This window comes from Rhizobium sp. WSM4643 (genome assembly GCF_025152745.1).
GTDB lineage: Bacteria > Pseudomonadota > Alphaproteobacteria > Rhizobiales > Rhizobiaceae > Rhizobium > Rhizobium leguminosarum_I.
Window position 1 is genome coordinate 733,344 of record NZ_CP104040.1, and the last position, 54,479, is coordinate 787,822.

Here is a 54,479-nt window from a genome sequence, read left to right on the forward strand (position 1 = left end):
CGTAGAGAAAAGTCTTAGTCAAAGAATGCATTCAAAATTCCCCCCTGAATAGTCGTCTGCTATACCTGTAGAGCAGACGGGAGAAAAGTCATGCTGGTCTTGGAGTTGCCCCCTGATATCGAAGCGCGGCTGATTGAGCTTTCGAGGCGTACCGGCCGCAGCAGGAGCTTCTATGCGGGGCAAGCCATCATCGGGCATCTCGACGACCTCGAAGATATCTATCTTGCCGAAAAACGCCTGGAAGAGTTTCGTCGCGAAGAGAGCGATACCGTGCCGCTGGCCGAGCTGTTGGCGCGTCATGGCTTGGATAACTGAGTTTCATCGAGCAGCCGGTACGAGGTAGGCAACCCTTGCGATCTCTGCCGGTGAAATCGGGCAAAAGCTCCAATCTCGCAATTTTTGATCTATGGTCTTCCCGCGGTCACAATTCTTTGAAGGAAGTTGGCGAACCGTGCCTTGTGAGCGGCCGCCAGCCGTTATATCGCACAGTCATGCCGTCAATCTCATATTTATGGGGAATCCATGCAGATGTCCGAAATGCAACTGACGAAACGCCGCCTTCTCAGCGGTATCGCCATCGCCGCAGCTGCCGTAGCGCTTGTCGCCTGCAACGACAGCAAGGACGCTGCCGATGCTTCGTCCTCCGGCAAGACCATGGCTGACGGCACCAATGTCGACACCGTGCAGACGGCCGCCACATCGGCGACCGACATGCCGCAGTCCGATGGCGATGTCGACATGGCGGAAGTGCTGAAGCCCGGCGCGCTGCCGGAAATGGCGCTGGGGAAGGCCGACGCCCCGGTCAAGATCGTCGAATATATGTCGATGACCTGCCCGCATTGCGCCCATTTCCACAACACCACCTTCGATGCGATCAAGCAGAAATACGTCGATGCCGGCAAGGTGCAGTTCATCATCCGCGAGTTCCCCTTCGACCCGCGCGCTGCCGCAGCCTTCATGCTGGCCCGCTGCAGCGCCTCCAATCCGGAGCAGTTGAGCACGCCGGAACAGTATTTCCCGATGGTTTCGATGCTCTTCAAGCAGCAGCAGGTCTGGGCCGCCGCCGATGATGGCCGCGGCGCACTGCTGCAGATGTCGAAGCTTGCCGGATTTACTGAGGATAGCTTCACGAAATGCTTGACGAACCAGAAGCTTCTGGATGAAGTGAACGCCACGCGGGAAAGAGGTTCCAAGGATTTCGGCGTCAACGCCACACCGACTTTCATTATCAATGGCAAGCGCTACTCTGGAGACATGCCGGTTGACACCATGTCGAAGCTCATCGACAGCCTGCTCTGAACCGGATCGTTTCGATAGAACGGGCGACGGCGAAAGCCGTGCGCCCGTTTTTCGTTTTCAGCGCAGTTTGCTGGCGTGGCCCCCTCATCCGCCTGCCGGCACCTTCTCCCCGCTGGGGCGAAGGGGATTTGCCGCAGCGTCTCGATTCCCTCTTCTCCCCAGCGGGGAGAAGGTGCCGGTAGGGCGGATGAGGGGGCTTCCCGCCGTGGATATTTCCGCATGAAGTTCAACAAGCTGCGCCTGGTCGGCTTCAAATCCTTCGTCGAGCCGACGGAATTCATCATCGAGCGGGGACTGACCGGCGTTGTCGGGCCGAACGGCTGCGGCAAGTCGAACCTCGTCGAGGCGCTTCGCTGGGTGATGGGCGAGAATTCCTACAAGAACATGCGCGCCTCCGGCATGGACGACGTGATCTTTTCGGGTTCCGGCAACCGCCCGGCGCGCAACACCGCGGAAGTGGCGCTCTATCTCGACAATGGCGAACGCACCGCGCCTGCCGCCTTCAACGATAGCGACGAGATCCAGGTCACCCGCCGCATCGAGCGTGAACAGGGCTCGCTCTATCGCATCAACGGCAAGGAAAGCCGCGCCAAGGACGTGCAGCTGCTGTTTGCCGACGCCTCGACAGGAGCGCGGTCACCGTCGATGGTCGGGCAGGGGCGCATCGGCGAGCTGATCCAGGCAAAGCCGCAGGCCCGCCGCCAGCTGCTCGAAGAGGCGGCCGGCATTTCAGGCCTGCATTCCCGCCGCCACGAGGCCGAATTACGTCTGCGCGCCGCCGAAGGCAATCTCGAGCGTCTCGACGACGTCACCTCGCAGCTCGAAAGTCAGATCGAGAGCCTGAAGCGCCAGGCTCGTCAGGCAAACCGCTTCAAGACGCTCTCTGCCGATATCCGCGCCCGCGAGGCGATGCTGCTGCATATCCGTTGGGTGCAGGCCAAGGAAGCCGAAGCCGAGGCCGACAGCGCGCTGAACCAGGCGACCTCCGTCGTCGCCGAAAAGGCGCAGATGCAGATGGAGGCGGCGAAGAACCAGGCTGTCGCCAGCCTGAAGCTGCCGGAACTGCGCGAGGGCGAGGCGCGTGCCGCTGCCGCCCTGCAGCGCCTGCAGATCGCCAGAAGCCAGCTGGAGGAGGATGCCGGCCGCATCCTGCGCCGCCGCGACGAGCTGACCCGCCGTCTCGCCCAGCTTGCCGAGGATATAAGCCGCGAGCAGCGGCTGGTGGCCGACAATGCCGTCATCCTGGCGAGGCTCGATGCCGAAGAGGCTGAGATTTCGGAAATCCTCGCCAATTCCGGCCGTTATGCCGAGGAAACCCGCGAGACCTTCGAGGGCGCGGCGGCAAAACTTTCCGATAGCGAGCGCATCTTCACCCAGCTGACGGCCGAGCGCGCCGAGGCGGCTGCCGGCCGCAACCAGCTGGAACGCGCCATCCGCGATCTCACCGACCGCCGGATGCGCCTCGAACGGCAGATGGACGAGGCAAACCACGAACTCTCAGCCATCGGCGAGAAGATATCAGGCCTGCCCGATCCCGACGAAAAACGCGCCATCGTCGAGGCCGGCGAGATCGCCGTTGCCGACGCGGAAGCCGCGGTCCAGTTGGTCGAACAGGCGCTGGCCGCAGCCCGCCAGACCGAGGCGCTGTCGCGCGCGCCGGTCGATCAGGCCCGCTCCAGCCTGAATGCGCTCGAAACCGAGGCCCGCACGATTTCCCGCATGCTCGCCGCCGGTGCGGCGGCCGGCAAATTTCCGCCGGTTGCCGATGAGCTGAAGGTCGATCGCGGTTTTGAGACCGCGCTCGGTGCTGCCCTCGGCGACGATCTGGAATCGCCGCTCGCTGCCGAGGCGCCGGCCCATTGGTCGGACAATGGTGATGGTGCTGCCGATCCCGCCCTTCCATCCGGTGTTGCGCCGCTGCTTGCCCATATAAGTGCGCCGGCGGCACTCACCCGCCGCCTGCGCCAGATCGGCCTGGTGGCGGAAGGCGATGCCGGTTCGCTGATGGCGGCGCTGAAGCCCGGCCAGCGGCTGGTGACCAAAGAGGGGGCGGTCTATCGCTGGGACGGCCATGTCACCGGCGCCGATGCCCCGAGTGCAGCGGCCCTGCGCCTTGCCCAGAAGAACCGCCTGGCCGAACTCGAAAGCGAAGCCGCCCTTGCCCGCGACGTGCTTGCCGAAGCCGAAGAGCGGCAGGCAGCCGCCGCCGAGGCGATCCGCGCGGAGGAGCGCCGGCTTGCCGAGGCGCGTGACATGAGCCGTCTGTCGGCACGTCATTTGGCCGACGCGCGCGACGCGCTTGTTGCCGCCGAGCGTGCCTCCGGCGATCTCATTCGCCGCCGCGATGTCGTCAGCGAGGCCGCCAGCCAGTTGCGCGCGCAGCTGGAGGAGATCGCCGTCCAGGAAGAAAATGCCCGCATCGAGCTGGAGGACGCGCCCGATCTGACTGCGATCGACGAGCGGCTGCGGTTCCAGCAGGCGGAAGTGGCGACCGATCGCGGCGCGCTGGCCGAAAGCCGCGCCCGCCATGAAAGCCTGGCGAGGGAAAACGAAGCTCGCCAACGCCGCATCATGGCGATCGGCCAGGAGCGCGAGACCTGGCGCCAGCGGGCGGCAAGTGCTGAAGACCATGTCGCGACGCTGCGCGAGCGCGAGGAAGAGGCGCGGGACGAGGCAGCCGAGCTCGAATTGGCGCCGGATGAATTCGACGACAAACGCCGCGCTTTGCTCAGCGAATTGCAGAAGGCCGAGGAGGCGCGCCGAAAGGCCAGCGATCTTCTGGCCGAGGCCGAACGCATCCAGCGCGAGGCCGACCAAAAGGCGACGACCGCACTCTCGGAACTTGCCGAATGCCGTGAACGCCGCGGCCGCGCCGAGGAGCGCCTGGTTTCCGCCCGCGAGAAGCGGCAGGAAAGCGAAGGCCGCATCCGCGAGGTCCTGAACGTCGCCCCGCATGAGGCGCTGCAGCTGACCGGGCGCCCGACCATGCAGGCGCTTCCCGATCCGCGCGAAGTCGAGCGCGAGCTGGAACGCCTGAGGATCGAGCGCGAGCGGCTGGGTGCCGTCAACCTGCGCGCCGACGAGGAGCAGAAGGAGCTGAGCGAGAAGCTCGAAGCGCTGATCAAGGAGCGCGACGACGTCATCGACGCGATCCGCAAGCTGCGCGGCGCCATCCAGAGCCTCAATCGCGAGGGCCGCGAGCGGCTGATCGCCGCCTTCGATATCGTCAACGCCCAGTTCCAGCGGCTGTTCACCCATCTTTTCGGCGGCGGCACTGCCGAGTTGCAGCTGATCGAATCCGACGATCCGCTGGAAGCCGGCCTCGAAATCCTCGCCCGCCCGCCCGGCAAGAAGCCGCAGACCATGACGCTGCTCTCCGGCGGCGAGCAGGCGCTGACGGCAATGGCGCTGATCTTCGCCGTCTTCCTCACCAATCCGGCCCCGATCTGCGTGCTCGACGAAGTGGATGCGCCGCTCGACGACCACAATGTCGAGCGCTACTGCAACCTGATGGACGAAATGGCGGCCTCCACCGAAACCCGCTTCGTCATCATCACCCACAATCCGATCACCATGGCCCGCATGAACCGCCTCTTCGGCGTCACCATGGCCGAACAGGGCGTCTCCCAGCTGGTCTCCGTCGACCTGCAAATGGCCGAGCGCTTGCGCGAGATTGCCTGAGGTTTTCGACGACGCGTTTCTGCGTCGGGGAAGGGCTGATTGTCATTGGACGTCCCGGCCCGTGAGGTTGCCGACACCAGCCCCTCATCCGCCTGCCGGCACCTTCTCCCCGTAAACGGGGCGAAGGGGACGTGCCGCACCCTCTCCGTTCCCTCCGACCATTCGCAGGGCACGTCCCCTCTCCCCGTTTTTACGGGGAGAGGGTTAGGGTGAGGGGCAGCCGCTTGCGCCAACCGGACAGCAGTGGGCCTGATCCGAGCATCCGTGGAGCCGCCCGCGCAGACGCAATTTCAGCAAAGCTATGGCGCGGTTTTGCGCCCGGAAATTGCGCAAAATCCACTGACAAGCAATAAACACCAAAAAAGGTCGGCTTCCTCGCCCCTCGTAGTCCATTTGGGTGATGCTCTTTTCGCTGACTTGCATTAGAAGTTGTTTCAACGCAACCTAATTACCCTGCTCGAAAACGGGCGATCAACGGTTGTGCATTGTCGAATTTGCGTGCGGTTTTCCGGGCGAGGGCAAGAACCGGAAACCGAGAGCAAATCTTGGGAAGGTAGCGATCTGTTTTCCCAGGAATTGCGTAAGACGAGGTCAGGCGGTTCTGCTTTACGAAAAGCTGAGCCGCTCCTGGGTTGAGGGACCCCCCGTCCGGTTTTCCTGGCCGGACGGAAACAAGGCTTTGCGGGACATTGTTGCAGTCCCGCAAAGCTTTTTTTGTGCCTTGTTTTCTGTTTGGGCAACTTTCAACCGTTTCAACGCCGGCCGCAGCCACGATTTATTGTGCAGCGCAACATTCTGCCGCATTTGTCGATTTTCATTTCAACACCAACGGATTAAGCTAGCCCCGATTTGGTGTTGGGGGGAAGATGACCAAGTGGGTCTATAGGTTCGGCGACGGGCAGGCTGAGGGCCGGGCGCGCGATCACGAGATTCTGGGTGGCAAGGGCGCCAATCTGGCGGAAATGTGCGCCCTCGGACTTCCGGTGCCGCCGGGGCTGACGATCGTCAGCGATGCCTGCAACACCTATTACAAGAACGGCCGCCACATCGAGGATGCGGTGAAGGCCGAGGTGCGCGCCGGCATATCGGCGATCGAGGCAATCACCGGCCGCCACTTCGGTTCCGTCAGCCAGCCGCTGCTGCTCTCGGTGCGCTCCGGCGCCCGCGTCTCCATGCCGGGCATGATGGACACGGTGCTCAATCTCGGCCTCAACGACGAGACGGTGCAGGCGCTCGGCCACGATGCCGGCGACGCGCGTTTTGCCTGGGACAGCTACCGCCGCTTCATCCAGATGTATGCCGATGTCGTCATGGGCCTCGGCAACGACGCCTTCGAGGAGATCCTGGAAGACGAGAAGGCCAAGCTCGGCCATGAGTTCGATACCGAACTCAGCGCCTCGGAATGGCAGCACATCGTCTCGCTCTACAAGAAGCTGATCGAGGAGGAACTGGAGCAGGAATTCCCGCAGGATCCCGAAGTCCAGCTCTGGGGCGCGGTCGGCGCCGTCTTTTCCAGCTGGATGAGCGCGCGCGCCGTCACCTACCGCCAGCTCCACAATATTCCGGAAGGCTGGGGCACGGCGATCAATATCCAGGCGATGGTCTTCGGCAATCTCGGCAATTCGTCGGCGACCGGCGTCGCCTTCACCCGCAACCCTTCGACCGGCGAGAGGGCGCTTTACGGCGAATTCCTGGTCAATGCCCAGGGAGAGGATGTCGTTGCCGGCATCCGCACGCCGCAAAGCATCACCGAGGAGGGGCGGATTTCCTCCGGCTCCGAAAAACCCTCGATGGAAAAGCTGATGCCGGAGGCATTCCGCGAGCTCTGCCGCATCTGCACCGAGCTCGAGATCCATTACCGCGACATGCAGGATATCGAATTCACCATCGAGCGCGGCAGGCTGTGGATGCTGCAGACCCGCTCGGCCAAACGCTCGACCCGGGCGGCCATGAAGATCGCCGTCGACATGGTCGACGAAGGGGTGATCACCGAGGACGAGGCGGTGCTGCGCATCGAACCCTCCAGCCTCGACCAGCTGCTGCATCCGACGATCGATCCGCGCGTCACCCGCCAGGTCATCGGCACCGGGCTGCCGGCTTCGCCGGGGGCTGCCACCGGCGCCATCGTCTTCACCGCCGAAGAGGCTGTCGAGGCGGAAGCCGAAGGCCGCAAGGTCATCCTGCTGAGAGTCGAGACCAGCCCCGAGGATATTCACGGCATGCATGCCGCCGAAGGCATTCTGACGACCCGCGGCGGCATGACCAGCCATGCGGCGGTCGTTGCCCGCGGCATGGGAATTCCCTGCGTCGTCGGCGCCGGCACTATGCGCATCGACCAGCGCAACGAGCGGCTGCTCGGCGTCGGCGTGACGCTGAAAAAGGGCGATATCATCACCATCGACGGCTCGGCCGGCCAGGTGCTGAAGGGCGAGGTGCCGATGATCCAGCCGGCGCTGTCGGGCGATTTCGGCCGCATCATGGGCTGGGCCGACCGCGCCCGGCGCATGACGGTGCGCACCAATGCCGATACGCCGGCCGATGCGCTGGCCGCCCGCTCCTTCGGCGCCGAGGGCATCGGCCTGTGCCGCACCGAGCACATGTTCTTCGAGGGTGAGCGCATCCATGTCATGCGCGAGATGATCCTTGCCGTCGACGAGAAGGGCAGGCGGCTGGCGCTCGACAAGCTCTTGCCGATGCAGCGGCTGGATTTCACCGGCCTCTTCACCGTCATGCACGGCCTGCCGGTGACGATCCGCCTGCTTGATCCGCCGCTGCACGAATTCCTGCCGAAGACCGATGACGAGGTGGCCGAAGTCGCCTTCGCCATGGGCATGGAAGCATCAGCCCTTCGCCAGCGCGTCGATGCTCTGCACGAGTTCAATCCGATGCTAGGCCATCGCGGTTGCCGGCTGGCGATCTCCTATCCCGAAATCGTCGAGATGCAGGCCCGCGCCATCTTCGAGGCAGCGGTCGCCGCAGCTAAGGAGACCGGTGCTGCCGTCGTGCCGGAGATCATGGTGCCGCTCGTTGGCCTGCGCACCGAGCTCGATTACGTCAAGGCGCGCATCGACGAAGTCGCCGGCGAGGTGATGAGCGAGGCCGGCATGAAGATCGATTATCTCGTCGGCACGATGATCGAGCTGCCGCGTGCGGCCCTTCGCGCCCATGTGATTGCCGAGGCCGCCGAATTCTTCTCCTTCGGCACCAACGACCTGACGCAGACCACCTTCGGCATCTCGCGCGACGACGCCTCGGCCTTCATCCCCACCTATCAGCGCAAGGGCATCATCGAGCACGACCCCTTCATCTCGCTCGATTTCGACGGTGTCGGCGAATTGATCAGCATCGCCGCCGAACGCGGCCGGCGCACCCGCAACGACATGAAGCTCGGCATCTGCGGCGAACATGGCGGCGACCCGGCCTCGATCCGCTTCTGCGAAACGATCGGCCTCGACTATGTCTCCTGCTCGCCCTTCCGCGTGCCGATCGCCAGGTTGGCGGCGGCGCAGGCGGTGATTGCAGGCAGTCTGGAAGAGGTCAGGCGGGGTGCGAAAGACCTGCGGGCAATCGTGTAGGACATTCGTTGGAGGCCTGGGGTAGGGCGCCCGTGGCAGTCAGTGATACCGCCGCCAGTGATCGCGGTAGATATAAGGCCCGTTCAGATCCCAGGCCATGTCGTTCATCAGCTCGGCACTTTGCGCCCGCGATTCGGCGCGCCGGTCGAGATCGATGCGCTGCAGGCAGGTGGCAAAGCCATCCGTGCCACGCCGGAAGCCGTAGCCCAGGCAGCGCTGCTCATCCGCCGCCCGCCGCTCCTCCGGCGTCATCGTCTGGCAGGCGGACAGCCCGGCGACGATGGTGGCGAGGGCGGTGATGAGAATAGGGATGCGCATTGGATTGGTCCTTGGAATGCTTTTCCCTGAGGAAAGGCCATTCGGGCGAGGGCGTCAAGCCAGTGCCTCGGTTCGGATGTTGCCGAGACTGGGTGATTAGGTGAGCCGTGTACCGTGCGGCCCCCTTCATCTGCCTGCCGGCATCTTCTCCCCGCTTGGGAGAAGAGGGCATCGAGACGTTGCGGCACATTCCCTTCTCCCCAGCGGGGGGAAGGTGGCCCGAAGGGTCGGCCGCACGGCACGCCATTCATTGTTGCCTTCGCTTGCGCTCAGCGCATTCGCGACTTTGCGGCTCACCCTTCACGCCGCCCCAGCCGGATCCCCGATTGGCAGCAGCGCCGGATCAACCGGCGGATCCAGAGGATTCTTCGTATCGTCCGGATCCTGCGCCGGCGTCTGTGGCGGTTTTTGCTGGATGCGATCGGGAGTGCCTGATGTCGGCGTCGGGCCGCGCGGCGTATCGGCATTGGGTGTCGGGATCGGGTCTTTGTTGGGCATGAGTGCCTCCTTTTCGAAAAAGGAACGGCAGCCTCGGCACTTGGTTCCACTTTTGCCGGCCAACCTTTCTATGCATCAGGGCCATTCCTATGTATGAGGAAAACATAGCCTCTCCCTGAGGGGCCGGCAAACCTTGGAACGAGCATGGCCCTTCGCGATCGATTTTCGAAAAAACTGAACTGTCCGCAATGCGGCAATGAGGGCTTTGCCGAAGCCTCGGAAGTCGATGATCCCAAGCGCAAGCACCCGGATTTCAAGGTCGATCAGTTGCCGCGCGGCTTCGGCGTGCAGCGGCCGTCCAACCATCAGGAAAATTTCGTGATCAAGTGCGAATGCGGCCGCAAGTTCCCCTTCCGCAGCGTCGCCGAAGCTGCGGCCGAGCGCCGGTAGAGCAATTCCAGGAAAAGTGTGAAGCGGTTTTCCGTCCGGAATTGCGTAAAAAAATGAAACTCAGATCCGCTGCAGCACTTCGATGAAGGCATCGGCGAAACGCACCAGCGGCGCGGTCTCTTCATCGGGCGCCTGCATGCGGATCTCGGTGCCGTTGCCGTCGAGCAGCGCTAGGACGACGCGCATCTCCTGGCCATCGCCTGGAATGCGCAGCACGGCGATGCGGCGGCAATCGTCGATGAGGCCGCCGGCCGGCAGGTCGAACAGCAATTCGCCACCGGAGCGTGCCGCGGCCTGGCGCACCGCCGCGCAGAAGTCGGTATCGCCGCCGGCATAGCTTTCGAGCGAAAGTTCGAGTTCGAGCAGCTCCAGCGGCAGCATCGTTTCGGACTGGTGGTCGATCCCGCCAAGCGCGGACGCCTGCGGCCTTGCTGCCATCTCGGGTGAAATCATCCCGTCTCTCCTCTGCATCTGGAGATGAAACCGCGGCAGAATGGCCTTTTTTTGACATATCAGCAAGGGCTTATAAAGAAGGCCTCGTTTCGCCATGGCCATCGCCCAGGATTCCAACGCAATGCTTCAGACAATCGTTTCAATTTAGCCGAATCTTGCCCGAGATCCGGATGACTTCAGGCCGGGCCGGCCTAAAATCTGAATCCCGATCTAAATCAAAGAATAGAGCATGATGTCGTCCGAAAACCGCTTCACACTTTTCGACATCATGCTCTAAACAGGGTTGAGGCGATTTGCGTGGTCGAACGCGCGGGCGCTGACGAGCAACCGGTAAGTTTGATGGCCATCCGCTATGACCGCCCCGTTTCCAGCGCCGCCCGCTTTTCGCGGCTGCTCGGGGCGTTTTCCCTGGTGCTGGCGCTGGCTGTCATGATCGCCCATCGCTTCGGCGGCCTCGCCACACCCTATCTGGTGCTGCTGTTGATTGCCGCCGCCGGCGGCGCGCTTCTCGCTGTCATGCTCGCCGCACTCGGGCTGCGCAGCCTCTGGATGACGGGGGCCGAAGGCGGGCTGGCGGCGCTGGCGGCGCTGATCTATGCCGCCTTTCCGCTCGGCCTCGGCGCCTATGCCGCCGAGCGCTACATGACGCTGCCTGATATCTATGACGTTTCCACCGATCCGGTCTCCGCACCCGACTGGCTGTCGCAGCCCTATTTCAACCAGATCTGGCTGCAGCGCAGGGTTGAGGTGACGCCGGAGGATCGCGAAAAGCAGCTCGCCGCCTATCCCGAACTGACCGGCCGGCGCTATGAGGGCGCGCTCGACCGCGTGCTTGAAGCGGTGCGCAAGGTCGCCAAGATGAGCGGCATGACCATCACCAGGAGCAGTGGCGACACCGAGCCCGGCCGCGATCCCGAGGACAGACCGGTCAAGCCGCCGGAGGCGAGCGACGATGCCGTGGCCGATGCGCCCGATATCATCCCCGTGCCGACGCCGCGCCCTTATGACGACGATGTCGCCAAACTGATCCGCGGCGTCAACGGCGTGACGCTGCAGGGCACCACGCGCACGCTGATCCTCGGCCTGCGCTTCGATTTCATCATTCGGCTGCGCGAAGAGGCCGAAACCACCTTCGTCGACATCCGCGTCGCCTCCCGCTACGGCCAACACGACCTCGGCTTCAGCGCCGAAATCGCCGGCGATTATCTGAAGGCGCTGGATGCTGAGCTGCTGGGAATTGCGGGTGGGTGAGCCGCGGTGGCGCAAAGCGCCAGCAATCGATCCGGCGAATCGATTGCAGTTGCGAACGCCCTGAGCCCAAGCGAAGGGCCGGGATAGGGTGCGGCAAACTCAACGCCTTGGACCGCAGCGTCTCGATTCCCTCTTCTCCCCAGCGGGGGTCCGAAGGACGGGTCGAGACCCGCGGCTCGACCCCGGTCAGTGCCCGTAGGGCGGATGAGGGGGCCGCCGAAGCCGGTCTTTCCAACAACACCATGTGAGTTCCACAACGCTCGCGTCGTCTCAGCCGCCGAATAGATTATTACGAGAGGGGTGTGCCGTGTAGCCCCCTCATCCGCCTGCCGGCACCTTCTCCCCGAGGGGAGAAGAGATTTGCGGCGACCTCTCGATTCCCTCTTCTCCCCAGCGGGGAGAAGGTGCCCGTAGGGCGGATGGGGGGGCCGGCGAAGCCGGTCTTTCCTTACAACGTTCATGCGGGATTCTACCACGCTCGCGTCGGCATGGCGGGATAGTTAAAATGAGAAGGCGTGCCGTGTGGCCCCCTCATCCGACCCTTCGGGCCACCTTCTCCCCGCTGGGGAGAAGAGGACATGCCGCGCCCTCACTCCACCACCAACAACCCGTATGCTGCACCATCGCCGCGTGAGCCCCCCTCTGCCCTGCCGGGCATCTCCCCCACAGGTGGGGAGATCACTAGTGGCTTGAACTTCCTGCCCATCTACCGTTTCGCCGTGCTGGACGTTTATTGTTTGGGGAAGCCCGTGCGCCCAGCCAATCTCCCCACCTGTGGGGGAGATGCCCGGCAGGGCAGAGGGGGGCTGGCACGGCACGCCTGCAGAGGTTAGGGAGGGTCACTTTGTGCCCCCACAAGGCGACTTCACCGCAGCCACACTCACTCCTCCACCACCAACCACCCCGTATACCGCACCACCAACCCCGTCAGCCGCCCGCCGATCTCCACGTGGAAGTGGAAGCGCCCATCGCGCTCCTCCTCATAGGTATCGCCACCCGGCGCCAGAAACATCGGCAGCGGAATGCCGCAGAACCGCCAGCCGCGCACCACGAGCCGCAGCTTTTCCCCATCCGGCACCGGCGCCATCAGCACCCGGAACGGCCCGAAGACCTCGGCGAGCAGATGCCGGTCGCGGCCCTTTGCCTGGACCTGCCAGCTGCGGAAGACCGTGCCGCCGAAATCCCGCGTCCAGATCTCCTTGTCGCCATCGGTCACGAAACGCACCGTCACCGGCACATCCTCACCCGCCGGGGGAAAGCCGATCACCCCAGCGACGATCCTCGCCAGCAGCCCGTCGCCGCGCTCGATCCGCGCCCGGCCGGAGGCGACGCGGGCGCCGCCGGCATGCAGGGCGGCGAGGGCGGGCGGCAGCCGCTCCCAGGCGCTGCCGAGGATCCTCTGGTAGAGCGGCTGGCGTGCCTCCTCGTTTTCCATCGTGATGCCGGATGTGATCGAAAACCGCTGGAAGGCCGCTTCGAAATCCGCAAGCTGCAATTCGCCGGCCGCCGGCCGCGCCCCATTCTCCGGCCGCATGCCGGTCAGCAGCCGGCGCACCAGCGCCTCCACGCCGATCACGGGGATGAACGGCCCGTCATCACCTTCGGCAATCAGATGCCAACCGGACGTCAGCCGCTTTCCGGCGTGATCGACGCCGCCGACGCGGACGAACATGCCGCCGCGATGGTCGCCGATCGCGAAAGCGTGGCTGGCGCGCTGCAGCAGCCGCGCGAACGGCAGCAGCGACGGCAGCAGCCGGAGGCGGACGAGCCTTGCCGAGAAGCTGAGCAAGCGTTGCAGCGGCTGCGGCTCGGTTCCGACGCCGGTGAAGGTGGATTTCAGATCGGCAAAACGGGCCGGCAGCAGCTTGAGATCCGGCGCATCCACCAGCAGGAATTTCCGGCTGCGCAGCGGCTTGACCCCCGGCGGCGCCACCGTCACCCGCATCGCATCGATCAGCCCGCGCCCGCCGGCCAGCTGCCCATCGCGCAGCACCGTGATCTTCTTGCCGGCATAGCTTGATATCGCCCTGACGACATTGAGCCCGATCTTGACATGCGCCGACGGGGCAATGCCCGCCCCGACACTGTCGATCCGGGAGAAATGCGGCGCCATCGCCTCGAGCGCCGCAAAGGAAAGCGCAGGCAGGCTGCTCAGCCCTGAGAGGGCGAAGGTGCCCTTGGCCTTGGCTGCCGCATCGAGCGCACCGATGCCGGCGACGAAGCCGGTGCTGTCGGCGATATCGGCATAATCGATGCCGAGATCGATGCAGGCTTCGATCACCTTATAGGCATGCTTGCCGAAGCTCTGGAACGGCCCCGAGGCATCGACGACGAGATCAGGCCGCATCCGCGTCAGCTGTTCTGTGAGATCGCCGTCACGATCGAAGGCTACCGCCTGTACCATCGCACCGAGATTGTTGCTTCCCAGGCCCTCGGCGCCATCTTTCGGCGTCCGGAGATCGGCAACGAAATCGTCGGCCTTTTCAAGCGAGCGCCCGGCAACCAGCAGCCTCAGCCGCGGTTCGTCGCCCAGCAGCCGGGCCAGCCGCCCGCCGAACGTGCCGTAGCCGCCGATGATGAGCAGGCAAAATCTCTCGCCGCTCATGCGATGAACCGGCTGCGCTGCTGCGGCGTCGGCACCATGCAACTTTGCCGGCCGGCAATCTTCAGCCGGTTGCGGGCAATGAATTCATAGAGCGCATCGGCCGGCCGCCGCGGCAGCAGCCGGAAGATCTTGACCAGCGAGAAGGGAAAGCCGAGCCCCGCCACCATGCGGATCGAGCCGTCGGACTTGAAGAAGGCGCGGCCGTTTTCGATGAGGATATTGGTCTCGTAGTCGCGCGCATGCAGCCCGTAATGCCGGTAGAGTGCGGCGCCGAGCGGCGTCTGCGCCGCGAGGAAACGGTATCGCTGTTGCTTGTCATGTTTCAACGCGAACTTCACCCAGCCGGAGCAGAACACGCATTCGCCATCGAAGATGATCAACGGCCGGTCATCGGCAAAATCAGGCACATCAGGATCTTCGCGATAGCTGTATTCGGCGCGCCCCATGCTCATTTCTCCCCTCATCTCCCTTACGCCGGCCGGTAGCTGGCGGCAAGCGAAGGCGGCCCATCCGCTGCAATCATACCGCGCTCAATCAGATCCTCGATATGGGCGAGAACGGAAAGCGCGGCTGCCCCATGCAGCTTCGGATCGGTATCGCGATAGATCGCCTTCACCATCTCGGCGATGCCACGATCGCCCGCCCGGATGCGCGCCAGCACCGCCTGCTCGCGCTTCAGCCGATGCGCCTTCAGCGCCCGCAGGAAACTTGCGGGCTGCGTCACCGGCCCGCCATGGCCGGGCAGCAACAGGCGGTCCTCACGCTTGATCAGCCGGTCGAGCGAGGCCATGTAATCCGCCATCGAACCATCCGGCGGCGCGACGATCGAGGTCGACCAGGCCATGACGTGATCGCCGGAGAAGAGGAGGTCGCGGCCCTCAAGCGCGAAGGCGGCATGATTGGCCGTGTGCCCCGGCGTCAGCACCGCGCTCAGCGACCAGCCATCGCCCGCAATCGTCTCGCCATCGCCGATCGCAATGTCGGGCACGAAGGATAGATCCGAGCTTTCGGAAAAGGGATTGATCTCGCCGTCCCTGAGCGGCCGCGCCGGCCGGTGCGGCCCTTGCCCCACCGTCATCGCCCCCGTTGCCGCCTGCAGCCGACTGGAAAGCGGCGAGTGGTCGCGATGCGTGTGGCTGACGACGATATGCGTCACCGCGCGGCCGGCAAGGGCGGCCATCAGCGCCTGAAAATGCGCTTCATCCTCCGGGCCGGGATCGATGACGGCGACCGAGGAAGAGCCGACGATATAGCTGTTGGTGCCGAAAAAGGTGAAAGGCCCAGGATTCTCAGCCGTGATCCGCTCGACACCTGAAACAACCGGCACGGCCTGCCCATAGGCCGGCTCGAAAGCGAGGTCGAAAGCGGGACTGTCCATGAAGGAATGATCTCGGGCCGATGACGTCGCCAATTTCTAGCACGACGGCGGCCGCTCGGCGCATATAAATCTGCGCCGGGTTAAACTTAGTCATTGTGACAGGCGAAGAGCTTTGCTAATCAGGCGTCGATTTGAGCAGGCGGTTTCCGCTCAAGCTCTGGTGGGGCGTCGCCAAGCGGTAAGGCAACGGTTTTTGGTACCGTCATCCCTGGTTCGAATCCAGGCGCCCCAGCCACGATTTTATTAAGTTTGAACTGGCGTTTTCGCCTCCTCATACCGTCACAGTCTGACGAATCGCATTCCCATTTTCTCAGCATGATCGCGAATGCGGATTCCGCTGCCGTTGCTGAGATTGGCAATCTGGGATCACTCCTCGCCAAAAAAGTCCTCGTCCAGCCGCTTGAACTCGACGGTGCGATAGCCCCGCACTCCAACGCCGTGCTCGATCATGAGATCGGCCAGTTCTTGGCCATCGATGAGGATGACGCGCTGGGGATGCTTGACGTAGTCACGAGCCGGCTGACTGAAGATGGAGGTGGTGACGAAGACGCCCTTGGTGGCGCCGCGGCCGACGAGACTTCCGACGAAGCCCTTGACGTCTGGGCGTCCGACAGGGTTGCCGGGTGCATAGCGCTTGGCCTGGACATAGATGCGGTCGAGGCCGAGGCGATCCTCGTGGCAATGCCATCGACGCCGCCGTCACTGGAGCGGCCGAGCCGTGCGGCGGCGTCCTTGTGGCTGCCGCCATAACCCATGGCAACCAGCAAATCGACTATCAGTTGTTCGAAGAAGGCCGGACTGTTGGCGAGGATGCGCTGAAGTAGTTCGTCGTCTAGCAGCCTGCAGTACCGCGTGGGCTCAATCCACAAGCCTTTGGAGCCAAGGGTACCCATTGTCCCGGCGCTTTTTCACATGATTGTACATTTCTCCACTAAAATCTGACCCAGGAGAAATCAATCTCTTGATGGCCGCCAGGGCAGAAGTGAACTTCTTCTTTCGTTTTGGCGTACCATCCATTTCGTCATACCTATCTTTTGCGTCAGATATCTTCTGATCAAGATTTCTGATCTGGGTAAGGCGTAATTTCTTCAAGTCATCTTGGTGAAGATGATAGAACTTGATGGATATCCCAACGCGCTCTTGTTCATGAGCATCGCCTGTTGCAGCAACAGGATGCCCTGATTCTAGTGAGCAGCCGAGCAACTTCCAATCGTCTGGCTCACAGGGATCAAGAAGCATGGGTTCTTCATTATCGATGTCATCAGTTTCAAGGTAGGCGCGAACAGTTTCATCGCGCAACGGAAAATGATCCGCCTTCCCACCCTCGGTTCCGCCAATCACATCGCTGCGGCTACTGTTACAGAAGGTGCATATGTACCTGAAATTTTTATAATCAAACGCTAGCCATCTGTAGCCGGATGGACTTTTCAAAGCCTCTGCTACCCGGTTCTTCGGGCGAAAGTGATCAACCGCATTGTCAGATCGCACGGCTGGCGCCTCACAAATCCAACACCTCTTGTCAGTTAACTTCCCCAAGTTTCCTTTAAGATCAGTCCAGACTTTAGACAGATCATCAGGTTTCAAGTTGTCGTCTTCCATCTTTTTCTTGGCGGCGGCCGCTTTATTCATCCAGCCTTCGGGAAGCTCAATTCTCTCCTGATCAATCCACCGCATCAATCACTCTCTTCGTCATCGTCATTGAGCAGCTGTGCAACCGCTTCGTTCGCAATCTGCTCACGCTCCTCTCGGCCCAGTCGAGTGACACCATTCAAAATATCTTCCGTCTCGCGCGCTTCGAAAATCTTGTGAAGCAATTCACTTCTTAACCTTAGATATCGCTTATACTCATCATCCGGATGATCAAACCTGAAACCTAGCCTTCCAAGATCTCGGTTGACCTTGGTCAGTTCTTGCTCCTCATCTTCCGTAAGCTTATCCCTACTGCCAAGCTCACGTTGCTTCTCAAGCAGGGCCTGCGTATCCCGATCCAACGTAGATGCTATGCCGAACATGTCGCTCGTTATGATCGATGCGTAGCCCATCCCTTTCGGGCTCTCCTCTGGGAAGACTGACTCGATCCGACGCTGATTTTCGCTTTCCTGCACGACCAGTATCTGGACCTGTTCGCGCTGCAGTTCCGCAATCGCCATTGGGTTATGCGTCGTCAGCACCACATGGCTGCTGAAGGAACCTGGCTCTCCTTCAGTTTCGGAAATAAAATCTTCGATGTATCTGAGATAGTCGACGCTCCAACGCGGATTCAAATGCGTGTCCGGCTCATCCAACAGGAACAGGCTTTCTTCACCAGCCGTGAAGCGCATAAGTCCCAGAACGGTTAGAAGCTGGCGCTCCCCTTCGCTCAACTCGGCGAACGTGATGGGCGCCTCGTTTTTCTTCACTCGCACATTTATTCGGATCTCATCGATAAGTTGAGAAACATGCGTGCTCTCAAGATCGCGGAAGAACTCAGCGGGCGTTTGTTCGCCGACCAACTTCCGCAGTGCATCCAAGTCTTTGATCAGATGGTACTTGAACTCCAATTGCTTGGGCTTGCCCCACTGAGAAACGATTTCAGCGCGCTTGATATCGATTGGGCACAGCGAGATCTTCATAAGTCGATCAAGGAAACCCTGTACCACACCCTTCGCGTTCCAGAAGCGGCTATCTCCCTCTCTCGAGTTCCAGGGCGGCTGCCGCAGGACAAACAGGACGGAGTCCAACCCCGTCTCGGGGTCCAGATTGAGCTGCTCCGCTAAGAAGCTCCGAACCACCGGGCTTTCAACTATTAGAAAGGCCAGCAGGACGAATTGGCTGTGTTCAGGCAACGCAAAAAACAGCCGCTTGAGACCAGGATTCTCTCCCGATCTGAGCTGTTTATCCAATCTGCTCAAATAAGGAGCATAGACATTCTTCAGTCGGCTGCTTTCACCCGAATAGTAGCTGAAGACGAAACGCGGTAGATTCCTGTCGTCCTTCAAGAGTTCCGAGACGCGGAGGAGCCGCCTGCTGACGATTTCATCTACCGCGGACGAAGCGGTCAGTTGCTCTACTTCTATCTTCAAAGCTTCCGAACGGTCCGGATCATTTTCGAGATAGATCTTGCGAGCGTTGGGGCCATTGCCGATTTCATAGGAGAGCTCAAAGGCAAAATCGATCTGGGGCCGCGACGGTTTTTTAGGACTGATGAGTTCCCGAAAAATGATGGAAAGCGCCTCCAGAACGTTCGATTTTCCCGTACCGTTCCAACCGATAACGACCGTGACCCACTGCTTTTCGTCGAAGTCGATGCAGACATCCTTCAGGTTTTTGTAAGCGTGCGTCGGGCTGCTTTTGGCGCTCCCAATCTTGAATTTATCAAGCCTCATCTAGATCTACTTTCGCAACCTCACCCTGTCGCCCTGCTTTGCCCCAGATGCAGGGTCTACCACCTCTTCGATTTCAACTTTCTCTTGCCTCTCCAAATCCAACAGCTGTCTGTAGAGCTTTTCAACATCTTCGGTGGAAGATCCGTTCCGTACACCACAACGCGCGAAGAGCTCTTGGGCACTGAGCCAGTCTTTCGCTTGGACAAGCGTTTCCAGGATCGAGCGTGCCATTTTGGGAACCTTTCCTTTTCTTGCGGGAGCCGTCCTCTTGGATTCAGCCGGCTGGCTTATTCGGATTTGCTTGATTTTCTCCAACAATGAGCTGGCGGGCTCGTCGTTTTCGTCCTGGGGGACCAGTTCGCCGCCAAAGGCCTTGGCGAGGATCGCCTCGTCCAGCCGACCCACCAGTTCCAGCGCCCGCTTCGCTTGCCCCGCCAGCCGGTCGATTTTGGCGAAGGCGGATTCGATGCGGCGGACGATTTCGTGTTGTTCTTCGACGGTTGATGGGATGGAAAGCTGGATCGTCGCTAGATCCTTCTGCGAAATCTTCCATATTCCAGCAGTTGTCTTAGCGACGAGTTCGATCTGAGATCGGACTTGCGGCGCATTCCACAGACTTGTCAGCCACAAAGGCAAGGCATTCGCGTAATCTACTCGGATACGGAATGCCGTATCCGGGAAGATAGTGGGGCGAACCACTGTCGGAACAAGTGATGCGATTCCTACCAGCGATCTCGTTCCATTCCCACGACTGACAAGAATATCTCCAGTCTCCAACAAGAAACGGCGCGCCTTGTCATCGTCCACCGGAATGTAACGGACATCGTCGAGACGAACTTCGCGCTCTCTTAAGGCGCTTAGTCTCAAGGCGGGAAACCCCGGTGGGGTGTCGGACCCCCTAACTGAAAGGCCATTTCTGACAGGTACGGAGAGTAGCTCTTCCAGTTTGCCGATCCGTGGCTCAGTGGCTTTCACCCGTGCCCGCCACTCCCGCGTCAGCTCCCCGCTGAACGCCTTGCTGAGTACGGCCTGCTTGTAGCGAGAGACGAGGGTTTCAATGCGGGCGAGTTCGATGCGGGCGCGGGTGGATTTCGCGTTCAGCGCATCCAGCTTGGCCACGATGCGCTTTTGCTCGGCCAAGGGTGGGAGCGGCAGAGGAATTTCCCCGAGGGTCTTGGACGACAGATGTTTAACAGTTACGGAAGACGTGTGTTTGTTGATGAGACCTAGGTAGCCAGGGAGCACATGGTACAGGAACCTCTCGTCGTAAAAGCCCCGCTTTATCGATAGTTTACAGACACGCTGATTCAGTAGCGCCTTTGGGCCCTTCCAAAAATTGCGATTGAAGTCGCCATCCATTCCGACAAGCAAATCGCCGGGAAAGATCCAATAGCCGTCAACAATCTCCCCCTCATAGAATGTCGAGGTTTCACCATCCAGAACGTTGCGAATTCTGATAACGGGTTGCCCCCGGTCGGCTGAAAAGCCGGACGACGGCCACGGATAACCATTGAGAATGTCGACAACTTCGGCCAACGGTACTCGTTGCCATGATTTGGCCGTCTGGAGAATAGGATCGAGAGATTGATCTACGAGATCCGCAATTGCCTCTCCGAAGCTCATTCGGCCGCCTCCGGCGGTTCGCCGCCGAGTTCCTCCATCAGCGCCTCGATTTCCAGCGTCGCGGCCTGCAGATGGTCGAGGATCGCGGCGGCGATGTCGTCGGGTTCGGTCAGGCCTTCTTCCGCCTCTTCCTCCGCCTCGCGCAGCCAAGCGATGTCGAGATTGTCGCCGCGTTTGGCGATGTCCTCGCGTTTGAACTTGCGCCAGCGACCGGCCTCGCCTTCGTCCGGGCCGCGCTCCGCACCATGCGGGCTCGAGCCGAAGGCCTTTTCGAAGCCTTCGAAATGGGCTTCCGTCAGCGGCGTCGTCTTGCCGAACTTCGGCATCTGGGCGCGCAGGTCATAGATCCAGACGGCCTTGGTGTTGCCGCTCTCGGTCTTGCCGCGTGTGAGCAAGATGACATTGGTCTTCACCCCCTGCGCATAAAAGATGCCGGTCGGCAGACGCAGGATGGTGTGCAGGTCGCACCAGTCCATCATCATCAGGCGAAGCTGCTTGCCGCGCCCATCTTCGAACAGCACGTTGTCCGGCACGACGATCGCGGCGCGGCCACCAGGCTGAAGCGCGCGGATGCAGTGTTCGACAAAGGGAAGCTGGTAGGAGGAGACAGTGGCGGTGACGGAGAGATCGTCCCGCGTTGGTGCACCGCCTGCCGGGCCGAAGGGCGGGTTGGTGAGGATGAGATTGGCGCGGCCGAGGCCCTTGCCCTTGTCGGAGAGTGTGTCGCCCAGATCGACATGGTCGCTGTCGATGTCGTGCAGATAGAGGTTCATCAGCAGCAAGCGCAGCGTGCCCGGCACGTTTTCCATGCCGTGGAAGGCCTGGCGCTTCTGGAATTCCTGTTCCTTTTCGGCGAGATCGAAGTAGTTGTCGGTGCGGGCGCGCATATAACGGTCGGCGGCGATGAGGAAGCCGCCAGTGCCTGCGGCGGGATCCTGGATCACCTCGCCGGGCTGCGGCTGCATCAGCCGCACCAGTAGCTCGATCAGCACCCGGGGCGTAAAATATTGGCCGGCGCCGCGCTTGGTTTCTTCCGCATTCTTCTGCAGCAAGCCTTCGTAGAGGTCGCCGAACTGGTCGCGATCTTCGGAGAACCAGTCGAGTTCGTCGATGGCGGTGACCAGCGTTGTCAGGTTCTGCGGCTCGCGGATGAAGGTAGAAGCGTTGTCGAAGATCTCCTGCACCATCTCCGGCAGCGGCCGGGCATCGGCATAGCGCTTCCGCTCTTCGGACCCCGCATTGTCGCCGGGTGGCAGAACGAGCGCGTCCTCCTTGCCGAGGCGGGTGCTGGTTGCGCCCAGGGTTACCAGCGTCTTGCGGTAATGATCCAGCTTGGCGAGGCCGTTGGCGGCCACCAGATCCGCCCAACGCATCGTCTTCGGCAGGCTGGCGGTTTCGCGGTTGCGCTCGGCCATCATCTTCAGAAACAGCAGATAGGTCAGCTCGGTCACATATTGCTGGTAGGTGATGCCGTCCTTCCTGAGTACAGTGCAGAGACGCCAGAGTTTCTGGACGATGGCATTGGCATTCATGGCTGTATTCTTTTCTGATCGCGGATCGGTGATGCGTTTGTAGCGGTGGTGGGGCTCTGGTCAACTCAGGCGGCGGACGATCCCCAAATTGCTTCGTTGAAGGAGTGCAGGACATCGTCCAGTTCGCCGTCGAACTCTTGGGAGATGCGCTTGAACCCGCCCTTGTCGGCAAAGACGCCTTGATCGAGCAGGGTCGGATCGGCCACCGGCTTGTCTTTCAGCGCTCGGCCGATGCGGCGCAGCCATTCCTTCTGCTTCTGAGTCCAGGGGCGTGACTGTTCGATCTCCAAGATCGCGTCTTCCACCCGCTTCGCATAGGGAACCAGCGGATCGCCAAGCGCTGCCTGGCGAACAAAGCCGATAATATGGGCCGCGATATCGGCATTACGAGCCTTGCCATAAGCCGCGCGCAGCATGGCTTCGGAATAGTTCCTCTCGTCCATCAGGCCGGCCAGTTCCGACAGCTCCTTGCGCGTCAGATCGCGCGGGCGCTGTGTAACGGCAATCAACGCTGGGACCTGGTTCATGTTCTCGCGCACGAAACGTTCGAAGCCGGTGATGTAATCCTCCGGCGTGGTGTTTTTGCCGAAGATTTCCTCGATGCGCAGCAGCTCATCCTCATGGGTGGAGATCACCACGCCGTCACTTCCGTCGCCAGTGTGCGCCGGACGGCGCTCCAGAAGTTCGAGCACGCGCGGATGGGCTTTCAGCCAGTCCTGCAACTCGGGGCCGGAGCGGGTGGCAAGTCGCTGCACCGCCATTTCCGGCGTCTCGCCCGTATGACGCTCAAAACTTTCGCGGGTTTCGGCATCCATACGTTTTGCCATTGCGCGCATGCGGACAATCACCTGGCCGGCGACCCAGCTCTTGTCCTCGTCCGTTTCCGCCGTGTCTAGATCGGTGACAAGCTGGCCGAGCGAGACATCCGGCTTGATGACGACTGGGCGCATATCCGTCATCTCCTGCAGCTCGGCATAAAGATCGACGGCATCGAAGATGCGGAAATACTCCTTGCCGATCTCCGGACAGAGCCGCGTGGCGCGGCCGATCATCTGGTCGTAGAGGATACGGCTCTTGACCCTGCGGACGAAGACGAGATTGCAGATTGAGGGCACGTCGATACCCGTCGTCAGCAGGTCGACGGTGACGACATATTTTGGGTAGGGGTCGTTCTTGAACTTCAGGATCAGGTCGTCGGGCTTGTCGACATTGCCGGTGATCTTCGTCACCATGTTGTGGGGAACAGCATCCTTGCCGTGTTCCTCTTGCAGTTCCTCGATCAGCAGGCGGACGATATCATCGGCATGGGCATCGCGGGCGGCGAAGATCAGCGTCTTGCCTGGCTTGCCAGGCGGGATCTCGGTTGCGATCGCCCGGCAGACGATGCGGTTGAAGGACTCCGAATAGACCCGCTTGTTAAAATCGGCGAGATCGTAGTCGAGCGGAACGTCATCCGGCAGTTCGAAAAGATCGATCTGGCCCGTCTTCCGATCGATAATCTCGACCTCCTCGCCACCATCGAAATGAATGCCGGCCTCTGACAGTGCCGTGGTGATGCGTTTCGGCGGCAGATGATCGTTTAGGTAACCTTCAACGACCGCGTGGCGATAGCCATAGTGGAAGACCGGATGGCCGAAAATCTCGCGGGTGTGGAGTGCGGGCGTCGCGGTGAGCGCCACTCTCACGGCGTCGAAATAGTCGAGGATCTGGCGATAGGCCGACTGGTAGTCATCCAGATTGCGGAAGCCGATCTCACTTTCGCGCAGCTCCGCATCGAGTGTATAGCCGCGATGGGCTTCGTCGACGATGATGCAGTCGAAGGTGCCAGGCGTCGGACGCTTGGCAGGGTCCGGTTCGTTGAGGATGCGGGCGATCAGCGACTGGACGGTCGCGACCTGTACCTGATCTTCGTCCTCCGGAACCTTCTTCTCTAGCCCTGCGACCTTGTAGATCTGGGCGAAGTTCAGCATGCCTTCGATCTCGGTCGTTTCCAGCGCGTCGTTCGTTTGTTTGCCAAGGGCTTTGCGGTCGACGAGGAAGAGGATGCGGCGGAACCGCTTGTGCTTCAGCAGGCGGTACATTAGCGCGATACTAGTACGCGTTTTGCCGGTGCCGGTCGCCATCGAGACGAGTATCTCGCGCTGGCCCGCGACGATTGCATCCTCGACCGCAGCGATCGCCTCTTCCTGATAGGGGCGCATCTTGCCCTTGCCGAAGCTTTCCTCGGCCAAGCCTTGGGCGGCTGCATCGAGATCGGTCTCCAGAATGTCGGGCAGATCCTTTGGCGAAAACCAAGCCGTGAGCGGCCTCGGATGGTTTGTGTCACGGCGCAGGTCGCAGAACCAAATGCCGGACTTGGTCTGCCACTGGCGGACGAAAGGGCGGCCATTGGTGGCGAAGACGAAGGGCACGCGGAAAGGATCCGCCAGCCCATGTTTCCAGGGTCCGTCTGGATGTTGGTGCTCCGGCGGCAGTTCGATAGTTCGGGCATAACGTTCTGCCTGGTGCAGTGTTGACGGCACATCCACGCTCTCGCGCTTTGCCTCAATGACACCGACGCAGGTAAGCCCGATGAAAAGGGCATAATCGACTCGTCCGCCCTCTGACGGCCATTCGGCAATTGCGAGGTTCCGCCCTTCCTCCGGCCGCGCGCCCTTCTGATGGACGAGTGTGCCGCTATCGGCCTCCCAACCGGCATCGACAAGCTGCACGTCGATGAGGCGGCGGGTTTGTCTTTCATCGAGTTCTAGGCGGCTGGCGGCCTGCAGGCCGGCCTGCTTGAACTCTAATTGCAGCTGTTGCGGCTGCGCCTCCGCCTGTTTCTGCAGTTCCTCTAGATTCCGAGCGATATCGGCCTGGTTCGATTCGAGCTCAAGGGCTGTTTTCGCCCAGACAGGACTTTCTTCGGCCCTCTGACGGGCGAGTTCCTCGGCGGCGGCTCGTGCCCTGGCCAGTTCGTCGCCTGAGGCGTGCGCTGCGGCGAGCTTTGCCTCGGCTTCCTGTACCTGGCGCCGGAGGGCATCGAGTTCAGACTGGGTGGCCTGATCCACTTCCTGCGGCGATCTGGGCGGCACGAACGGGCCTGGCTTGAAATTCGGGTCGCGGCCATAGGTCCGCCGATACCAGATACCGAGCGCGCGGCAGAATTTTAGAGCGGAGAGCGCCTCAGCGGATGAGCCGCCAAAGTCGTGGTTCGCTTTGTTGCCTGCCTTGCGCACCGCATGAAAGATATCGGCCACCTCGCGCGGCAGTACTTGCTGAGTTGCGAGGCGACGAAGAAGGTCATGCGTCGTTTCGCGGCTGGAGGTGTCATAAACGCCAGACAGAGCCGCGATTTCCTTGACCATATATTCGCCGAACTGACGGCTCTTGATCAGCGAGGTGTTTGCGTCTTCCGAAAAGAAACGCTCGGCCAGTACACCGAGACGGTGGAGCTCGTTGCTAATCTCCCGCAGATGATCAAAATTAGCCGACAACTACTCTACCCAATGCCCTGATCCCCGCCTGGCATAGACATGCCACACGTTTTGAGTGCGGGCAAACAGCTCCTACAAATTGATGAGCGGAAATTATTTCTGATACATTAAAAGTACTGGGAGCTGAGAACGAAAATAAATTCAACGAGAAACGGTCTTGTGCCTATCCGCGCTCCTCAAGCAGCCGAACACCAGTCAACTCGGCAAGCCTCCCCACCAGCGCATCCTGAAACCCAACATCGCTAACCTCCGCCGCCGCCTCCCGCTGCTGACGATGGTACCAATAACCACCGCTCACCTTCGCAGCTTCGTCCTCACTCGTCGCAAGCCACGTCTGCGTGAGATGCCCCATTTCGAGGTTGTCGGGCGCGCCGGCGCCGCCCATCTTGGTCGGCACCCAGCCGGGGTCCACCGCATTGCTGAAAACATCCGGCCAATGGCGGGCGACGGCGGCGGCGAGGGTGGCGATGTAGAGCTTGCTTTCCGAATAGGCCTGGCTTGCATTCCACGGCCGCTTCTTCCAGTCGATATCGCCAAGGGCGCTGCTGCCGCTGCGGTGCATGCCGCTGGTGAGATAGATGAGGCGATCGGGGCGGGTGATCCATGCGGTGAGCAGATAGGGGGCAAGCACATTCACCGCCAGCGTCTTGGCGTGACCTTCCGGCGTTTCGCCCCGGCTTCTTTCGAGGTAGATGCCGGCATTGTGGATGACGGCGTCCATGCGGCCGATGGTGTTGACCTGAAGGGCGATCGATCGCGTTTCAACGGCGCTGGCGAGATCGCCGATGACGATGCCGAGTGCTGCAGCCGAAATTTCGGAGATATCGGAGGCGCGCTCGCTGGAGCGGGCATGCAGCACGACCTCATGGCCCTCCTTCATCAGGGTGCGAACGGCGGCAAGGCCGAGGCCATCGGTGGAACCGGTGATGAAGATGCGGCTCATGGGGGCTCCTTTCGCGGTCGCGTGGCGCGTTTGCCCATCCTCGTTGCCAGCTTTGGTGCGAGCTCATTGACTCTCAAAGAATAGCGATTTCAGACCTCAAGCCAGGTTGACTGTCACGAATCAAACTCAAAACTGCTTGTCTATCAATATCTGCATTTTTTGATAGACAAACGCCATTGAGTTGATCATGGTGCAGACAAGGCTATTTGCCTTGCAAATTTCGCGAAATCTGGAAGTCAAATATGGTCCAACATCCTCTCGACCTATCAGATGCTGTAGAATACCACTACGATCAGTTTCCTCCAGAGAGGATTGATGCCAACCAGCTTATAATGCCGATCGCCTCGGCATCAGCCGCGCTTGCCCGTTATGATCAGATGCTGAAAGGCATGCACAATAGTGAAATCCTGCTTGCGCCATTGCGCAATCAGGAAGCTGTCGTCTCGTCCCGAATGGAAGGAACCGTAAGCACTCTAGACGAAGTCCTGCGGTATGAGGCAGATCAGGAGGAAAGCGGTAACGAGCCGCAAGGCCATTATCGGAATGAAGCGATCGAAGTCTTCCTCTATAGCCGAGCCCTGACCGCGGCGCAGCGCAGCATCGAGCAAGGCGCGCCCCTTTCAAGCTTCCTTATCAAGAGCGCTCACAAGGTTCTGCTCGGCTTTGGTCGAGGTGCACATCTTTCTCCCGGTGAGTTCAAGATCGAACAAAATTACCTGGCCGACCGCATGCGCCGCAAAGTGCATTTTGTCCCGATGCGCCCGGAGCAGCTTAATGATGGGATGGAGCGACTTTTCTCGTTCGTCGAGGATAGGAATTGGCAGATACTGATCAAGACGGCCGTCGCCCACCTTGAGTTTGAGGCATTGCATCCTTTTAAGGACGGCAATGGCCGAATCGGGCGAATGCTCATCACCCTAATGCTATGGAAATATGGAGCAATATCCGCTCCTCACTTCTATATCAGCAGCTATTTCGAAGATCGACGCGACGAATATATTGACGGGATGCGCGAGGTTTCGAAATCAGGTGCGTGGACCGAGTGGATTGTGTTCTTTCTAGAGGCGCTTGAAACCCAGGCGAATAAGAACCTTGCGACCGCAGAACGGATTCGTGATCTTTACGACGAGCTCAAGCGGGAATTTCCGCAGATCCTCACGTCTCAATGGAGCACCTCGGCGCTCGACTTTTTGTTCTCGCGTCCCGTGTTCCGGAACAATGTATTTACAAGCAAATCGGGGATTCCGGAAGCAACTGCACACCGGTTCACGCGCATCCTGGTCGAGAAGGAGCTGGTTAAGACATTGGAGCCCTCCGCAGGCAGGCGTCCGGCTCTATACAGCTTTGAGCCGCTGCTGCGAATTGTTCGCGAATAGGCGCCGGCTGCGCCTCACCCGCGCTCTTCAAACAACCGAACCCCAGTCAACCCAGCAAGCTTCTCCACCAGCGCATCCTGAAACCCGGGATCGCTAACCTCCGCCGCCGCCTCCCGCCGCTGCCGATGATACCAATAACCACCACTGACCTTCGCAGCTCCCTCCTCGCTCGTCGCAAGCCATGTCTGCGTAAGGTGCCCCATTTCAAGATCATCGGGCGCGCCGGCGCCGCCCATCTTTGTCGGCACCCAGCCGGGATCCACCGCGTTGCTCAGCACATCCGGCCAATGGCGGGCGACAGAAGCTGCGAGGGTGGCGATATAGAGCTTGCTTTCCGAATAGGCCTGGGTGGCGTTCCACGGCCGCTTCTTCCAGTCGATATCGCCAAGGGCGCTGCTGCCGCCGCGGTGCATGCCGCTGGTGAGATAGATCAGGCGATCGGGGCGCGTGATCCAGCCGGTGAGCAGATAGGGGGCAAGCACATTGACCGCCAGCGTCTTGGCGTGACCATCAGGCGTTTCGCCCCGGCTGCGCTCGAGGTAGATGCCGGCATTGTGGATGACGGCGTCCATGCGGCCGATGGTATTGACCTGAAGGGCGATCGACCGCGTTTCGACGGCGCTGGCGAGATCGCCGATGACGACGCCGAGTGCCGCAGCCGAAATTTCGGAGATATCGGAGGCGCGCTCGCTGGAGCGCGCATGCAGCACGACCTCGTGGCCTTCCTTCATCAGGGTGCGGGCGGCGGCAAGCCCGAGGCCATCGGTGGAACCGGTGATGAAAATGCGGCTCATGGGGTTTCCTTTCGCGGTGGCGTGGAGGCGTCAGTCAATCAGTTCAATGCGGGAGTTGGGGTGTGGGTTCCTGGGGTTGGTCGATATGTAGGCGGTTCGGACCGATCTAAGACCCCTCCCCAACCCCTCCCCACAAGGGGGAGGGGCTAGCCCAGCATCACCGCTTTGCCCGAGATCATCTCGTCGTTTGCCGATCTGGAGTTTTGGGGAGATGCGGTGCGGCAGGTTAAGCCCCTCCCCCTTGTGGGGAGGGGTTTGGGCGGGGTCTTTGCCCAGCGAGCGGGGGGTCCGAAGGACGGGTGCCGGCAGGTGGACGAGGGCTTTTTAGGCGGAGATTTCAGCGCTTTGACTCGAAGCTCATGCAGCACTCATCGGCAACGGCATGGGTCCTCGGGTCAAGCCCGAGGATGACGGAGAGTGGGGAGAGGCGACCGGCAAGAGGCTGGACGTCGGGCGTCGTTTCCCGTTTCCCTCAACCTTATAAAGTCAACCTCGCTGTCTCGGCTCGGTCTGTTATCACGCCGGCGATCGCGTCGATCGATCCTCGATCGGGCGATACCTCTGCCAGCTCATCGGCGACCTTGCCGGTCAATGTCAGCACCTTGTCGCAAAGCTCGTTCACGCGGCGGCGCAACAGCGGAGTGCCGATGCCGGCTTCTTCCGCAAAGGCCTTCCAGCCCTCGGCATCCATTTCGGCCAGTGTGGCGCGCTGGCCGATTCTCATCGCCAGCCTTGGCGACAGGTCCGGATAGATCACGGTGGAGAGGAGGTCATAGAGTTTTGCCAGCCGCGGGCCTTGGCTATCGTAGAGGATGGAGAAGTTCTTGCCGTGGGCATCGGCATTTCCGGCGATCAGGTTGAAGATGGCCGCGTCCAGCAGCTTCAGCACGTCGACAGCCGGCCTTGCCGAAATCCGCCGTATGAGATCGAAGCCATCCTTGAAGGTCGGCCCGCCTTCGCTCGCATATTTCGTTTCCGGCGGCACGCTGAGTGCCTGGCAGAAATCTTCCTGGTGGATGCGATGAACCAGTCCGCCGGCGCCGCGCACGCGGTCATATCGTTCGACCAGAAGGAACGGGCGTCCCTGCACATATCTCGGTTCGGCGGCTGCGACATCGAGCCCGCTGGCGGCCGCAAGCCTCATCACGAAAGCTTCGTTCTCGGTCGTCGCCTTGAAGCCGGCTATCGGCGGCTTCAGAATATGGGTTGTGGCCTGACCGGGCAGGGGAAGCTCGATCCGGCCATCGACCAGAATAACCGGCAGTTTGGACTGCGCGCCGGCAAGCGACAGTCTGAGGCCTTCCTCACCGGCCAGCAGAGGCCGCACGGGTAGCGCCTCCAGCACGGCAACGATGCCTGCTTCGTCCAGGGGCACGGGCTGGCGATCTGCAATCGACCCAGTCTCGGTCGGTGCCTCACCTTCGGCAAGCAGTTGCAGCGCACCGGCGACATCGCCGCCCAGGTGATCGAGAAGCGCAAAGTCATTGTCGGGAGACACGCCCAAGGCCCGTGCTGCGGCCAGGCGCTGGCTTTCCTCGGGCAGCAGGCCGCCGAAAAACGGTCGGCATTCCTGGCGGGTAAATCGCTCCAGTCGTTTCGGCAGAGACGCCGAGAGCGGCAGCGTTTTGTCATCGTCCAGCCAGGCTCGCGCATAGACAAAGCCGATATCGCCGTGTCTGTCCTGCGTGAATTGACCGACAATGCGGCCGCCCCACCAGACGTTGAGAAGCCTTGATGTCATCGCCTGCGCTCGCCGGGAGCCAGAATGTCGAGGGAGCAGCCAAGCGTTTGCAGAACCTGCAGGACTTTGCCGATCTGCGCCGTGGGCTTGCCGGCTTCGAGGTCGACGATAAAGCGAAGCCCGACACCGGCAACGCCGGCAAGCTCGTCCTGCCGCAGGTTTTGCTCCTTGCGGGTGCTTCGAACCAGGGCGCCGATGTCGGCTGGACTCTGTACGTGTTTTGGCATGTGGTTTTCCCGATCGGGAAAATATAGCCGATGTGGAGCAGGTGTCCAGGGAAATTTACCGATCGGGATATTTTGGAGATATGGGAGGGGTTAAGGGTATGGAATTTCCCGTTCGGTAAAGTAGCTGGTGGCTCGTGGGGCGTGCGTGGGTCCTCGGGCTTGACTCCCTGCAGTCCGGTTCGAGCCGACGGCTGCCCCTCACCCTAACCCTCTCCCCGTTCTGACGCTAGGGCATATACATAAGTCGGTGCGACGGATTGACTCGGTTTGCGGGGGTCGGATTCCTTTACTGCGGGCCGTATGATTGTTTTGGCGACGTTTTGATTTGGGAGCGTCGCCGATGGATGTAGGGCATGATTTTTCGTTGGGCCGGTTTGGAGATCGTCGTCTCGATAAAGGGGGGCGGTGCTGCTCCGTCGCATTGTGCTGCGCGAGACGGTTTGCCTTCGCCAGTTGGCCGAGGGCAACCATTCGCAGGAGATCCGGTTCGGGCGTTTTCTCAACAACAGTGCGGTGAGCGTGGAAGAGATCATTGCCGGCTGGAGCCAGGAGACCCGGTCTGCGGTTGAGGGTCGCCACGTGCTGGCGCTGCAGGACACCAGCGAGATCAAGTTTGCGACGACGCCGGACAGCCGGCGGGAATTGGGCAAGATCAAAAAAGGCAATTGCTTTGGCCTTTTGCTGCATCCGATGCTGGCGCTCGATGCCGACACCGGCAGCTGCCTTGGCCTGGTGGGCGGCCGGGTCTGGACGCGGGGTAGCGAAGAGCTTACGCCGCATGCCGAGCGGCCGTTGAACGAAAAGGAATCGCGGCGCTGGGTGGAGACGGCAGAGGCGGCCAAACTGGTGCTTTCGCGTGCGGCCCGGGTCACGGCGATCGCCGACCGGGAGGGTGACTTCTTCATCATGTGGGCGCGCCTGCCCGATCGGCGCTTCGATCTTTTGTCGCGCGTCATGCATGACCATGCGCTCATCGACGGTTCCAAACTGCGCCGCGCGGTCGAAACGGTGGCGTTTTGCGATACTCAGACGATTGATCTGCGCGAGCGCGCCGACCGTCCGGCGCGGCAGGCGACGGTGTGCCTGCGCTTCGGCGAAGCGACGATCCGGCGGCCGCAAAACCTGCGCGAGGCCTACCTGCCCGATGGCGTCAGGCTGAGCTGGGTCGAGATCGTTGAACCGGCCGCCCCCGACGGTGTCGAGCCCTTGCACTGGCTGCTCCTGACCACCCATTGGCTCAGCAGCCCGGCCGATGCCTGGCAGATCGTCGCCTGGTACAAGCAGCGCTGGATGATCGAGCAGTTCTTTCGGGTGATGAAGAACCAAGGCTTCAAGATCGAGGACAGCCAGTTGCATCTGGCGGCACGGCTGGAAAAGCTCGTCGCCATCGCCGCCAAGGCCGCAGCAATCGTCCTCCAGCTCGTCCAAGCCCGCAGCGGCGGCGATCACCAGCCGGCAAGCCTGACCTTCACGGCAGCCGAGATCGATACCCTCGCCGCCCTCGAAAGCCGTTTCAAGGGCACAACCAAGCTGCAGTCCAATCCCCACTCTAAGGCCTCGCTGGCTTGGGCCGCCTGGATCATCGCCAAGCTCGGCGGCTGGAACGGCTACGCCTCGGCCAAGCCGCCGGGCCCAATCACCTTCTTCAACGGCCTCAAATACTTTCGAGCCGTCGCCGATGGATGGGCTTTGCGAGATATGTATATGCCCTAGCGTTCTGACGGGGAGAGGGGACGTGCCCTGCGAGAGGTGGGCGAGGTACGGAGAGGTCGCGGCATATCCCCTTCTCCCCGCGAGCGGGGAGAAGGTGGCGGCAGCCGGATGAGGGGCTGGTCTCGCCGTCCACCCCCATCACCTCCGCCGCTCCGCGCCCGCCGCGATCGTCTGCACCAGCTCGTCCACCTCCCGCGCCAGCCGCTCCAGCGGCAGGCCGACGAAGCGGCCTTCGAGGCTGATGCTGACGACGCCGTGCACGGCGCCGAACAGGGTGCGGGCGCGGATGGCGCGGTCTTGCGCGGGCATGTCGGGCTGCAGTTCGGCCAGCGGTTCGGCGATCACATCCATCAGGAAGAGGTGTTCGTCGAGGTGCCATTGCGGCGTCGGGCTCGATTCCGGCGGGAAGTGCTCGAACAGCGCCTTCCAGAGGTTCCGGTGCTCGACGGCGAAGGCGAGGTAGCCCTGCGCCAGGTTGCGCAGCCGGTCGGTCGGCGGCCGATCCTTGGTCTCGGGCAGGGTGAGCCTCGCCTCCAGCGCCTTCAGCGTCGCGGAGTTGACGTGGATGACGAGCTCGGCGAGGTCTGAAAAGACCGTGTAGAGGCCGCCGAGCGCGCAGCCGGCATCCTGGGTGATGTCGCGGGCCCTGAGATTATCAAGCCCGTCCTTGGCGATCCGCTCGCGCGCCGCCTCGATCAGTCGGGCCTTCAGGTCTTCGCGTTTTTCTTCTCGCCTGCCGGCCATTAACCATTCCCCTTCGATTTTTGAACGTCGTTCAAAATTTATCTTGAACGACGTTCATGATTCTGCCATAACAGCTCTCGTGAACAACGTTCATAAACCGGAGGAAGGAAATGTTCAAACTGATTTCCATTTTGTTGCGGGGCAGGGCGCATGATGCCGAGCAGGCTTTCGCCGATCATCACGCCGTGCCGCTGCTTGCCCAGCAGATCCGCGATGCCGCCCAATCGATCCAGTCGGCGCGCCGCAGTGTCGCGGTCGCCATCGCCCAGAACGAGCAGGAGAAGGGGCAGCACGGGGCGATCGTTGCCCGCATCGCCGATCTCGAGATCCGCGCCTCTGCGGCGCTGACCAAGGGCAATGAGGGCCTGGCCCGCGAGGCGGCCGAGGCGATCGCCTATCTCGAAGCCGAGCGCGATGCGTCGGAGAAGGCGCAGAGCCAGTTCACCCAAGCGATCGACAAGCTGAAGGGCATCGTCCGCGCTTCGCAGGCAAGGCTGCAGGAGCTGCAGCGCGGCGAGCGGCTGGCGCGCGCCACGCAGGAGGCGCAGAAGCTTGACGTGGTTGTTGCCGGCCCGGGCCTGGCGACGCTCGACGATGCCGAGGAGACCCTAGAGCGCCTTCGCCTGCGCCAGAGCCAGAATGAGCTGACGGCCGCCGCGCTGAAGGACATGGAAGGCGCCATCCGCCCGGCCGGCATCATCGAAAAGCTTGCCAATGCCGGCTTCGGCGCGCCGCTGCGCTCCTCTGCCGATGATGTGCTGGCGCGGCTGAAGAGCCGCATCACGCCTGCTGCCTGAAACCGCATCCATCCAAGCATTCATCCATCGAACCATAGGGACAAAGACAATGAACGACAGTTTCCAGAAACATTCCGCCAGCTGGGTCAGCTTCTCCTACATCTCCTTCGGCTCGGCCGCCTTCATGCTGGCGCTCGGCCTCTACATGATGCCGCTCGATCTCTGGGGCAAAGGCTATCTCGCCATGGGCATTCTGATGCTGGTGCAGACCACGGTGAACATCACCAAGACGCTGCGCGACAATGCCGAATCCGAAAAGCTGATCCGCAAGGTCGAGGATGCCCGCACCGAAAAGCTGCTCGTCAAGTTCAATCGTAGCGATGAAGATTGACCTTCCTTAACCACAGCGCAGAGTTGTTGACGCATTCAACTTTTGCGTAACGACTCTGTGGCCTTCTCGTGTCAGCCGAAAGAGGAACGAGCCCGTGCAACACAATCTGATGACCTCAAGGAAATTCGCGCCGCTGTTCTGGACCCAGTTCCTCACGGCCTTCAACGACAATTTCCTCAAGAACACCCTGGTGTTCCTCATTCTCTTCAAGATGTCGGCCAGCGAGGGGGCCGCCCTGGTGACGCTTGCCGGCGTCATCCTGATCGTTCCGTTCCTGCTGCTCTCCGCACTCGGCGGTGAACTCGCCGACAAGCATGACAAGGCAAAGATCGCCGAACTGCTGAAACGCTGCGAGATCGCGGTCGCCGCGCTCGCGGTCATCGGTCTCGCCTTCTCCTCCATTTTTGTGCTGATGGCGGCGCTGTTCGGCTTCGGCGTCGTCTCGGCGCTGTTCGGGCCGATCAAATACGGCATCCTGCCCGATCATCTCGAACGCCGCGACCTGCCGAAGGCCAATGCCTGGATCGAGGGCGGCACCTTCATTGCCATCCTTGCCGGCACGATCATCGCCGCCTTCGCCTTTTCCGGCGGCGACAACGTGCTGATCTTCGGCACGATGATGATGGGGCTTTCGGTGCTCTGCTGGCTGGCCAGCCGGATGATCCCGCCCACCGGCTCCAAGGCTCCGGATCTTCAGATCGACCGCAATGTCATCCGCTCCAGCTACACCCTCGTCATGGAAATCCGCCAGGACAAGCGCCTGTGGCGTTCGGCGCTGATGAATTGCTGGTTCTGGCTGGTCGGCGCCTTCGTCCTCTCCATCCTGCCGACCATGGTCACCGAGTTGCTCGGCGGCTCCGAGATCGTCGTGCCGGCCTATCTCACCGTCTTTGCAATCGCCGTCGCCGTCGGTTCGGCAATTGCCGCCTGGATGTCCTCCGGCCGCATCGTGCTGCTGCCGGCCCCGGTCGGCACGGCGCTGCTCGGCCTCTTCAGCCTCGATCTCGCCTGGAACCTCTGGGGCCTGCAATCCACAAGCCATGCAACGACGATCGCCGGCTTCTTCGCCGGCCAGCATACCATCCGCGTCGCCATCGATCTCGCCGGCATGGCAATCTCCGGCGCCTTCGTCGCCGTTCCCACCTTCGCCGCCCTGCAGACCTGGGCGCATGAGGACCGCCGCGCCCGCGTCATCGGCGCCGCCAATGTGCTCTCGGCCCTGTTCATCACCGTCGGCCTCGGCCTCGTCGCCGCCGTCCAGGCGATGGGCGCTTCCATCCCTCAGATCCTGATCGGCCTCGGCATCATCAATTTCGCCGTTGCCTGGATGATGCTGAAGACGCTGCCGACCAATCCCTTCCGCGATTTCATCTCGATCCTGTTCCGCGCCTTCATGCGCCTCGAAGTCGAGGGTCTGGAGAATATCAAGAAGGCCGGCCGCGCGCCGATCATTGCGCTCAACCATGTCAGCCTGCTCGATGGTGCGCTGGCGCTTGCCATCACCGAGGAAGAGCCGACCTTTGCCGTCGATTACAAGATCGCCCAGGCCTGGTGGGTGCGGCCCTTCCTGAAGATGTGCAAATTCCTGCCGCTCGACCCGACCAAGCCGATGGCGACGCGTTCGCTGATCAAGGTGGTGCAGGATGGCAACCCGATCGGCATCTTCCCCGAGGGCCGCCTGACGGTGACCGGCACGCTGATGAAGGTCTATGATGGTGCCGCCATGGTCGCCGACAAAACAGGCTCGATGGTCGTGCCGGTGAAGATCGACGGGCTGGAGAAGAGCTATCTCTCCTATCTCGACAACGGCAAGATCCGCCGCCGGCTGTTCCCCAAGGTCAAGGTCACCATTCTCGAGCCGGTGAAGCTCGACGTGCCGCCGGAGCTGAAAGGCCGCAAACGCCGCACGGCGGCGGGTGCAGCCCTCTACCAGGTGATGTCGAACCTCTTGTTCCGGACCGCCGATACCTCGTCGACCGTGCTCGATCGCGTTATCCGGGCCGGCCATGAATTCGGCATGAAAAAACTTGCCGTCGAGGATCCGGTCACCGGCCGGCTGACCTATGGCAAGCTCCTGACCGGTGCTGCCGTGCTCGGCGCAAAATTCCGCACGATGTTCCCGGAAACCAACCTCGGCGTCATGCTGCCGAATGCCAATGGCGCCGCCGCCACTCTTTTGGGCGTGATGACCGCGGGCAAGGTGCCGGCGATGCTGAACTTCACCGCGGGTGCCGCCAATATCCTCTCCGCCTGCAAGGCCGCCGAAGTCAAACATGTGCTGACCTCGCGCGCCTTCGTCACCCAGGCCAAACTTGGCCCCGTGATCGCCGAGATGGAAAAGCAGGTGACGATCGTCTGGCTCGATGATCTCCGGGCCGAAATCTCACTCAAGGCCAAGATCCTCGGGTTTCTGAGAAAAGCGCGGCCGCTGGTCAAGCGCCGGCCGGATGATCCCGCCGTCATCCTCTTCACCTCGGGCTCCGAAGGCACGCCGAAGGGCGTGGTGCTCAGCCACCGCAACATCCTGTCGAATGCCGCCCAGGCCGCTGCCCGCATCGATTTCCACAGCGGCGACAAGGTGTTCAACATCCTGCCGGTGTTCCATTCCTTCGGGCTGACGGCCGGCACCGTGCTGCCGCTGATCTCGGGCGTGCCGGTCTATTTCTATCCGTCGCCGCTGCATTACCGCATCGTGCCGGAGCTGATCTATGTCTCCAACGCCACGATCATCTTCGGCACCGATACCTTCCTCAATGGTTATGCGAGGACGGCCCATCCCTACGACTTCCGCTCGATCCGCTATATCTTCTCCGGCGCCGAGCCGGTGAAGGCCGCGACCCGCCAGACCTATATGGAAAAATTCGGCCTGCGCATCCTCGAAGGCTACGGCGTCACCGAGACGGCACCGGTGATTTCGATCAACACGCCGATGTACAACAAGTCCGGCACCGTCGGCAAAATCCTGCCGGGCATGGAATGGAAGCTCGAACCGGTGCCCGGCATCGAAGAGGGCGGCCGGCTGCATGTGCGCGGCGCCAATGTCATGGCCGGCTACCTCCGCGCCGAAAAGCCGGGCGTGCTCGAGCCGCTCGCCGACGGCTGGCACGATACCGGCGACATCGTCACCATCGACGAGGACGGTTTCGTCAAGATCCGCGGCCGCGCCAAACGCTTCGCCAAGATCGGCGGCGAAATGATCTCGCTCGCCGCCGTCGAAACGCTCGCCGCCGAACTCTGGCCGGGCGCCCTCTCGGTCGTCTCCTCGCTGCCCGACGCCAAGAAGGGCGAACGGCTGGTGCTGCTCACCGACGCCCCCACCGCCACCCGCGCCGAATTCCTCGCCTTCGCCAAATCCAAGGGCGCCATGGACATGATGGTGCCGGCCGAGGTCAATATCGGCAAGGTGCCGGTGCTGGGTTCCGGCAAGGTCGATTTCGTCGCGGCGCGCAAGCTGGCGGAAAGTGCGGTGCAGGCGGGGGAGGCGGCGTAGGCGTCGTGTGGCAGGCCGTCAGGCGCAAACCGGAATTGTTGCCGGCGCATTGCAAGACCCCTCCCCAACCCCTCCCCACAAGGGGGAGGGGCCAAGCCGTGGTCCCGGCGGCGACCAAAGGAGAGGTCCTGCCGGCTGTTACCGTTAGTTTGGTACGATGCGGGGTCACGTGAAGCAGTGCGGCACGTTAGCCCCTCCCCCTTGTGGGGAGCTAGGGCATATACATATCTCGCAAAGCCCATCCATCGGCGACGGCTCGAAAGTATTTGAGGCCGTTGAAGAAGGTGATTGGGCCCGGCGGCTTGGCCGAGGCGTAGCCGTTCCAGCCGCCGAGCTTGGCGATGATCCAGGCGGCCCAAGCCAGCGAGGCCTTAGAGTGGGGATTGGACTGCAGCTTGGTTGTGCCCTTGAAACGGCTTTCGAGGGCGGCGAGGGTATCGATCTCGGCTGCCGTGAAGGTCAGGCTTGCCGGCTGGTGATCGCCGCCGCTGCGGGCTTGGACGAGCTGGAGGACGATTGCTGCGGCCTTGGCGGCGATGGCGACGAGCTTTTCCAGCCGTGCCGCCAGATGCAACTGGCTGTCCTCGATCTTGAAGCCTTGGTTCTTCATCACCCGAAAGAACTGCTCGATCATCCAGCGCTGCTTGTACCAGGCGACGATCTGCCAGGCATCGGCCGGGCTGCTGAGCCAATGGGTGGTCAGGAGCAGCCAGTGCAAGGGCTCGACACCGTCGGGGGCGGCCGGTTCAACGATCTCGACCCAGCTCAGCCTGACGCCATCGGGCAGGCCGGCCTCGCGCAGGTTTTGCGGCCGCCGGATCGTCGCTTCGCCGAAGCGCAGGCACACCGTCGCCTGCCGCGCCGGACGGTCGGCGCGCTCGCGCAGATCAATCGTCTGAGTATCGCAAAACGCCACCGTTTCGACCGCGCGGCGCAGTTTGGAACCGTCGATGAGCGCATGGTCATGCATGACGCGCGACAAAAGATCGAAGCGCCGATCGGGCAGGCGCGCCCACATGATGAAGAAGTCACCCTCCCGGTCGGCGATCGCCGTGACCCGGGCCGCACGCGAAAGCACCAGTTTGGCCGCCTCTGCCGTCTCCACCCAGCGCCGCGATTCCTTTTCGTTCAACGGCCGCTCGGCATGCGGCGTAAGCTCTTCGCTACCCCGCGTCCAGACCCGGCCGCCCACCAGGCCAAGGCAGCTGCCGGTGTCGGCATCGAGCGCCAGCATCGGATGCAGCAAAAGGCCAAAGCAATTGCCTTTTTTGATCTTGCCCAATTCCCGCCGGCTGTCCGGCGTCGTCGCAAACTTGATCTCGCTGGTGTCCTGCAGCGCCAGCACGTGGCGACCCTCAACCGCAGACCGGGTCTCCTGGCTCCAGCCGGCAATGATCTCTTCCACGCTCACCGCACTGTTGTTGAGAAAACGCCCGAACCGGATCTCCTGCGAATGGTTGCCCTCGGCCAACTGGCGAAGGCAAACCGTCTCGCGCAGCACAATGCGACGGAGCAGCACCGCCCCCCCTTTATCGAGACGACGATCTCCAAACCGGCCCAACGAAAAATCATGCCCTACATCCATCGGCGACGCTCCCAAATCAAAACGTCGCCAAAACAATCATACGGCCCGCAGTAAAGGAATCCGACCCCCGCAAACCGAGTCAATCCGTCGCACCGACTTATGTATATGCCCTAGCTTGTGGGGAGGGGTTGGGGAGGGGTCTTGAGACGGGCGCCGGCGCGGTGATCCCCGCAGGATCGACACGCAAACCCTGTCAAAATTCGGCTTCGACAACTGGCTGCGCGTCTTTGCGCTGACCTGGAAGAACAGCCCGTCGTCGTGAAGCCAGGACGATTTCGTCGCGCCGCTGGTCGTCTTGAAATTGCGCTCGGCGCGGATTTCGAGAGATTATCGGCCACGCTCAGCGGCTCGATACACGCACTGCGCCGGCAGCTCGGAGACTGCGCTGGACGGCGGCGACCTGGCGGGATGCGATATCCACCGAGACCTCGATCTCGCCTTCGAGTGGCCCATCGCGACGGGCGCCATCGTCATGAGAGGCATCCCCGCCTGATGGCGCCGAACCGGCACTGTTCCGGTCGCTTGCCGACTGGATAAAGATGTCGGGCCTCGAAATCCCATGCTGCTGAACCAGATGTTCGACCGCCAGATCGGCGGCTTCGCGTGTTTCGAACCTGGCTCGGATCGTGGTCGTGCTGTCGTCCGCCATTGGCTGCCTCCTGATATCGATGTCCACACGATGAGAACGCCTTGGGCGGCTGGTAGTTTCGACGGCGGTCCCGGCCGCCGATTGGAATCGTTGATATCGCATTCCAAGCCTGCTATGTTCTGTTTTTGTTTCGGCGCGCAATTTCAGAGGCCGATCCCATCGCGATCGCTGAAACCGCCATGAACGAGACAAGCTCACCCCCCATCCGGAAAATCGTCCATGTCGACATGGATGCTTTTTATGCGTCGGTCGAGCAGCGCGATAATGCGGACTTGCGCGGCAAACCGATTGCCGTCGGCGGGTCGGCCGCCCGGGGTGTGGTGGCGGCGGCGAGCTATGAGGCCCGCAAATTCGGTGTTCACTCGGCAATGCCGTCTGTGACTGCCAAGCGCAGATGTCCTGACCTGATCTTCGTGCCGCCGCGCTTTGCCGTCTACAAGGCGGTGTCGCAGCAGATCCGTGAGATCTTTGCCGAATACACGCCGATGATCGAGCCGCTGTCGCTCGACGAGGCCTATCTCGATGTGACGCAAAATCTGAAGGGCATGACGATCGCCACCGAGGTGGCTCTGGAGATCCGCGCCAAGATCAAGCAGGTCACCGGCCTCAACGCGTCGGCCGGGATTTCCTACAACAAGTTCCTTGCCAAGATGGCAAGCGACCTCAACAAGCCGAACGGCCAGGCTGTGATCACGCCGAAGAACGGGCCGGCTTTCGTCGAGCAGCTTCCCGTCCGGAAATTCCATGGCGTCGGACCGGCAACCACTGAGAAGATGCATCAACTCGGGATCGACACAGGCGCCGATCTCAAGGAGAAGACACTCGAGTTCCTCGTCGAGCATTTCGGCAAGTCGGGGCCCTATTTTTACGGCATCGCCCGCGGCATCGACGAGCGCCAGGTCAAGCCTGACCGGGTGCGCAAATCCGTCGGCGCGGAAGATACCTTCTCAGAGGACCTCCACGCCTTGGAGCCTGCTCGCGAAGGGCTCCAGCCGCTGATCGAAAAGGTGTGGGCTTACTGCGAGGCCAACGGGATCGCCGCCAAGACAGTGACGCTCAAGGTGAAATATGCCGACTTCAGCCAGATCACGCGCAGCAAGACGGTTCTGGCACCCCTGCCGGCAATCGCCGACCTCGAGGATCTGGTCAACCTGCTTCTCGCGCCGATCTTTCCGCCGCGAAAGGGCATACGGCTGCTCGGCGTCACCCTCTCTTCGCTGGAAGGACGTGCACCGGCCGCGGAACCGCAACTGCGGTTGACGTTCTAGACCGCCAGCATCGGCTGGGCGGAAGCGGCGTCACGCCGCCCGCTGACATCCTGGGCTTTGCTCGCGCTCTCCTCGCATCAATGCGCCTGGCGTCTTTGATATCGGTCGCCAACGTGACGCGCCGGCCTGGGCGGATGCGCGGCGGGCTTGGCCTTCCAGGGGGCCAGCACCGTTGGCATGCCGGCTTCGAGGCAGGCTGCGACAAAAGCCTCCCGCGCGACCATGCTCGGTATGATGCCGTTGAGGGCGCCGCGACACGTCTTCACCGCCCGATCATGGCGCTCTCCATGACGCAGCGGCCACTCGTTTTCGAGAAAATCCAGGGCGTCGTAGACGCTTGTGAAGGCGCGCTCCAAACCGCACTGCAACCGGAGCCTCACCGGCCGAACCCATGGGACATCGTTCAGCGGCATTTTTTCCTCCTTTCACGCCACCAATGATCCTGATCGAAATGATATTGTGGGCGACAGCGGACCGTTCAAGAGCCTAGGACCAGCCCAATTTTTGATCGGCGCGATGACGCAACCTTGCGTCTCCGGCTGCCGCAGGCGCCCGGTGCCCATGAGAGGCTGTGTGAACCGAGCGATTGCCGCAAATCTCTTCTCCCCTCGGGGAGAAGGTGCCGGCAGGCGGATGAGGGGGGCCACACGGCACACCCCTCTCGTAACAACCTATCCGGCGACTGAGACGACGCGGGCGGTATGGAACTCACATGCTGTTGTTGGAAAGACCGGCGTCGCCGGCCCCCCCCCGCCCTACGGGCACCTTCTCCCCGAGGGGAGAAGAGGGAATCGAGAGGTTGCGGCATATCCCCTTCGCCCCGCGAGCGGGGGTCCGGAGGACGGGGCGAGACACGTGGCTCGACCCTGGCAAAGGTGGCGCCAGCCGGATGAGGGGCGGCTCCAAGCGCGAATTTGTCGACTTCGTCAGCAGCATAACAGGCGGCACCCGGGCCGCCTGTCTTCGCCTCTTCGACAAACCGTCCGTTACTTCTGTTCGGGCGCCAGAAACTCTGCGCAATAGGACGGGCCGTTGACGCCGGGGATGTCGGCGACGGTGCGGATGTCGCGGATCGTGTAATCGGAGTTGGTGGTGATTTCGGCCTGGCAGCGCAGATAGGCGGTGCGGGCCGACGCGATTTGCTTGCCGCGCTTGCCATCGGCGCCTTCGGCATATTTCGCCGGAATGCGCACGGTCTTGTAGCCGCCCCGCCAGGTATAGATTGTGCTCGATCCTTGCTCGCTGTCGCTGATCGGCGGCCCGTAGGCGGCAAAGAAGACGCCGGCCGATTTGCCCACCCAGCGGGCTTCGATCGGGTTGCCGGCGGAAGGAATGGTCGTGCATCCGGCGAGCGCAATGGCAAGCCCGGCCGCGGTCATCATGCGGAAATTCATCGTGTCGTCCCTGATCTCAAGCGCATTGGCTGGCAAGCCGCCGTCGCAGCGGTTTCGCCTGTCCCGTCTGCCCTTTAGCGCGGAACCCGGCAAAAGAAAATTGCCCCTTTGAGACTTAAGTTCGATTTGCGGCAGGTGTGTCTTTTTGCTGCAGCCGCTCATCCGTAAACCCGTCGCAACCCCGTCAAAAATTCCGCCGGCTTTTTGGAATTTGGTGCTTGTGCAACCAGATAGGCTGTTCTATAGAAGCGCCGCTGGTCACGGAGTGTAGCGCAGTCTGGTAGCGCACCACGTTCGGGACGTGGGGGTCGAGTGTTCGAATCACTCCACTCCGACCAGTCTGAAGCCCCGCTCCGGCGGGGTTTTTCGATTCTGCTGATCTCAGCCAAAAATTCCCCAGGATTTCATCGTGAGGCGCAGAACCAGCGTGGGGCATCATCGCCAAACCCTGCCGCGTCCCTGGCCGTCCTCGCGCCTTGCGCGCTATGGATCAAAAAGAAGCCCCGCCGAAACGGGGCAAATTGGGAACGGACGGACCGCATAGGAAGGAAGGGTTGGCGTACGGCCCCGTCACAAGAGGGGGCACCTGTGCGATCCTTGTGGCCAAACGACGGATAGTCGGAAGAGTTCCTGTGCGATTCCGCACCAATCGGTCGATAGATCGCCGGTCGCATCAGTCGTTCCGCCGCTTCGTCACAAGCCGTGAAAAGCCCCGCGCCTGAAGGATTGCAGTCGGCACCTTGTTTCATTCGAATAAGAGCACATTTCGATGGAGTAAGCGTCGTCAGGAAAACAAATGGCTTACGAGCCGGATATGGCCATCGTCTTCGATAGCGTGACAAAGGCGGTGATCGTCAGTTTCCGCGGCGTCACGGTCTATCTGCCAGGTCCCTATGCCGACCGAAAGGCGGCCGTCCTGACCGCCGAAGCGCATTGCCGCCGACTTGGCTGGCGAGATTGATTGCGGCTTTTAGCAACGATCCGTAAAAGGCAGATATTTATTTTGTGAATCGCTCGTCCTTTCGCAATGAGCGCGCATGCCGAGGCAAAATGTGCTAGGGTCCTTGGCCGGTATCGAAAGACCGCTACCGGTTTATCGCCGCTGATCATCAACAATTTCAGCGGCTTATGTGCGGTTTTGTCATAAACGCACACTTCCCGGGGACCTATGGCCAAACCAACGGCCGTCCCGTAGTTTTTCACCAACTCACAGGCGTTTGGTTTTGACATCCAAGCTCCCATGCGGAGCCGCTATGACTCACATTGACCAATCGACTGTCGAAAATACCCTGCTGAAAATGTTGAGCCCGGACCGCTTCGAACGCCTCTCGGAAGGGATGGAGCGCGTCGACCTGCCATTACGGCATGCTCTTGTCGATCACGACGTGCCGACCACGCATGTCTGCTTCTTGGAAAGAGGCCTGGCATCCATGGTTGTCAGCAGCATCGACGAAGAAGTGGTGGAAATTGGCCACATCGGGCGCGAAGGCGTATCCGGCATGCACGTCGTCCTGGCAGTAGAGACCACCCCCACGCGCACCTTCATGCAAGTCGCAGGGTCGGGAATTATGGTGCCGATGGAGACGTTTCAGCGCGCGCTCGCCGATGATCCCGAGATGAAGGATTTCTTCCTTCGCTATGTTCACACAACCGTGCTGCAGCTTGCCCATTCGGCGCTCGCGAACGCCCGCTACAATATGCATGAACGGCTGGCTCGGTGGATCCTGATGTGCCACGACCGCCTTGAAGGCAACAACCTGGCTATTACCCATGAATTTCTGGCATTGATGCTCGGCGTCCGGCGTTCCGGCGTCACCAATGAACTACACGTCCTTGAGGGCGTCCACGCCATCCGATCGACCCGCGGAAACGTGCGAATATTGGATAGGGAAAAATTGATCGAAATTGCCGGTGGCTGCTATGGAGTGCCGGAGCGCGAATACGAAAAGGTGCTGGGTCTTCCGCTCCGCGCCAGGTAGATCAGTCCATTCGCTTAACCGCTTCCGAAAAGGGCAACACGAGCAGGATATCGCCTGCTTCATTTCTGATCTCGATGCTTCTTGACGTAATGTCATATCCGAGCAGCACGGCACTGCTCATCAATGCGCGAGCATCACGCACCGCTTCCATGCGAGCAGCGTCCAGACCGGGAAGCTCGGTTCCTTCCCAGTCTTCGAGCGACCCGGCTTCCGACAGGATATTGAAGTAGAAGCGTGGCATTCGAAATCCTTCAAAGCCCGGCAGGATAAGTCGCTTATTTTGCCGTTCAGCAGGTTTCAAATCAACAGTATCGGGCATGCTTTCGTCATCGATGCCGATGCCCTTACGGCCACTGTGCGCAACCGCACTGATAGTTGGCAGCGAGGAGCCAATGGCTTAAATTTTTTAGCGCGAGCTTGAACTCAAGATGAACCCGGAGCGGCAAGGCGTAGGAGGATGATATGATCGATTTCAATCTCTCGCTCCGGACGAAAGACGTGAACGTGCTTACGGAGGCTATTCGGACCTGGTACCGGCATAATCATGTCACGCCGACGGAACGAGCAACGCAATTGCTCTGCAGCGCGGCTGCCGATCTTTATAGCCAAGGGCACAGGACGCCGGAGGAACTGGCTACGCTGCTGATCACCAGGTTTGACAGCCCCTATTCGGTGCAGGTCAACGCAGCGACGTCCACTGCTCATCACTAAAGCATGTCGCGCAAAAGTGTGCAGCGGTTTTGCGACAACGACATGCGTAAAAACAAAGACCTAAAGCGCGACAAGCGAATCTGAAAGATCGCGACGCGCTTTAGCGATCGGTTTCATCCCTTGGCGGACCGTAGGCGCTCTCGGATTTTGGAGGCATCGAAATGCTTCAGTCCCTCATTACCTTGTCCGATCAAGAGATCGAACTCGTCATCACTGCGGTTCGGCAGTGGTGTACAAAGAACCACTGTGAGATCGATAGCAACGAAGGCCGCCGCGCCCTGACCCTTGCCATCGATCTCGTCCAGAACTCCGCCCGGGATAGGCTCCTTCAGAACTTGACGGATCGCCTTGGCCCCCGGTCCGGTCAGATGGACGCGGAAACCTTCGGCGCTAGCTGACCAGCAATGAGTGCCTCCATCTGGGGTCAGGACTCACCAATCAGAGCCGGAAGATGACGGCCGCAGCTATGGGAAGACGTTGCCGCTAGAGCGGTTCATCGCTTCTCGGAATCGCTAGATTCTCGAATCAGCAAATATGTGATTCCTGATGGGTACTGGAAAGGAGGCCAGTATCCATGACACGACCATATTCCAATGATCTTCGTGAAAGAGTTGTCGCTGCAGTTGCGGCCGGTCAGAGCTGCCGGGTGGTGGCGGATCGGTTCGATATAGCTGTTTCCTCTGTGGTGAAGTGGTCGCAGCGTTATCGAACGACGGGCAGCGTTACGCCTGGGAAGATGGGCGGCCATCGCCGGCGGGTGCTGGAGCCGCATCGTGCCTTCATCATCGAGCGGATTGAGAAGACCTCGCATCTGACGCTGCATCGTCTGAAGGACGAACTGGCGGCGCACGGCGTGACAGTCTCCCACAACGCCATCTGGCAGTTCATGCGTCGCGAAGGCTTCAGCTTTAAAAAAAACACTATTCGCCCTTGAGCAAGGCCGTGCCGATATCGCCCGGCACCGCAGGCGCTGGAAAGCCTGGCAAAGCCGTTTCGACCCGAGTCGTTTGGTCTTTATCGACGAAACTTGGATCAGAACCAACATGACGCCGTTGCGGGGCTGGGGGCCAAAGGGCAAAAGGCTGCACGGCTTTGCCCCGCATGGCCGCTGGCGAACGCTGACCTTCCTCGGCGCGCTCCGCTGCGATCGGCTAACCGCGCCCTGCGTCTTCGACGGCCCGATCAACGGCGAGTGCTTCCGCGCCTATGTGAGCCAGCAACTGATTCCTACCCTCAAATCCGGCGACATTGTCATCGCCGACAATCTCGGTTCTCACAAATCCAAAGCAATCCGGGATGCCATCAAGGCGGTCGGGGCAAGGCTGTGGTTCCTGCCGAAATACTCGCCCGACCTCAATCCGATCGAACAGACATTCGCCAAAATCAAGCATTGGATGCGCGAAGCTCAAAAGCGAACCAGCGAGGATACATGGCGCCATCTCGGGCACCTCGTCGAAACCATCAAACCAGACGAATGCGAAAACTACTTCCGCAATGCAGGATACGCTTCAGTCAAAACATGAACCGCTCTAATAGCCGTCGTTGGCGCCTCGCGGACGTTATAACCATTGCTGGACCTGTCGTATTCGTCCCCCGTGGATGGAACTGCTTTCATTGTCGGGCGTTTTTGCCAGTTAGATCGGGTACTGCCGGCATTCCGCCGGCACTGCCGAATGGGAGAAAAATCATGAGAACGATATTGATTGCGATAGGCGCGTTAACTGCTTTAGCCGGATCCGCTTTTGCGGCCGAGCCTGCCAAGATGGTGGACACGAAAATGGGCAAGGTCCTGGCGACTGAAAAAGGCATGGTCCTTTACACCTTCGACAAAGATACAAACGGCAAATCCAACTGCGATAAGGATTGCCTGAAGAAGTGGCCGGCTTTCCACGCCGGAGCCAAGGCCAAGGCAGAAGGCGAATGGACTCTGGTCAAAGCTGCGGATGGCAAAGAGATGTGGGCCTACGAGGGCAAGCCGCTCTACACCTATGTCGAGGATAAGAAAGCCGGTGAAGCCAAGGGCGACGGCGTTGGGGGAGTTTGGCACGTGGCCAAATAGCTGAATCGGGGACCGCTTGAACGGGCGGTCGCCGGATCGCCTTGAACCGCAAGACCGAGAAGCCGCGGGCCGATGGAACTTGCGGCGCTGTGCTGCGATCTCAGCCGCCGACTGTGATCTCACCATCCGCAACACGTTTGACAAATATCTTCAAACCGTCATGCCTGAGTTTATTCCAACCGCCGTCGGAAATCTTCGGATCATTCCGACCGGAACGCGGCGGGAAGATCGACAGAGACATCAAGCGGCTGGAAATGCCGCAGGTTTTCCGTAATGACAGTGAGGTCATAGGCGCGCGCGGTCGCCGCGATGATGAGATCGCCGAGGCCGGGATGACGGCCCTGGCGCTCGGCGTCATCTTCCAGGGCGCCGACGATGCGCGCGACAACGGTATCCATCGGCAATATCCGATCGCCGAAACTGTCGGTGATGGAGTCCAGCCATGCCGAAAGGCGCTTTGCCCGCTCGATTCCGCCGCGACGGTGAAGGCTCCGCATTCCCTTCTCGATCTCCGCGACTGATAGAGCCGACAGAAAGAGAGCATCGGCGTCGCCTTGATCACGAAACCATGCCCGCACCGGATCGGACGGCGCCACCTTGCCCGGCGCGAACTTCGAAATGATGTTGGTGTCGAGAAGATAGGCGGTCACAGATCGATATCCCGCATTTTCGATCGGTTCCGCTCCAGCTCGACCTCGCCGGGAAACGTCAGCAGAAAATCCCCGAAATTCGGCCGTGGCTTCCTCAAAGCCCTTTTCGCCGCCTCGGCCGCTTCGACCGAAACAAGCACGGCAGCGGGCTTTCCGTGCCGCGTGATTGTCACGAACTCTCCGCTTGCCGCTTCATCCACCAGACCGGCGAAACCCGCCTTTGCTTCTGCCACGCTGATTGTCGACATTAAAGTCTCCCATCTTAAATGACCATATATGGTCAAAATAGACATTGGCGTCGACGAAATCAAGAGGAGGATTTTCCAAGGGTGCTCGCCCTCTCACGTTCTAAAGATAGCCGGAATCGTTTGACGATGGCACTAAAGCGACGACGAGAGAGGGCGTTTGAAACGGTTGAGTGAGCATCGTGAAGGGATATTGCGTGCAAAGGCCAGACCCTCGGATCTCATATAACGACTTGCAAAAAAGAAAGCTATCGCTGACGTTGTGGCGACGATTTAGGTTCGCCCGGAACCGGCAATGGTACATCCATAAGGTGAATTACCGATTCCGGTAGGGCAATGAACGCCAGCGGAGGACTAATGCTGACCGACCTTCCACTACGGGCAATAGACGAGATTAACGCTACTCTCGCCATCATTGGATATGATGAGGCATGGGTTCTAGTTGAACAGCGCGATGACCCGATAACCCGGATTGGTCAAAGCCTTTTTAAGATGGCGCGAAATCTTCTCGATCAAATGATTAGCGACATGCAGCTTTCCGCGAAGATTCACGTCTGTTTGGTGATGGACAAGGGAAGAGATTTCCAAGCCTGTGCCATACGTCTAGGCGAAGATGAGTATTGCATAATGATTTGGCTTGCTGCGGCAATCAGGACGTCGGCAAGTATATCTCGGATTCTGAGTACGTCAGTCTCTGCAGAGTTTTTTTCTGCAGATTTCCCCGTCTCCAAAAATCAGCTTACCTCGCCAATGGGTGACACGTTCGAGGCTTACGCCGCTCTTTCGCTACTTCCCATATTAGATCTAGGCACGAAGTTAAACGAGTTTCGTAACCAGCTAGATTCTACTGCGCTTGAATGGCTCGTCCTGCATGAGCTTGGTCACATCGTAAACGGCCACCTTGCGCTGGGAAAGACTGTAAATGGTGTAACGTATATTCTCGAATATGATCTCGAGGCTGACCGCAACGAAAACATTACCCATCAAGCGCTCGAGATGGACGCCGACTGCTTTGCGAACCTATTCTGCGTGCAGGGCGCATTAACACGACGTCTTTCAATTGACCAAATCGATACTGGGGATGAAGGCAAACGGGTTGAAAAACGACTTCAGAGTTATGTATTCGCCGTCTTAGCAATCATACGCGGGTTCGATCACGCACCTTTTGAGATCGAAACTTTGTTCGATTCAGATCACCCTCCCGGTGGCGTTCGAATGGGCTACTTGCTGGCCCAAATGCTTGTGATGGAGAAGGAGGGTAAGATAGATTTTGGTGGCGTCAACGTAAAGGAGGCTACTGGCAAAACGGCGGTGAGCCTGGAGCGAGCTATTTCTGAAGCTACAGGCATCGATGGAAATGGCGGAAATTTGTTGGCGGCATTTGCGATAGGTGATTCATTCTTGGCGCCAGTTCTGTCACGATGGGCGAAGGTTTATCCTGAATTGAACGCTGCTAAGATCAGCCCCTTCAAACTCGCCCCACCACAATACGAGCCGGCTTGACTGCCGAAACTAGAACGCATCACAATATTATTGCCGGGTTGCCTTTTAACCGGAACGAGTCCCGAAGTGATTCGTTAAGTCGCGTGTCCAGCGTGAGGGGGCTGCATCATGAGCAAGCGACGAAGCTTCAAGCCGGTGAAAATCACCATCAATGGGAAGACCAGAACCGTCTACAATGTCGTTCAGGCGGGGAACACCTTGCTGAATGACTGGCCCGAGCAGACGCCGGCGGCCAAGGTGGCCGAGCGGCTTGTGCTTGATGTGTTCAATGATGCGGCCGGGCCGGAGCAGGTGCGCCGCGCATTCATTACCGCGGCCAAGGCGAGCGACATCAAGTTCAGCTCCTGATCCGTGGTGTTTGGCAAAAGCCCTGGCTCACTTCCATGATACCTGCTCCTGGTTTCGCAGATCCCGGGTTTTGAACTGCGTCTCCATCCAGACGGTCGAGATGATCGCGGCGAGGAAGCCGAAGGCGAGGCAGGCGATGGCCTGGGTCCGCCACGAGACGAAGGTGACCGGCGTCGGGGTGGTGGGCTTTTCAGCGCATTCGTCGGGCGGGCAGGCGCAGCCGGAAAAGGCCTTGATCAGGCAATCGCTCATGCTGCGCCGCTTTTCACCGTGTCGATGGCGGCGAGGATCTTCTGGTGAAGCGGGCAGCCGCGATCGTCGCTGCCATCGAAAAAGCGTTCGGCCTCCACCAGCGCCGTCAGCAGATCGGGTGCCCCGGCGGTGACGCGGCCCTTGGCGCGGGTCTTTTTGTTTGCTCCGGCCAGTGGGGCCGCAGGAAGGGAAGGGCTCTCGGTTGAAGCAGGTGTAAGCTTGGCAGCGGGCATCTCCGTTCCCCTCAGGCGTAGAATTGATCGTTGTTGGCGATGCCCATGATCTCGCGGGCGTAGCGGTAATGCTCCTCGACGGAAGCCGCCGCCCCGCGCAGCCAGGACGGGCCGCGGATTAAATGTTCGGGACGGCGGAGGAACGCAAAGCCGAGCGCGCCCATGCGCTGGGCCTCGATTGCCATATAGGCGCGGCAGTCGCCGATCGTCTGTGCGCCATTCCAGCGGGCATCCCGCCTGCTTTCCTCGGTCTCGATATTGCGGATGTGCTGCATTGCCTGTCCTCTCGCCCATTTGATCGGCTTGAGGAGAAAGGTATATATAATACCCTATCACGTCAATGATGAGAGGTATAAAAAATACCTCAGTGATTGACGAGGTACGAATCGTAGGTTTATGTCTGGGGCCAGTGATTGGGCGACCGGGTGCAACTCCCGAGCTGACGAAGCCCAGCGGCGCGGGAAGCGAAAGTCCTTAAGTGCGCTGTCAGAAAATCAGGACGAGGGCGAAGCGAATGGCCCCTCTGGCACGTGTCCCATCCCGGCTCCGGCCTTCAGGACTTGGCCAATGCTCTCCCGGCTTCATGGGCTTTGCTCATGGGGTAGGGGGAAGCTTTGGCCGGAACCCTCCCTCACCAGCCTTCAGGAACCTTCTCCTCCCAAGCCTAGAGCGGTTCATCGCTTCTCGGAATCGCTAGATTCTCGAATCAGCAAATATGTGATTCCTGATGGGTACTGGAAAGGAGGCCAGTATCCATGACACGACCATATTCCAATGATCTTCGTGAAAGAGTTGTCGCTGCAGTTGCGGCCGGTCAGAGCTGCCGGGTGGTGGCGGATCGGTTCGATATAGCTGTTTCCTCTGTGGTGAAGTGGTCGCAGCGTTATCGAACGACGGGCAGCGTTACGCCTGGGAAGATGGGCGGCCATCGCCGGCGGGTGCTGGAGCCGCATCGTGCCTTCATCATCGAGCGGATTGAGAAGACCTCGCATCTGACGCTGCATCGTCTGAAGGACGAACTGGCGGCGCACGGCGTGACAGTCTCCCACAACGCCATCTGGCAGTTCATGCGTCGCGAAGGCTTCAGCTTTAAAAAAAACACTATTCGCCCTTGAGCAAGGCCGTGCCGATATCGCCCGGCACCGCAGGCGCTGGAAAGCCTGGCAAAGCCGTTTCGACCCGAGTCGTTTGGTCTTTATCGACGAAACTTGGATCAGAACCAACATGACGCCGTTGCGGGGCTGGGGGCCAAAGGGCAAAAGGCTGCACGGCTTTGCCCCGCATGGCCGCTGGCGAACGCTGACCTTCCTCGGCGCGCTCCGCTGCGATCGGCTAACCGCGCCCTGCGTCTTCGACGGCCCGATCAACGGCGAGTGCTTCCGCGCCTATGTGAGCCAGCAACTGATTCCTACCCTCAAATCCGGCGACATTGTCATCGCCGACAATCTCGGTTCTCACAAATCCAAAGCAATCCGGGATGCCATCAAGGCGGTCGGGGCAAGGCTGTGGTTCCTGCCGAAATACTCGCCCGACCTCAATCCGATCGAACAGACATTCGCCAAAATCAAGCATTGGATGCGCGAAGCTCAAAAGCGAACCAGCGAGGATACATGGCGCCATCTCGGGCACCTCGTCGAAACCATCAAACCAGACGAATGCGAAAACTACTTCCGCAATGCAGGATACGCTTCAGTCAAAACATGAACCGCTCTAAGAGAGAGGAGTGAGAACTGAAGCTGGAGTATGAAGCTAAGAGAAAAAAGGAGGTCGGCCATGCGCAACGAAATCGAAATCACCGACGAAGTGATCGAGGCGGGTCTGGATGCCATCCGGCAAGGTTCAGAGCGAAATCCTAAAGACCATAGATCTCCCGCGCGGCGCTGAACGCCAGGAGAAACACCGCAAAGGTCACGATATAGAACCAGATTCTGCCGGTGCGCGATGTCGGTTTTAGCATCTTTTACCCTTTGTACGACGTTTGAATCATCGAGATATTCTTTAACGGACGACCTGACGTCGCGACGTTATTGGCAATCGCTTGCCCTCAGGTCGAAACTCGACTGCCCATCCTTGAAGGCGTAGTTGTAGACGGCGAGTTCGGCCTCGCCCGAATCAAGCTTCGGCTTCCAGAAAGAGCACACGGATGGGGCAATGCCTGATTTCATAACCGCTCCATCCGTTAAAGGGAGGGAATCGCTCAGACGGTAAAAATATCGGACCGTCTTCCCCTCGACAGAGATGCGCTCAAGAGTGGTAATGGCGTCTATCTTCTGCGGCAGATTAGCGTTCGCCTCGTCATTCTGGATTCTGGGAATGACGATCAGTTTGGTGACTTGGCTTGAGCTGGCAAGAAACAGAACAACAATGATCGTTCTCGCATTCGGAAATCGCTTGGCCGCCAGATGGCCGACAGCCGCGCCGATCGCTCCGAATATCCCCCCAACCAAGCCGTAAACAACCGGCGCCGGCCATGTTCCCATAAAAGCAAGCATTTCCCCTCCAATGTTATCTTCTGCTGATCTGCCCGGCAGCTTGGTGATGTGCGCACACGGGTGCCGGTAGTACACACAAAACGGTGAGATCGTCGAGCGCGCCCGGCATGGAACCTCACATCTCGATGATCGACCGGCGGACGCGGCCGACGATGGTGACGGCGCCCTGGAATTCCGGTGGCGGCACGTCTTCGTAGGAAGCGGGCTGGAAGGGCGGGTCGTCATTCGGGCGATAGCGCTTGTAGGTTGCGGCCCCCGTCTCGTCGGCGACGACATAAAGCGCATTCGGCGCCAGGCGCTTGTCGCGCAGATTGACGAAAATGATCGAGCCCGGCGGCGAGATCTTGTTCATCGAATTGCCCTCGACCTCGAGCGCGATCCATTCGCCATCGGGCAGATCGAGGGCGGCGACCGTCGGGAATTCCGAAAAATCGGTGATCGGCGCCTGCTCGCTCAGCTGGCCGGCGCTGACCCAGGAGATTTTTGGGACATCGGCGACTGAGGCCGGCAGCTCATCAGGATCGAGCGCGTTGCCGGTTCCGAACTGCAGCCAGTTGAGATTGACCTTGAAAGCGCGGGCGTACTTCTTCGCATCGGCAATGCCGAAGCCGTTGCGGCCGGATTCATGCGCCTTGTAGACATTGGCATTCCAGCCGAACCGATCGACGATCGCCTTCGGCCCGGCAAAGCCGGCATTCTTCCTGGCCATGACCAGCCGCTTTGCGCGTTCTTCGCGCTCAAATTGTTCCTGATCTTTCAACATGATATAAAAAATACCCCAAATTAAGGTACATGTCATGCCCTAATGTGCTTGACATTACGGGTATTAATTGTACCCTAATCGCCATGACAAACACCGACATCATCAGCGACCACATAGCTTTTCTGGCTTTACCGGCCTGCGCGCCGCGTCCCGCGGCTGGGGAGACGGCGCCATGAGGTTCACCATTTCCTCGGAAGAGCGGCTCCATGGACGTCATGCCGACCGGCGTCGTCATCCGCCGGCCGCAAGGCCCAAGGGGAGGGCGGATGTCGGTAATATCAGTTCGCAACGAGGACATCCCCTTCCTCGCCAAGGCCCTGCAGCAGGTGCTGAACGCCAACCGGGAGGTTGATTCGCTATGAGCATCTCCACCTCCGCCCGCGAGATCCTGCGACCGAGCGGCCGCTACACCGGCTGCCCGACCTGCGCAAAGGCGCTGTCGATCGCCGAAGTGATCGAGCGCCACTGCGAGAACTGCGGCCGGCCGACGCGCCCGGAAGAGATGCGGGAGACGATGATTTCGCAGGGCGTTCTGCCGATCCCCAACCCCGATAGCCCAGCCCCTCCCTGACGGCTATCGGCCGCTGGCGTCGTTGCCCTCCCTCGGCGACGCCAGCATCCTCGGGCGCGACTGTGTCGTGCCCATCGGGCGCGGCGATGCCGTGCCCACCGGCGCGACGATGTCGTGTCCGACCCAGGCGGCGGCCTGGCAGACGACCGGAGCCTTTGCTCGCGCAAGAGCCGGCTC

52 protein-coding genes, 2 tRNA genes and 1 pseudogene (1 of these 55 only partly in view) are annotated in these 54,479 nt (G+C 60.8%); 25 read left to right on the forward strand and 30 right to left on the reverse strand.

The annotated features are described in order from the left end of the window. On the reverse strand, positions 1-31 hold the 5' end (the start) of the coding sequence (locus N1937_RS03610; protein WP_162119407.1) for a hypothetical protein. 335 nt of this gene lie to the left of the window's left edge; only the first 31 of its 366 coding nucleotides appear in the window; its start codon is at positions 29-31; the stop codon falls past the left edge of the window. Positions 32-90: 59 nt separating this feature from the next. On the opposite strand from N1937_RS03610, the gene relB reads away from it, so the two are divergent. From relB to ppdK, 4 genes are all read left to right on the forward strand, one after another. Continuing rightward, positions 91-315 (forward strand): type II toxin-antitoxin system RelB family antitoxin, encoded by a 225-nt coding sequence (gene relB, locus N1937_RS03615; protein WP_162119408.1) that lies wholly within the window; start codon positions 91-93, stop codon positions 313-315. 207 nt (positions 316-522) lie between these two features. Next, on the forward strand, positions 523-1,299 hold the full coding sequence (locus N1937_RS03620; protein WP_260057488.1) for a DsbA family protein: 777 nt from the start codon (positions 523-525) through the stop codon (positions 1,297-1,299). Positions 1,300-1,518: 219 nt separating this feature from the next. Further along, positions 1,519-4,980 (forward strand): chromosome segregation SMC family protein, encoded by a 3,462-nt coding sequence (locus N1937_RS03625; protein WP_260057489.1) that lies wholly within the window; start codon positions 1,519-1,521, stop codon positions 4,978-4,980. Between the two features lie 866 nt (positions 4,981-5,846). Further along, a complete protein-coding gene (ppdK, locus tag N1937_RS03630) occupies positions 5,847-8,555 on the forward strand; it encodes a pyruvate, phosphate dikinase (protein ID WP_260057490.1) in 2,709 nt (902 codons plus the stop codon). 39 nt (positions 8,556-8,594) lie between these two features. On the opposite strand, the gene N1937_RS03635 is transcribed toward ppdK, so the two are convergent. Next, positions 8,595-8,873, reverse strand: a complete 279-nt coding sequence (locus N1937_RS03635; protein WP_170258428.1) for a hypothetical protein — start codon at positions 8,871-8,873, stop codon at positions 8,595-8,597. A 300-nt stretch (positions 8,874-9,173) separates the two neighbouring features. Continuing rightward, complete coding sequence (locus N1937_RS03640) at positions 9,174-9,371, reverse strand: hypothetical protein (RefSeq protein ID WP_260057491.1); 198 nt, start codon at positions 9,369-9,371, stop codon at positions 9,174-9,176. 144 nt (positions 9,372-9,515) lie between these two features. Here N1937_RS03640 and N1937_RS03645 point away from each other — a divergent pair, with 144 nt between their 5' ends. Continuing rightward, the gene (locus tag N1937_RS03645; protein WP_003546063.1) at positions 9,516-9,761 is read left to right on the forward strand and encodes a hypothetical protein; all 246 of its coding nucleotides are present in this window, start codon (positions 9,516-9,518) and stop codon (positions 9,759-9,761) included. 60 nt (positions 9,762-9,821) lie between these two features. Here the strand turns inward: N1937_RS03645 and N1937_RS03650 are convergent, their stop codons facing one another. Continuing rightward, positions 9,822-10,214: a hypothetical protein gene (locus tag N1937_RS03650; RefSeq protein WP_260057492.1), complete on the reverse strand. Its 393-nt coding sequence runs from the start codon at positions 10,212-10,214 to the stop codon at positions 9,822-9,824. A 339-nt stretch (positions 10,215-10,553) separates the two neighbouring features. Between N1937_RS03650 and N1937_RS03655 the strand changes: the two genes are divergently transcribed. Then, complete coding sequence (locus tag N1937_RS03655) at positions 10,554-11,465, forward strand: DUF1499 domain-containing protein (RefSeq protein ID WP_260057493.1); 912 nt, start codon at positions 10,554-10,556, stop codon at positions 11,463-11,465. An 880-nt stretch (positions 11,466-12,345) separates the two neighbouring features. Here the strand turns inward: N1937_RS03655 and N1937_RS03660 are convergent. Genes N1937_RS03660 through N1937_RS03670 form a run of 3 tightly spaced genes read right to left on the reverse strand, consistent with a single transcriptional unit; the run spans position 12,346 to position 15,448 of the window. Then, positions 12,346-14,070, reverse strand: coding sequence for an SDR family oxidoreductase (locus tag N1937_RS03660; protein ID WP_260057494.1), 1,725 nt, complete (start codon positions 14,068-14,070; stop codon positions 12,346-12,348). Next, positions 14,067-14,516 (reverse strand): thiol-disulfide oxidoreductase DCC family protein, encoded by a 450-nt coding sequence (locus N1937_RS03665; RefSeq protein WP_260059050.1) that lies wholly within the window; start codon positions 14,514-14,516, stop codon positions 14,067-14,069. Before N1937_RS03665 ends, N1937_RS03660 begins: the two co-directional genes overlap by 4 nt. A 23-nt stretch (positions 14,517-14,539) precedes the next feature. Then, positions 14,540-15,448 carry an MBL fold metallo-hydrolase gene (locus N1937_RS03670; protein ID WP_260057495.1) on the reverse strand — a complete coding sequence of 303 codons (909 nt, stop codon included), beginning with the start codon at positions 15,446-15,448 and terminating at the stop codon, positions 14,540-14,542. 161 nt (positions 15,449-15,609) lie between these two features. Between N1937_RS03670 and N1937_RS03675 the strand changes: the two genes are divergently transcribed. Then, a tRNA-Gln gene (locus tag N1937_RS03675) sits at positions 15,610-15,683 on the forward strand. Positions 15,684-15,894: 211 nt separating this feature from the next. On the opposite strand, the gene N1937_RS31505 is transcribed toward N1937_RS03675, so the two are convergent. From N1937_RS31505 to N1937_RS03710, 7 genes are all read right to left on the reverse strand, one after another. After that, positions 15,895-16,341 carry a restriction endonuclease gene (locus N1937_RS31505; RefSeq protein WP_441005656.1) on the reverse strand — a complete coding sequence of 149 codons (447 nt, stop codon included), beginning with the start codon at positions 16,339-16,341 and terminating at the stop codon, positions 15,895-15,897. Next, the gene (locus N1937_RS03685) at positions 16,307-17,122 is read right to left on the reverse strand and encodes a hypothetical protein (protein ID WP_260057496.1); all 816 of its coding nucleotides are present in this window, start codon (positions 17,120-17,122) and stop codon (positions 16,307-16,309) included. Before N1937_RS03685 ends, N1937_RS31505 begins: the two co-directional genes overlap by 35 nt. Next, entirely contained in the window at positions 17,122-18,813 is a 1,692-nt protein-coding gene (locus N1937_RS03690) for an AAA family ATPase (protein ID WP_260057497.1), read from the reverse strand. The genes N1937_RS03685 and N1937_RS03690 overlap by 1 nt, the downstream gene beginning before the upstream one ends. Before the next feature lie 6 nt (positions 18,814-18,819). Then, on the reverse strand, positions 18,820-20,436 hold the full coding sequence (locus tag N1937_RS03695) for a restriction endonuclease subunit S (protein WP_260057498.1): 1,617 nt from the start codon (positions 20,434-20,436) through the stop codon (positions 18,820-18,822). Continuing rightward, on the reverse strand, positions 20,433-21,968 hold the full coding sequence (locus tag N1937_RS03700) for a class I SAM-dependent DNA methyltransferase (RefSeq protein ID WP_260057499.1): 1,536 nt from the start codon (positions 21,966-21,968) through the stop codon (positions 20,433-20,435). Before N1937_RS03700 ends, N1937_RS03695 begins: the two co-directional genes overlap by 4 nt. A gap of 65 nt (positions 21,969-22,033) precedes the next feature. Next, positions 22,034-25,444 carry a type I restriction-modification system endonuclease gene (gene hsdR / locus N1937_RS03705; RefSeq protein ID WP_260057500.1) on the reverse strand — a complete coding sequence of 1,137 codons (3,411 nt, stop codon included), beginning with the start codon at positions 25,442-25,444 and terminating at the stop codon, positions 22,034-22,036. Positions 25,445-25,607: 163 nt separating this feature from the next. Beyond that, positions 25,608-26,387: an SDR family NAD(P)-dependent oxidoreductase gene (locus N1937_RS03710; protein WP_260057501.1), complete on the reverse strand. Its 780-nt coding sequence runs from the start codon at positions 26,385-26,387 to the stop codon at positions 25,608-25,610. A 242-nt stretch (positions 26,388-26,629) separates the two neighbouring features. On the opposite strand from N1937_RS03710, the gene N1937_RS03715 reads away from it, so the two are divergent. Then, a complete protein-coding gene (locus tag N1937_RS03715) occupies positions 26,630-27,763 on the forward strand; it encodes a Fic family protein (protein WP_260057502.1) in 1,134 nt (377 codons plus the stop codon). Between the two features lie 14 nt (positions 27,764-27,777). Here the strand turns inward: N1937_RS03715 and N1937_RS03720 are convergent, their stop codons facing one another. The 3 genes from N1937_RS03720 to N1937_RS03730 all read right to left on the reverse strand — a co-directional run bounded on the left by N1937_RS03720 (position 27,778) and on the right by N1937_RS03730 (position 30,525). Further along, positions 27,778-28,557: an SDR family NAD(P)-dependent oxidoreductase gene (locus N1937_RS03720; protein ID WP_260057503.1), complete on the reverse strand. Its 780-nt coding sequence runs from the start codon at positions 28,555-28,557 to the stop codon at positions 27,778-27,780. 478 nt (positions 28,558-29,035) lie between these two features. Continuing rightward, on the reverse strand, positions 29,036-30,298 hold the full coding sequence (locus N1937_RS03725; RefSeq protein ID WP_260057504.1) for a type II toxin-antitoxin system HipA family toxin: 1,263 nt from the start codon (positions 30,296-30,298) through the stop codon (positions 29,036-29,038). Beyond that, positions 30,295-30,525, reverse strand: a complete 231-nt coding sequence (locus N1937_RS03730; RefSeq protein ID WP_162118261.1) for a helix-turn-helix transcriptional regulator — start codon at positions 30,523-30,525, stop codon at positions 30,295-30,297. The genes N1937_RS03725 and N1937_RS03730 overlap by 4 nt, the downstream gene beginning before the upstream one ends. A 405-nt stretch (positions 30,526-30,930) precedes the next feature. Here N1937_RS03730 and N1937_RS03735 point away from each other — a divergent pair, with 405 nt between their 5' ends. Next, positions 30,931-32,238 (forward strand): IS4 family transposase, encoded by a 1,308-nt coding sequence (locus N1937_RS03735; RefSeq protein WP_260057505.1) that lies wholly within the window; start codon positions 30,931-30,933, stop codon positions 32,236-32,238. Positions 32,239-32,376: 138 nt separating this feature from the next. On the opposite strand, the gene N1937_RS03740 is transcribed toward N1937_RS03735, so the two are convergent. After that, the gene (locus tag N1937_RS03740; RefSeq protein ID WP_260057506.1) at positions 32,377-32,982 is read right to left on the reverse strand and encodes a TetR/AcrR family transcriptional regulator; all 606 of its coding nucleotides are present in this window, start codon (positions 32,980-32,982) and stop codon (positions 32,377-32,379) included. A gap of 110 nt (positions 32,983-33,092) precedes the next feature. Between N1937_RS03740 and N1937_RS03745 the strand changes: the two genes are divergently transcribed. The 3 genes from N1937_RS03745 to N1937_RS03755 all read left to right on the forward strand — a co-directional run bounded on the left by N1937_RS03745 (position 33,093) and on the right by N1937_RS03755 (position 37,600). Continuing rightward, positions 33,093-33,779, forward strand: a complete 687-nt coding sequence (locus tag N1937_RS03745) for a PspA/IM30 family protein (protein WP_260057507.1) — start codon at positions 33,093-33,095, stop codon at positions 33,777-33,779. A 49-nt stretch (positions 33,780-33,828) separates the two neighbouring features. Further along, positions 33,829-34,110: a YiaA/YiaB family inner membrane protein gene (locus tag N1937_RS03750; RefSeq protein WP_003569708.1), complete on the forward strand. Its 282-nt coding sequence runs from the start codon at positions 33,829-33,831 to the stop codon at positions 34,108-34,110. A gap of 94 nt (positions 34,111-34,204) precedes the next feature. Beyond that, positions 34,205-37,600: an acyl-[ACP]--phospholipid O-acyltransferase gene (locus tag N1937_RS03755; RefSeq protein WP_260057508.1), complete on the forward strand. Its 3,396-nt coding sequence runs from the start codon at positions 34,205-34,207 to the stop codon at positions 37,598-37,600. A 211-nt stretch (positions 37,601-37,811) separates the two neighbouring features. Here the strand turns inward: N1937_RS03755 and N1937_RS03760 are convergent, their stop codons facing one another. Together N1937_RS03760 and N1937_RS03765 are read right to left on the reverse strand one after the other, a co-directional pair. After that, the gene (locus N1937_RS03760; protein WP_017963437.1) at positions 37,812-39,119 is read right to left on the reverse strand and encodes an IS4 family transposase; all 1,308 of its coding nucleotides are present in this window, start codon (positions 39,117-39,119) and stop codon (positions 37,812-37,814) included. A 406-nt stretch (positions 39,120-39,525) separates the two neighbouring features. Beyond that, complete coding sequence (locus tag N1937_RS03765; protein ID WP_260057509.1) at positions 39,526-39,834, reverse strand: hypothetical protein; 309 nt, start codon at positions 39,832-39,834, stop codon at positions 39,526-39,528. A 179-nt stretch (positions 39,835-40,013) separates the two neighbouring features. Between N1937_RS03765 and dinB the strand changes: the two genes are divergently transcribed. Next, entirely contained in the window at positions 40,014-41,102 is a 1,089-nt protein-coding gene (dinB, locus tag N1937_RS03770) for a DNA polymerase IV (protein ID WP_260057510.1), read from the forward strand. 77 nt (positions 41,103-41,179) lie between these two features. Here the strand turns inward: dinB and N1937_RS03775 are convergent, their stop codons facing one another. Continuing rightward, positions 41,180-41,515 carry a DUF982 domain-containing protein gene (locus N1937_RS03775; RefSeq protein ID WP_222298873.1) on the reverse strand — a complete coding sequence of 112 codons (336 nt, stop codon included), beginning with the start codon at positions 41,513-41,515 and terminating at the stop codon, positions 41,180-41,182. 573 nt (positions 41,516-42,088) lie between these two features. Continuing rightward, complete coding sequence (locus N1937_RS03780; RefSeq protein ID WP_017963207.1) at positions 42,089-42,496, reverse strand: hypothetical protein; 408 nt, start codon at positions 42,494-42,496, stop codon at positions 42,089-42,091. 261 nt (positions 42,497-42,757) lie between these two features. Here N1937_RS03780 and N1937_RS03785 point away from each other — a divergent pair. The 3 genes from N1937_RS03785 (at position 42,758) to N1937_RS03795 (ending at position 44,475) form a co-directional block, all read left to right on the forward strand. Then, positions 42,758-42,834: transfer RNA gene (locus N1937_RS03785), tRNA-Pro, on the forward strand. A 458-nt stretch (positions 42,835-43,292) separates the two neighbouring features. Further along, the gene (locus tag N1937_RS03790; RefSeq protein WP_165406122.1) at positions 43,293-43,457 is read left to right on the forward strand and encodes a hypothetical protein; all 165 of its coding nucleotides are present in this window, start codon (positions 43,293-43,295) and stop codon (positions 43,455-43,457) included. A gap of 292 nt (positions 43,458-43,749) precedes the next feature. Then, positions 43,750-44,475, forward strand: coding sequence for a Crp/Fnr family transcriptional regulator (locus tag N1937_RS03795; RefSeq protein ID WP_260057511.1), 726 nt, complete (start codon positions 43,750-43,752; stop codon positions 44,473-44,475). A gap of 1 nt (position 44,476) precedes the next feature. Here the strand turns inward: N1937_RS03795 and N1937_RS03800 are convergent, their stop codons facing one another. Further along, positions 44,477-44,716 (reverse strand): DUF6894 family protein, encoded by a 240-nt coding sequence (locus N1937_RS03800; protein WP_162118286.1) that lies wholly within the window; start codon positions 44,714-44,716, stop codon positions 44,477-44,479. A gap of 221 nt (positions 44,717-44,937) precedes the next feature. Here N1937_RS03800 and N1937_RS03805 point away from each other — a divergent pair, with 221 nt between their 5' ends. The 4 genes from N1937_RS03805 (at position 44,938) to N1937_RS03820 (ending at position 47,245) form a co-directional block, all read left to right on the forward strand. Continuing rightward, positions 44,938-45,186: a hypothetical protein gene (locus N1937_RS03805; protein ID WP_162118251.1), complete on the forward strand. Its 249-nt coding sequence runs from the start codon at positions 44,938-44,940 to the stop codon at positions 45,184-45,186. Positions 45,187-45,347: 161 nt separating this feature from the next. Beyond that, positions 45,348-45,584, forward strand: coding sequence for a hypothetical protein (locus N1937_RS03810; RefSeq protein ID WP_260057512.1), 237 nt, complete (start codon positions 45,348-45,350; stop codon positions 45,582-45,584). A gap of 176 nt (positions 45,585-45,760) precedes the next feature. Next, a protein-coding gene (locus tag N1937_RS03815; protein WP_085991549.1) for an IS630 family transposase occupies positions 45,761-46,709 on the forward strand; the annotation gives its coding sequence in 2 pieces (ribosomal slippage) (positions 45,761-46,096 and positions 46,098-46,709; 948 coding nt in all). A gap of 164 nt (positions 46,710-46,873) precedes the next feature. Next, positions 46,874-47,245 carry a COG4315 family predicted lipoprotein gene (locus N1937_RS03820; RefSeq protein ID WP_162118249.1) on the forward strand — a complete coding sequence of 124 codons (372 nt, stop codon included), beginning with the start codon at positions 46,874-46,876 and terminating at the stop codon, positions 47,243-47,245. Positions 47,246-47,445: 200 nt separating this feature from the next. On the opposite strand, the gene N1937_RS03825 is transcribed toward N1937_RS03820, so the two are convergent. Beyond that, on the reverse strand, positions 47,446-47,895 hold the full coding sequence (locus tag N1937_RS03825; protein ID WP_017963214.1) for a type II toxin-antitoxin system VapC family toxin: 450 nt from the start codon (positions 47,893-47,895) through the stop codon (positions 47,446-47,448). Beyond that, entirely contained in the window at positions 47,892-48,143 is a 252-nt protein-coding gene (locus tag N1937_RS03830; RefSeq protein WP_026154036.1) for a type II toxin-antitoxin system Phd/YefM family antitoxin, read from the reverse strand. Before N1937_RS03830 ends, N1937_RS03825 begins: the two co-directional genes overlap by 4 nt. Positions 48,144-48,497: 354 nt before the next feature. On the opposite strand from N1937_RS03830, the gene N1937_RS03835 reads away from it, so the two are divergent. Further along, positions 48,498-49,643, forward strand: a complete 1,146-nt coding sequence (locus tag N1937_RS03835; RefSeq protein WP_017963216.1) for a hypothetical protein — start codon at positions 48,498-48,500, stop codon at positions 49,641-49,643. 108 nt (positions 49,644-49,751) lie between these two features. After that, a complete protein-coding gene (locus tag N1937_RS03840) occupies positions 49,752-49,991 on the forward strand; it encodes a DUF982 domain-containing protein (RefSeq protein ID WP_003546088.1) in 240 nt (79 codons plus the stop codon). A 27-nt stretch (positions 49,992-50,018) separates the two neighbouring features. Here N1937_RS03840 and N1937_RS03845 read toward each other — a convergent pair whose 3' ends face one another. From N1937_RS03845 to N1937_RS03855, 3 genes are read right to left on the reverse strand one after another with little or no spacing between them, the layout of a single operon-like run. Then, a complete protein-coding gene (locus N1937_RS03845; protein ID WP_017963217.1) occupies positions 50,019-50,243 on the reverse strand; it encodes a hypothetical protein in 225 nt (74 codons plus the stop codon). Next, the gene (locus tag N1937_RS03850; protein ID WP_017963218.1) at positions 50,240-50,476 is read right to left on the reverse strand and encodes a hypothetical protein; all 237 of its coding nucleotides are present in this window, start codon (positions 50,474-50,476) and stop codon (positions 50,240-50,242) included. Before N1937_RS03850 ends, N1937_RS03845 begins: the two co-directional genes overlap by 4 nt. Before the next feature lie 11 nt (positions 50,477-50,487). Continuing rightward, positions 50,488-50,751: a hypothetical protein gene (locus N1937_RS03855; protein WP_017963219.1), complete on the reverse strand. Its 264-nt coding sequence runs from the start codon at positions 50,749-50,751 to the stop codon at positions 50,488-50,490. Positions 50,752-51,231: 480 nt separating this feature from the next. On the opposite strand from N1937_RS03855, the gene N1937_RS03860 reads away from it, so the two are divergent. Then, a protein-coding gene (locus N1937_RS03860) for an IS630 family transposase (RefSeq protein ID WP_085991549.1) occupies positions 51,232-52,180 on the forward strand; the annotation gives its coding sequence in 2 pieces (ribosomal slippage) (positions 51,232-51,567 and positions 51,569-52,180; 948 coding nt in all). Between the two features lie 320 nt (positions 52,181-52,500). On the opposite strand, the gene N1937_RS03865 is transcribed toward N1937_RS03860, so the two are convergent. After that, positions 52,501-52,968 carry a hypothetical protein gene (locus N1937_RS03865; protein WP_027668505.1) on the reverse strand — a complete coding sequence of 156 codons (468 nt, stop codon included), beginning with the start codon at positions 52,966-52,968 and terminating at the stop codon, positions 52,501-52,503. 115 nt (positions 52,969-53,083) lie between these two features. After that, positions 53,084-53,731, reverse strand: a complete 648-nt coding sequence (locus N1937_RS03870) for a S24 family peptidase (protein ID WP_011650846.1) — start codon at positions 53,729-53,731, stop codon at positions 53,084-53,086. Positions 53,732-53,903: 172 nt separating this feature from the next. Here N1937_RS03870 and N1937_RS03875 point away from each other — a divergent pair. Together N1937_RS03875 and N1937_RS03880 are read left to right on the forward strand one after the other, a co-directional pair. Then, a pseudogene (locus N1937_RS03875) lies at positions 53,904-54,093 on the forward strand (hypothetical protein). Beyond that, a complete protein-coding gene (locus tag N1937_RS03880; RefSeq protein WP_260057514.1) occupies positions 54,090-54,302 on the forward strand; it encodes a hypothetical protein in 213 nt (70 codons plus the stop codon). Before N1937_RS03875 ends, N1937_RS03880 begins: the two are co-directional and overlap by 4 nt. Positions 54,303-54,479: the final 177 nt, after the last annotated feature.

What these genes read in the sequence shown, in the direction of transcription:
- relB (WP_162119408.1), top strand. Translation starts at nt 91, where the DNA reads ATGCTGGTCTTGGAGTTGCCCCCTGATATCGAAGCGCGGCTGATTGAG.
- N1937_RS03620 (WP_260057488.1), top strand. Translation starts at nt 523, where the DNA reads ATGCAGATGTCCGAAATGCAACTGACGAAACGCCGCCTTCTCAGCGGT.
- N1937_RS03625 (WP_260057489.1), top strand. Translation starts at nt 1,519, where the DNA reads ATGAAGTTCAACAAGCTGCGCCTGGTCGGCTTCAAATCCTTCGTCGAG.
- ppdK (WP_260057490.1), top strand. Translation starts at nt 5,847, where the DNA reads ATGACCAAGTGGGTCTATAGGTTCGGCGACGGGCAGGCTGAGGGCCGG.
- N1937_RS03635 (WP_170258428.1), bottom strand. Translation starts at nt 8,873, where the DNA reads ATGCGCATCCCTATTCTCATCACCGCCCTCGCCACCATCGTCGCCGGG.
- N1937_RS03640 (WP_260057491.1), bottom strand. Translation starts at nt 9,371, where the DNA reads ATGCCCAACAAAGACCCGATCCCGACACCCAATGCCGATACGCCGCGC.
- N1937_RS03645 (WP_003546063.1), top strand. Translation starts at nt 9,516, where the DNA reads ATGGCCCTTCGCGATCGATTTTCGAAAAAACTGAACTGTCCGCAATGC.
- N1937_RS03650 (WP_260057492.1), bottom strand. Translation starts at nt 10,214, where the DNA reads ATGATTTCACCCGAGATGGCAGCAAGGCCGCAGGCGTCCGCGCTTGGC.
- N1937_RS03655 (WP_260057493.1), top strand. Translation starts at nt 10,554, where the DNA reads ATGGCCATCCGCTATGACCGCCCCGTTTCCAGCGCCGCCCGCTTTTCG.
- N1937_RS03660 (WP_260057494.1), bottom strand. Translation starts at nt 14,070, where the DNA reads ATGAGCGGCGAGAGATTTTGCCTGCTCATCATCGGCGGCTACGGCACG.
- N1937_RS03665 (WP_260059050.1), bottom strand. Translation starts at nt 14,516, where the DNA reads ATGGGGCGCGCCGAATACAGCTATCGCGAAGATCCTGATGTGCCTGAT.
- N1937_RS03670 (WP_260057495.1), bottom strand. Translation starts at nt 15,448, where the DNA reads ATGGACAGTCCCGCTTTCGACCTCGCTTTCGAGCCGGCCTATGGGCAG.
- N1937_RS31505 (WP_441005656.1), bottom strand. Translation starts at nt 16,341, where the DNA reads ATGGGTACCCTTGGCTCCAAAGGCTTGTGGATTGAGCCCACGCGGTAC.
- N1937_RS03685 (WP_260057496.1), bottom strand. Translation starts at nt 17,122, where the DNA reads ATGCGGTGGATTGATCAGGAGAGAATTGAGCTTCCCGAAGGCTGGATG.
- N1937_RS03690 (WP_260057497.1), bottom strand. Translation starts at nt 18,813, where the DNA reads ATGAGGCTTGATAAATTCAAGATTGGGAGCGCCAAAAGCAGCCCGACG.
- N1937_RS03695 (WP_260057498.1), bottom strand. Translation starts at nt 20,436, where the DNA reads ATGAGCTTCGGAGAGGCAATTGCGGATCTCGTAGATCAATCTCTCGAT.
- N1937_RS03700 (WP_260057499.1), bottom strand. Translation starts at nt 21,968, where the DNA reads ATGAATGCCAATGCCATCGTCCAGAAACTCTGGCGTCTCTGCACTGTA.
- N1937_RS03710 (WP_260057501.1), bottom strand. Translation starts at nt 26,387, where the DNA reads ATGAGCCGCATCTTCATCACCGGTTCCACCGATGGCCTCGGCCTTGCC.
- N1937_RS03715 (WP_260057502.1), top strand. Translation starts at nt 26,630, where the DNA reads ATGGTCCAACATCCTCTCGACCTATCAGATGCTGTAGAATACCACTAC.
- N1937_RS03720 (WP_260057503.1), bottom strand. Translation starts at nt 28,557, where the DNA reads ATGAGCCGCATTTTCATCACCGGTTCCACCGATGGCCTCGGGCTTGCC.
- N1937_RS03725 (WP_260057504.1), bottom strand. Translation starts at nt 30,298, where the DNA reads ATGACATCAAGGCTTCTCAACGTCTGGTGGGGCGGCCGCATTGTCGGT.
- N1937_RS03730 (WP_162118261.1), bottom strand. Translation starts at nt 30,525, where the DNA reads ATGCCAAAACACGTACAGAGTCCAGCCGACATCGGCGCCCTGGTTCGA.
- N1937_RS03740 (WP_260057506.1), bottom strand. Translation starts at nt 32,982, where the DNA reads ATGGCCGGCAGGCGAGAAGAAAAACGCGAAGACCTGAAGGCCCGACTG.
- N1937_RS03745 (WP_260057507.1), top strand. Translation starts at nt 33,093, where the DNA reads ATGTTCAAACTGATTTCCATTTTGTTGCGGGGCAGGGCGCATGATGCC.
- N1937_RS03750 (WP_003569708.1), top strand. Translation starts at nt 33,829, where the DNA reads ATGAACGACAGTTTCCAGAAACATTCCGCCAGCTGGGTCAGCTTCTCC.
- N1937_RS03765 (WP_260057509.1), bottom strand. Translation starts at nt 39,834, where the DNA reads ATGGCGGACGACAGCACGACCACGATCCGAGCCAGGTTCGAAACACGC.
- dinB (WP_260057510.1), top strand. Translation starts at nt 40,014, where the DNA reads ATGAACGAGACAAGCTCACCCCCCATCCGGAAAATCGTCCATGTCGAC.
- N1937_RS03775 (WP_222298873.1), bottom strand. Translation starts at nt 41,515, where the DNA reads ATGCCGCTGAACGATGTCCCATGGGTTCGGCCGGTGAGGCTCCGGTTG.
- N1937_RS03780 (WP_017963207.1), bottom strand. Translation starts at nt 42,496, where the DNA reads ATGAATTTCCGCATGATGACCGCGGCCGGGCTTGCCATTGCGCTCGCC.
- N1937_RS03790 (WP_165406122.1), top strand. Translation starts at nt 43,293, where the DNA reads ATGGCTTACGAGCCGGATATGGCCATCGTCTTCGATAGCGTGACAAAG.
- N1937_RS03795 (WP_260057511.1), top strand. Translation starts at nt 43,750, where the DNA reads ATGACTCACATTGACCAATCGACTGTCGAAAATACCCTGCTGAAAATG.
- N1937_RS03800 (WP_162118286.1), bottom strand. Translation starts at nt 44,716, where the DNA reads ATGCCACGCTTCTACTTCAATATCCTGTCGGAAGCCGGGTCGCTCGAA.
- N1937_RS03805 (WP_162118251.1), top strand. Translation starts at nt 44,938, where the DNA reads ATGATCGATTTCAATCTCTCGCTCCGGACGAAAGACGTGAACGTGCTT.
- N1937_RS03810 (WP_260057512.1), top strand. Translation starts at nt 45,348, where the DNA reads ATGCTTCAGTCCCTCATTACCTTGTCCGATCAAGAGATCGAACTCGTC.
- N1937_RS03820 (WP_162118249.1), top strand. Translation starts at nt 46,874, where the DNA reads ATGAGAACGATATTGATTGCGATAGGCGCGTTAACTGCTTTAGCCGGA.
- N1937_RS03830 (WP_026154036.1), bottom strand. Translation starts at nt 48,143, where the DNA reads ATGTCGACAATCAGCGTGGCAGAAGCAAAGGCGGGTTTCGCCGGTCTG.
- N1937_RS03835 (WP_017963216.1), top strand. Translation starts at nt 48,498, where the DNA reads ATGCTGACCGACCTTCCACTACGGGCAATAGACGAGATTAACGCTACT.
- N1937_RS03840 (WP_003546088.1), top strand. Translation starts at nt 49,752, where the DNA reads ATGAGCAAGCGACGAAGCTTCAAGCCGGTGAAAATCACCATCAATGGG.
- N1937_RS03845 (WP_017963217.1), bottom strand. Translation starts at nt 50,243, where the DNA reads ATGAGCGATTGCCTGATCAAGGCCTTTTCCGGCTGCGCCTGCCCGCCC.
- N1937_RS03850 (WP_017963218.1), bottom strand. Translation starts at nt 50,476, where the DNA reads ATGCCCGCTGCCAAGCTTACACCTGCTTCAACCGAGAGCCCTTCCCTT.
- N1937_RS03855 (WP_017963219.1), bottom strand. Translation starts at nt 50,751, where the DNA reads ATGCAGCACATCCGCAATATCGAGACCGAGGAAAGCAGGCGGGATGCC.
- N1937_RS03865 (WP_027668505.1), bottom strand. Translation starts at nt 52,968, where the DNA reads ATGCTTGCTTTTATGGGAACATGGCCGGCGCCGGTTGTTTACGGCTTG.
- N1937_RS03870 (WP_011650846.1), bottom strand. Translation starts at nt 53,731, where the DNA reads ATGTTGAAAGATCAGGAACAATTTGAGCGCGAAGAACGCGCAAAGCGG.
- N1937_RS03880 (WP_260057514.1), top strand. Translation starts at nt 54,090, where the DNA reads ATGAGCATCTCCACCTCCGCCCGCGAGATCCTGCGACCGAGCGGCCGC.